The 43,147-nt window shown below is 51.3% G+C and carries 37 protein-coding genes and 6 tRNA genes; 30 read left to right on the top strand and 13 right to left on the bottom strand.

The features are described from left to right. Positions 1-114: 114 nt before the first annotated feature. Positions 115-321, bottom strand: a complete 207-nt coding sequence (locus MES37_RS09705; RefSeq protein ID WP_064548626.1) for a YbfA family protein — start codon at positions 319-321, stop codon at positions 115-117. A gap of 307 nt (positions 322-628) precedes the next feature. On the opposite strand from MES37_RS09705, the gene kdpF reads away from it, so the two are divergent. The 6 genes from kdpF (at position 629) to kdpE (ending at position 8,523) form a co-directional block, all read left to right on the top strand. Next, the gene (kdpF, locus tag MES37_RS09710; protein ID WP_064548628.1) at positions 629-718 is read left to right on the top strand and encodes a K(+)-transporting ATPase subunit F; all 90 of its coding nucleotides are present in this window, start codon (positions 629-631) and stop codon (positions 716-718) included. After that, the gene (kdpA, locus tag MES37_RS09715) at positions 718-2,406 is read left to right on the top strand and encodes a potassium-transporting ATPase subunit KdpA (protein WP_237931201.1); all 1,689 of its coding nucleotides are present in this window, start codon (positions 718-720) and stop codon (positions 2,404-2,406) included. Before kdpF ends, kdpA begins: the two co-directional genes overlap by 1 nt. 13 nt (positions 2,407-2,419) lie before the next feature. Continuing rightward, positions 2,420-4,468: a potassium-transporting ATPase subunit KdpB gene (gene kdpB / locus MES37_RS09720; RefSeq protein WP_064548632.1), complete on the top strand. Its 2,049-nt coding sequence runs from the start codon at positions 2,420-2,422 to the stop codon at positions 4,466-4,468. A gap of 12 nt (positions 4,469-4,480) precedes the next feature. Then, entirely contained in the window at positions 4,481-5,056 is a 576-nt protein-coding gene (gene kdpC / locus MES37_RS09725; protein ID WP_133522418.1) for a potassium-transporting ATPase subunit KdpC, read from the top strand. Positions 5,057-5,158: 102 nt separating this feature from the next. After that, positions 5,159-7,849 carry a two-component system sensor histidine kinase KdpD gene (gene kdpD / locus MES37_RS09730; protein ID WP_237931206.1) on the top strand — a complete coding sequence of 897 codons (2,691 nt, stop codon included), beginning with the start codon at positions 5,159-5,161 and terminating at the stop codon, positions 7,847-7,849. After that, complete coding sequence (gene kdpE, locus MES37_RS09735; RefSeq protein ID WP_064548638.1) at positions 7,846-8,523, top strand: two-component system response regulator KdpE; 678 nt, start codon at positions 7,846-7,848, stop codon at positions 8,521-8,523. The genes kdpD and kdpE overlap by 4 nt, the downstream gene beginning before the upstream one ends. 50 nt (positions 8,524-8,573) lie before the next feature. Here kdpE and pgm read toward each other — a convergent pair whose 3' ends face one another. Further along, positions 8,574-10,217 (bottom strand): phosphoglucomutase (alpha-D-glucose-1,6-bisphosphate-dependent), encoded by a 1,644-nt coding sequence (gene pgm / locus MES37_RS09740; RefSeq protein ID WP_133522416.1) that lies wholly within the window; start codon positions 10,215-10,217, stop codon positions 8,574-8,576. A gap of 25 nt (positions 10,218-10,242) precedes the next feature. Beyond that, the gene (seqA, locus tag MES37_RS09745; protein ID WP_064548641.1) at positions 10,243-10,785 is read right to left on the bottom strand and encodes a replication initiation negative regulator SeqA; all 543 of its coding nucleotides are present in this window, start codon (positions 10,783-10,785) and stop codon (positions 10,243-10,245) included. A gap of 194 nt (positions 10,786-10,979) precedes the next feature. On the opposite strand from seqA, the gene ybfF reads away from it, so the two are divergent. The 4 genes from ybfF to fur all read left to right on the top strand — a co-directional run bounded on the left by ybfF (position 10,980) and on the right by fur (position 13,595). Further along, positions 10,980-11,756, top strand: coding sequence for an esterase (gene ybfF, locus MES37_RS09750; RefSeq protein WP_237931207.1), 777 nt, complete (start codon positions 10,980-10,982; stop codon positions 11,754-11,756). Positions 11,757-11,891: 135 nt separating this feature from the next. After that, positions 11,892-12,173, top strand: a complete 282-nt coding sequence (gene ybfE, locus MES37_RS09755) for a LexA regulated protein (RefSeq protein ID WP_121814107.1) — start codon at positions 11,892-11,894, stop codon at positions 12,171-12,173. A 152-nt stretch (positions 12,174-12,325) separates the two neighbouring features. Continuing rightward, positions 12,326-12,856 carry a flavodoxin FldA gene (gene fldA, locus MES37_RS09760; protein WP_064517084.1) on the top strand — a complete coding sequence of 177 codons (531 nt, stop codon included), beginning with the start codon at positions 12,326-12,328 and terminating at the stop codon, positions 12,854-12,856. A gap of 286 nt (positions 12,857-13,142) precedes the next feature. Continuing rightward, positions 13,143-13,595, top strand: a complete 453-nt coding sequence (gene fur / locus MES37_RS09765) for a ferric iron uptake transcriptional regulator (protein WP_064548647.1) — start codon at positions 13,143-13,145, stop codon at positions 13,593-13,595. A gap of 89 nt (positions 13,596-13,684) precedes the next feature. Here fur and chiQ read toward each other — a convergent pair whose 3' ends face one another. From chiQ to nagE, 4 genes are all read right to left on the bottom strand, one after another. Further along, positions 13,685-14,014, bottom strand: a complete 330-nt coding sequence (chiQ, locus tag MES37_RS09770) for a ChiQ/YbfN family lipoprotein (protein ID WP_064548649.1) — start codon at positions 14,012-14,014, stop codon at positions 13,685-13,687. Between the two features lie 47 nt (positions 14,015-14,061). Continuing rightward, on the bottom strand, positions 14,062-15,459 hold the full coding sequence (gene chiP, locus MES37_RS09775; protein ID WP_064548651.1) for a chitoporin ChiP: 1,398 nt from the start codon (positions 15,457-15,459) through the stop codon (positions 14,062-14,064). Positions 15,460-15,932: 473 nt separating this feature from the next. After that, complete coding sequence (gene glnS / locus MES37_RS09780) at positions 15,933-17,600, bottom strand: glutamine--tRNA ligase (protein ID WP_064548654.1); 1,668 nt, start codon at positions 17,598-17,600, stop codon at positions 15,933-15,935. Positions 17,601-17,779: 179 nt separating this feature from the next. Then, a complete protein-coding gene (nagE, locus tag MES37_RS09785) occupies positions 17,780-19,804 on the bottom strand; it encodes an N-acetylglucosamine-specific PTS transporter subunit IIBC (RefSeq protein WP_074388595.1) in 2,025 nt (674 codons plus the stop codon). Positions 19,805-20,139: 335 nt separating this feature from the next. On the opposite strand from nagE, the gene nagB reads away from it, so the two are divergent. The 11 genes from nagB (at position 20,140) to MES37_RS09840 (ending at position 26,920) form a co-directional block, all read left to right on the top strand. Next, complete coding sequence (nagB, locus tag MES37_RS09790; RefSeq protein WP_064548655.1) at positions 20,140-20,940, top strand: glucosamine-6-phosphate deaminase; 801 nt, start codon at positions 20,140-20,142, stop codon at positions 20,938-20,940. A 25-nt stretch (positions 20,941-20,965) separates the two neighbouring features. Beyond that, entirely contained in the window at positions 20,966-22,114 is a 1,149-nt protein-coding gene (nagA, locus tag MES37_RS09795) for an N-acetylglucosamine-6-phosphate deacetylase (RefSeq protein ID WP_064548657.1), read from the top strand. 7 nt (positions 22,115-22,121) lie between these two features. Continuing rightward, positions 22,122-23,342, top strand: coding sequence for a DNA-binding transcriptional regulator NagC (gene nagC, locus MES37_RS09800; protein WP_064548658.1), 1,221 nt, complete (start codon positions 22,122-22,124; stop codon positions 23,340-23,342). Positions 23,343-23,404: 62 nt separating this feature from the next. Further along, positions 23,405-24,157 (top strand): HAD-IIA family hydrolase, encoded by a 753-nt coding sequence (locus MES37_RS09805; protein WP_064548660.1) that lies wholly within the window; start codon positions 23,405-23,407, stop codon positions 24,155-24,157. A 263-nt stretch (positions 24,158-24,420) separates the two neighbouring features. Further along, positions 24,421-26,085 (top strand): asparagine synthase B, encoded by a 1,665-nt coding sequence (gene asnB / locus MES37_RS09810; protein ID WP_064548661.1) that lies wholly within the window; start codon positions 24,421-24,423, stop codon positions 26,083-26,085. 251 nt (positions 26,086-26,336) lie between these two features. Next, a tRNA-Met gene (locus MES37_RS09815) sits at positions 26,337-26,413 on the top strand. A gap of 16 nt (positions 26,414-26,429) precedes the next feature. Then, positions 26,430-26,514: transfer RNA gene (locus MES37_RS09820), tRNA-Leu, on the top strand. A 19-nt stretch (positions 26,515-26,533) separates the two neighbouring features. Then, positions 26,534-26,608 (top strand) — tRNA-Gln (locus tag MES37_RS09825). 55 nt (positions 26,609-26,663) lie between these two features. Further along, positions 26,664-26,738 (top strand) — tRNA-Gln (locus tag MES37_RS09830). 24 nt (positions 26,739-26,762) lie between these two features. Next, positions 26,763-26,839, top strand: a tRNA-Met gene (locus MES37_RS09835). A gap of 6 nt (positions 26,840-26,845) precedes the next feature. Further along, positions 26,846-26,920: transfer RNA gene (locus MES37_RS09840), tRNA-Gln, on the top strand. 112 nt (positions 26,921-27,032) lie between these two features. Here MES37_RS09840 and ubiF read toward each other — a convergent pair. Beyond that, positions 27,033-28,208, bottom strand: a complete 1,176-nt coding sequence (gene ubiF, locus MES37_RS09845; protein ID WP_237931210.1) for a 3-demethoxyubiquinol 3-hydroxylase — start codon at positions 28,206-28,208, stop codon at positions 27,033-27,035. Positions 28,209-28,343: 135 nt separating this feature from the next. On the opposite strand from ubiF, the gene miaB reads away from it, so the two are divergent. The 9 genes from miaB to MES37_RS09890 all read left to right on the top strand — a co-directional run bounded on the left by miaB (position 28,344) and on the right by MES37_RS09890 (position 37,701). Further along, the gene (miaB, locus tag MES37_RS09850; protein ID WP_064548667.1) at positions 28,344-29,771 is read left to right on the top strand and encodes a tRNA (N6-isopentenyl adenosine(37)-C2)-methylthiotransferase MiaB; all 1,428 of its coding nucleotides are present in this window, start codon (positions 28,344-28,346) and stop codon (positions 29,769-29,771) included. A gap of 200 nt (positions 29,772-29,971) precedes the next feature. After that, positions 29,972-31,033 (top strand): PhoH family protein, encoded by a 1,062-nt coding sequence (locus MES37_RS09855; RefSeq protein ID WP_162303007.1) that lies wholly within the window; start codon positions 29,972-29,974, stop codon positions 31,031-31,033. Then, positions 31,030-31,497 (top strand): rRNA maturation RNase YbeY, encoded by a 468-nt coding sequence (ybeY, locus tag MES37_RS09860; RefSeq protein ID WP_064548671.1) that lies wholly within the window; start codon positions 31,030-31,032, stop codon positions 31,495-31,497. Before MES37_RS09855 ends, ybeY begins: the two co-directional genes overlap by 4 nt. Before the next feature lie 99 nt (positions 31,498-31,596). Beyond that, entirely contained in the window at positions 31,597-32,475 is an 879-nt protein-coding gene (gene corC, locus MES37_RS09865; RefSeq protein ID WP_064548673.1) for a CNNM family magnesium/cobalt transport protein CorC, read from the top strand. A gap of 7 nt (positions 32,476-32,482) precedes the next feature. Next, positions 32,483-34,024, top strand: a complete 1,542-nt coding sequence (lnt, locus tag MES37_RS09870) for an apolipoprotein N-acyltransferase (protein WP_237931212.1) — start codon at positions 32,483-32,485, stop codon at positions 34,022-34,024. Positions 34,025-34,390: 366 nt separating this feature from the next. Beyond that, a complete protein-coding gene (locus MES37_RS09875; RefSeq protein WP_064548677.1) occupies positions 34,391-35,302 on the top strand; it encodes an amino acid ABC transporter substrate-binding protein in 912 nt (303 codons plus the stop codon). 259 nt (positions 35,303-35,561) lie between these two features. Beyond that, complete coding sequence (locus MES37_RS09880; RefSeq protein WP_064548679.1) at positions 35,562-36,302, top strand: amino acid ABC transporter permease; 741 nt, start codon at positions 35,562-35,564, stop codon at positions 36,300-36,302. Continuing rightward, positions 36,302-36,976 (top strand): glutamate/aspartate ABC transporter permease GltK, encoded by a 675-nt coding sequence (gltK, locus tag MES37_RS09885; protein ID WP_064548680.1) that lies wholly within the window; start codon positions 36,302-36,304, stop codon positions 36,974-36,976. Before MES37_RS09880 ends, gltK begins: the two co-directional genes overlap by 1 nt. Beyond that, positions 36,976-37,701: an amino acid ABC transporter ATP-binding protein gene (locus MES37_RS09890; protein WP_064548682.1), complete on the top strand. Its 726-nt coding sequence runs from the start codon at positions 36,976-36,978 to the stop codon at positions 37,699-37,701. Before gltK ends, MES37_RS09890 begins: the two co-directional genes overlap by 1 nt. Before the next feature lie 59 nt (positions 37,702-37,760). Here MES37_RS09890 and iolB read toward each other — a convergent pair whose 3' ends face one another. The 5 genes from iolB to MES37_RS09915 form a co-directional block, all read right to left on the bottom strand. Further along, positions 37,761-38,576 (bottom strand): 5-deoxy-glucuronate isomerase, encoded by an 816-nt coding sequence (iolB, locus tag MES37_RS09895; RefSeq protein ID WP_237931215.1) that lies wholly within the window; start codon positions 38,574-38,576, stop codon positions 37,761-37,763. A gap of 23 nt (positions 38,577-38,599) precedes the next feature. Further along, positions 38,600-39,490: a myo-inosose-2 dehydratase gene (iolE, locus tag MES37_RS09900; protein WP_121814112.1), complete on the bottom strand. Its 891-nt coding sequence runs from the start codon at positions 39,488-39,490 to the stop codon at positions 38,600-38,602. A 10-nt stretch (positions 39,491-39,500) separates the two neighbouring features. Then, positions 39,501-41,414 (bottom strand): bifunctional 5-dehydro-2-deoxygluconokinase/5-dehydro-2-deoxyphosphogluconate aldolase, encoded by a 1,914-nt coding sequence (locus tag MES37_RS09905; RefSeq protein ID WP_237931217.1) that lies wholly within the window; start codon positions 41,412-41,414, stop codon positions 39,501-39,503. Positions 41,415-41,423: 9 nt separating this feature from the next. After that, entirely contained in the window at positions 41,424-42,557 is a 1,134-nt protein-coding gene (locus MES37_RS09910) for a Gfo/Idh/MocA family protein (RefSeq protein ID WP_064548689.1), read from the bottom strand. A gap of 14 nt (positions 42,558-42,571) precedes the next feature. Then, positions 42,572-43,147, bottom strand: a 576-nt coding sequence (locus MES37_RS09915) for an ABC transporter permease (protein ID WP_237931219.1), incomplete at its 5' end; no start/stop codon positions are given.

Consider the following 43,147-nt stretch of genomic DNA (forward strand, 5'->3'; position numbering starts at 1 on the left):
CTCTATAAAAAAAATGACAAACACTGTTCAATAAATATAAAAACCATCCAGCCCAAAAAAAAGCACCGCCGATTTAATCGTGCGGTGCTTTTTTTAACTATAAGCAGTTTTATCTCAGTAAAAATCAGCGGCAGCCGCTTCAGCCTGCGCCATCCAAACCGGTTTTTCACTGGTTTTAGACCAGACGCGATGCAGGTAGCTGTAGAAACGGGAACGATCTTTCCAGAACAACATGACCGGCAGAGCCAGGACGCCTGCTACAACAACAAATGTGCGACGCAGGATGACCTGATGCATTGGATAGTCTTTATATAGAGTCATAGGCTTCTCCCTTTTTTGTGACCGGCATCTAACGCCGGGAAATTGGAACTTGTTATCTGGCGAAAATAGTATCGCATTGTTTGAAAGTTTACTACTCATCCGACCACTCAATGACACTTTTTGCCATTAATTTACATTCATCGGCGTAATTAAGTTACAAAATAGTTAAATAAATACTAACCATTAGTTAATTAATGGCTTTTGTCATTTTTATACTTTTTTTACACCCCACCCCCAGACTTTTACGACATCTTTGCACCCAGAGTTTCAAAATCACTCCAATTCCTTATAGGACTGGAGGTGGATTGTGAGTGCAGGCGTAATCGCAGGTGTGGTGCTGGTGTTTTTGCTGTTGGGATATCTGATTTATGCGCTGATTAATGCGGAGGCATTCTGATGGCCGCGTCCGGATTTTTATTAATTGCCAGTTTCCTGCTGGTGCTTTTCGCGTTAGCCAAACCGTTAGGTAGTGTTTTGGCTCGCTTAATTGAAGGCGAACCGTTGCCCGTTGTCGGGAAAGTGGATTCGCTGTTCTGGAAACTTCTCGGCAGTGATGCCACCCGCGAAATGAGCTGGAAGCATTACCTGGGCGCAATTCTGGCGTTTAACGCGTTAGGTTTGCTGGCGCTTTTTGTCATTCTGATGACACAAGGCAACCTGCCGCTCAACCCGCAGCAGTTACCGGGCCTTTCCTGGCATCTGGCGCTGAATACGGCAGTGAGTTTTGTTTCCAATACCAACTGGCAGTCTTACAGCGGTGAAACCACGCTGAGCTATTTCAGCCAGATGGTCGGCCTGACGGTGCAAAACTTTTTGTCAGCCGCAACGGGGATTGCCGTAGTGTTTGCGCTGATCCGCGCTTTTTCACGCCAGAGCGCCAGCACATTAGGCAACGCGTGGGCCGATTTAACCCGCATCACGCTGTATATCTTGCTGCCGATTTCACTGTTGATTGCGCTGTTCTTTGTTGGCCAGGGAACCTTGCAGAACGTTGCCGCGTATCAGCCATTTACCTCACTTGAAGGTGTGCAGCATGTCTTGCCTATGGGCCCGGTGGCCTCGCAAGAAGCGATCAAGATGCTTGGCACCAATGGCGGTGGTTTCTTTAATGCTAATTCCTCACACCCGTTCGAGAACCCCACGGCGCTGACCAACTTTGTACAGATGCTGGCGATCTTCTTGATCCCGGCGGCACTCTGTTTTGCGTTTGGTGAAGCGGTAGGTGACCGTCGTCAGGGACGCGCCATTTTATGGGCAATGGCGGTAATTTTTGTTATCTGCGTTGTGGTGGTTATGTGGGCCGAAACCAACGGTAACCCGCATTTCATGCAGCTCGGCGCTGACAGTAATTTCAATATGGAAGGCAAAGAGAGCCGCTTTGGCATTCTGGCCAGTAGCCTGTTTTCGGTGATTACCACTGCCGCATCTTGCGGGGCGGTCAACGCCATGCACGACTCCTTCACGGCGTTAGGCGGCATGATCCCAATGTGGCTGATGCAGATTGGTGAAGTGGTGTTCGGCGGCGTCGGCTCTGGGCTGTACGGCATGTTGTTGTTCGTGTTGCTGACGGTGTTTATCGCCGGGTTGATGATTGGCCGCACGCCGGAATATCTCGGTAAAAAGATCGACCTCGCAGAGATGAAAATGACCGCGATGGCGATTCTGGTGACACCGACGCTGGTGCTGTTAGGTACCGCGCTGGCGATGATGACCGACGCAGGCCGCGCCGGCATGTTCAACCCAGGCATTCACGGTTTTAGCGAAGTGCTGTACGCGGTTTCGTCCGCAGCCAATAACAACGGCAGCGCGTTTGCCGGTTTGAGTGCTAACACCCCATTCTGGAACGTTCTTCTGGCGGTGTGCATGTGGTTCGGTCGCTTCGCGGTGATTGTGCCGGTGATGGCGATTGCCGGTTCGCTGGTCACCAAAAAATCGCAATCCGCAGGTATCGGCACCCTACCGACTCACGGCCCGCTGTTTATCGGGTTGCTGATTGGCACTGTGTTGTTAGTCGGCGCATTAACCTTTATTCCCGCCCTCGCATTAGGCCCGGTTGCGGAACACCTTTCCTTTGTGAATTTGTGATTAAGAGGCATCCATGAGTCGCAAGCAACAGGCGCTATTTGAACCATCGCTGATTCGTCAGGCGTTAATTGATTCCTTTAAAAAACTCACGCCACAGGTGCAGTGGCGTAACCCGGTGATGTTTATCGTTTGGGTCGGCAGCGTGATGACCACCGTTCTGGCGATTGCCATGTTCGCCGGGAAAGTTCAGGGCGAAGCGTCGTTTACTGCCGCCATCAGTGTCTGGTTGTGGTTTACCGTGCTGTTTGCCAACTTTGCCGAAGCGCTGGCAGAAGGCCGCAGTAAAGCGCAAGCCAACAGCCTGAAAGGGGTGAAGAAAACCAGTTGGGCGCGTAAATTGCGTGCGCCGCAACATGACGCACCGATGGACAACGTCCCTGCCGCCGACTTACGCAAAGGCGACATCGTGCTGGTTGAAGCGGGCGATATTATTCCTTGCGATGGCGAGGTGTTAGAAGGTGGTGCATCGGTGGATGAAAGCGCGATTACCGGTGAATCCGCGCCGGTTATTCGTGAGTCTGGCGGCGACTTCGCTTCGGTCACCGGTGGCACGCGCATTCTTTCCGACTGGCTGGTGATTCAGTGCAGCGTGAACCCAGGCGAAACCTTCCTCGACCGCATGATTGCGATGGTCGAAAGCGCGCAACGCCGTAAAACGCCAAACGAAATTGCACTGACGATTTTACTGGTGGCGCTGACAATCGTCTTTTTACTGGCAACTGCCACGTTGTGGCCGTTCTCGCAATATGGTGGTGTTGCGGTTAGCGTTACCGTGCTGATTGCCCTGCTGGTGTGTTTGATACCAACCACCATCGGCGGGCTGCTGTCGGCGATTGGTGTTGCCGGAATGAGCCGCATGTTAGGTGCGAATGTGATTGCCACCAGCGGGCGTGCTGTTGAAGCAGCGGGCGATGTTGACGTGCTGCTGCTGGATAAAACCGGCACCATCACGCTGGGTAACCGCCAGGCTTCTGATTTCCTGCCTGCACCAGGCATAGATGAAAAAACGCTGGCAGATGCCGCGCAGCTTTCGTCACTGGCTGACGAAACACCTGAAGGCCGCAGTATTGTGGTGCTGGCAAAACAGCGCTTTAACCTGCGCGAACGCGATGTGCAAAACCTGCATGCCACCTTTGTGCCGTTTACCGCACAAACCCGCATGAGTGGGATCAACATTCAGGATCGCATGATTCGCAAAGGTTCGGTGGACGCCATTCGTCGCCACGTTGAAGCCAACGGCGGCCACTTCCCGCCGCAGGTGGATACGCTGGTGGAAGGCGTTGCCCGCACCGGCGGTACACCGCTGGTGGTGGCGGAAGGTGCGAACGTGCTCGGTGTGATTGCGCTGAAAGACATCGTCAAAGGCGGCATTAAAGAGCGTTTTGCGCAGTTACGCCAGATGGGCATCAAAACCGTGATGATTACCGGTGATAACCGTCTGACCGCCGCCGCCATTGCCGCCGAAGCAGGGGTTGATGATTTTCTTTCCGAAGCGACACCGGAAGCCAAACTGGCGTTGATTCGCCAGTATCAGGCTGAAGGCCGTTTAGTAGCAATGACCGGTGATGGCACCAACGATGCGCCCGCGCTGGCGCAAGCGGATGTGGCGGTGGCCATGAACTCGGGTACCCAGGCAGCAAAAGAAGCGGGCAACATGGTGGATTTAGACTCCAACCCCACCAAATTGATTGAAGTGGTACACATCGGTAAACAGATGCTGATGACCCGTGGTTCGCTGACCACCTTCAGTATTGCCAACGACGTGGCGAAATACTTCGCGATTATTCCTGCGGCGTTTGCCGCCACTTATCCGCAGCTCAACGCGCTGAACGTGATGCACCTGCACTCCCCGGCTTCGGCGATTTTGAGCGCGGTGATTTTTAACGCATTGATCATCATCTTCCTGATTCCACTGGCCTTGCGCGGGGTGAGCTACAAACCGCTGAGTGCCGCAGCCATGTTGCGTCGCAATCTGTGGATTTACGGTCTGGGCGGTTTAATTGTGCCGTTTATTGGCATCAAGATTATCGATGTGCTGCTGACCGTTTGTGGCCTGGTTTAAGAGGAAAAACAAATGACTACCTTACGTCCCGCTATACTATTACTGATTTTATTGACCCTGGTTACCGGTGGACTTTACCCGTTACTGACCACGCTGCTCGCTCAATGGTGGTTCCCGACGCAAGCCAACGGGTCGTTGATTATTGATACTCAAGTGGTGCGAGGCTCAAGCCTGATTGGGCAAAACTTTACCCAGGCGAAGTATTTACAAGGCCGCCCTTCTGCTACGGCAGAAACGCCATATAATCCAATGGCCTCTGGTGGCAGTAATCTGGCAGGCAGTAATCCTGAGCTAGATAAGCAAGTTACCGAGCGTGTGGCAGCGTTACGTGCGGCAAATCCGCAGGCAAACCCAGCGGTTCCGGTTGAATTGGTGACGGCTTCAGCGAGTGGTCTGGACGGGCAGATTTCGCCGCAGGCGGCGGCCTGGCAGATCCCGCGTATCGCCAAAGCGCGCAATTTGCCGGTTGAACAAGTTGAGCGTTTGATTGCCGAGAACACCACGCAGCCATTGGTCGGTTTTATCGGTAAACCGGTGGTGAATGTGTTGTTGGTTAACGTGGCACTGGATGCCCTTCAAACTCCATAAGATAAAACTGTCGGATGACGCTGGCGCTTATCCGACCTACGAATTACGGCCGTTGTAGGGTGGATAAGCGCAGCGTCATCCACCAAAAAATAAGGAGCTGTTATGACGCAGGAACCGCTGCGCCCTAATCCAGATAAGTTACTGGAGCAGGTCAATCGCAAACCTCGCGGTAAGCTGAAAATATTCTTCGGTGCTTGTGCGGGCGTGGGGAAAACCTACGCCATGCTTCAGGAAGCGCAGCGGCTGCGGGGGCAAGGACTGGATATTCTGATTGGCGTGGTGGAAACCCACGGTCGTAAAGAGACCGCCGCCTTGCTCGACAGGCTCGATATCCTGCCAGCAAAACGGATACACCACCGTGGGCGATGGGTTCAGGAGTTTGACCTTGACGCCGCACTCGCCCGTAATCCTGCGTTGATTCTGATGGACGAACTGGCTCACAGCAACGCGCCCGGCTCGCGCCACCCTAAACGCTGGCAAGACGTAGAAGAGTTACTGGACGCCGGGATCGACGTTTTTACTACCGTCAACGTGCAGCATTTAGAAAGCCTGAACGACATCGTCGGCGGAGTGACCGGAATCCAGGTGCGCGAAACGGTACCCGACCCTATCTTTGATGCCGCCGATGAAATCGTGCTGGTCGATTTACCGCCTGACGATTTACGCCAGCGTCTGCATGAAGGCAAGGTATACATCTCCGGCCAGGCTGAACGCGCCATCGAACACTTTTTCCGTAAGGGGAATTTGATTGCCCTGCGCGAACTGGCGTTACGCCGCACCGCCGATCGCGTTGACGACCAAATGCGCGCCTGGCGGGATAATCAAGGCGAAGAAAAAGTCTGGCACACGCGCGATGCGATTTTGCTGTGTATCGGGCACAGTTCCGGTAATGAAAAACTGGTGCGCACCGCGGCAAGACTGGCGGCGAAATTAGGCAGCATTTGGCATGCGGTTTATGTCGAGACGCCACAGCTTCACCGTTTACCTGAACATCAACGACGCGCTATTTTGGCTTCATTACGCTTAGCGCAAGAACTGGGTGCGGAAACCACCACCACGCTTGCCGATCCCGCCGAAGACAAAGCTATTTTGCGTTACGCCCGGGAGCATAATCTCGGGAAAATAATTATTGGCCGACGCAAGACCCGCCGTTGGTGGAGCCGTGAATCTTTCGCCGATAAACTCGCTCGACGCGCACCCGACCTCGATTTAGTGATTGTCGCGCTGGATAACAAACCTTTTGTCGCCTCTCCTACCACGCAAGATATGCGCAACTTTAGCGAAAAATGGCGTATGCAGTTGCGAGGCTGTGGCGTGGCAGTTGGGCTTTGCGCCATCACTACCTTTATCGCCAATCAATGGTTGATGGGTTTTGATGCCGCCAACCTGGTGATGCTGTATCTGCTAGGCGTGGTCGTTGTGGCGCTGTTTTACGGGCGCTGGCCTTCAGTGCTGGCGACAGTGATAAGTGTACTGAGTTTCGATTTATTCTTTATTGCGCCGCACGGCACGCTGGCAGTTTCCGATATTCAATACTTGTTAACCTTCGCGGTGATGCTCACCGTTGGTCTGGTTATCGGCAATCTCACCGCTGGGGTGCGCTATCAGGCGCGGATTGCCCGTTATCGCGAACAACGCACACGCTACCTGTATGAGATGTCGAAGGCCCTCGCCGCCGAGCGCACGCCACAGGATATTGCCGCCACCAGCGAACTGTTTATCAATAACAGTTTTCATGCCCGCGCCCAGTTATTACTCCCCAATGAAAATGGTGTGCTGGAACGAGCCAATGCAAAGGGTGAACCGCACAACTGGGATGAAGCCATCGCTCGCTGGAGTTTTGATAAAGGCCAGCCTGCCGGCGCTGGTACCGATACGTTACCGGGTGTGCCGTATCAAATTTTGCCGCTGAAAACGTCGGAAAGAACCCTCGGGTTATTGATTGTCGAGCCGAGTAATTTGCGTCAGTTGATGATCCCGGAACAACAACGCCTGCTGGAAACGTTCACGTTACTGGCGGCCACGGCACTGGATCGCTTATTGCTGACCGCCAGTGAAGAGCAAGCCAGGATTTCCAGCGAACGCGAGCAAGTGCGTAATTCGTTGCTGGCTGCGTTGTCTCACGATTTGCGTACTCCGTTGACGGTGCTGTTCGGCCAGGCAGAAATACTGACGCTGGATTTGGCCTCTGAAGGCTCGAAACACGCCCCGCAAGCCAACGACATTCGCCAGCATGTGCTGAATACCACGCGTCTGGTGAACAATTTATTGGATATGGCGCGCATTCAGTCTGGCGGATTTAATCTGCGCAAAGAGTGGTTAACGCTTGAGGAAGTGGTCGGTAGCGCGTTGAAGATGCTGGAACTGAGTTTAGGCGGTCGGCATATTCTGCTTTCGTTACCTGACCCGTTAATGCTTATCCATGTTGATGGCCCGCTGTTTGAACGCGTGCTGATAAATCTGCTGGAGAACGCGGTGAAGTACGCCGGGTACCACGCCAATATAGGTATTCGCGCTCAGGCCGAGGCTTCCCAACTGGATCTTGAGGTCTGGGACAGCGGTCCAGGTATCCCTGCTGGCAAAGAACAGCTAATCTTTGATAAGTTTTCCCGTGGTAACAAAGAGTCCGCCATCCCCGGTGTCGGTTTAGGGCTAGCGATTTGCCAGGCGATTGTTGAAGTGCACGATGGAAAAATTTATGCCGAAAATCGCCCGGAGGGAGGGGCGAGTTTTCATGTTATTTTACCGCTTCCCCCACCGCCTGAACTGGCTGAGATGAACGAGGCTTTGTGATATCAGTTCTGATTATTGAAGACGAAAAAGAGATCCGCCGTTTTCTGCGCACCGCGCTGGAAGCAGAATCGCTACGCGTTCATGAAGCCGAAACATTGCAGCGTGGTTTGCTGGAAGCCGCCACGCGCAAGCCTGATTTAGTGATTCTTGATCTCGGTTTACCCGATGGCGACGGTCTGGATTTTATCCGCGATTTCCGCCAGTGGAGCCAGACGCCGATTGTAGTGCTGTCTGCTCGCAGCGATGAACAAGTGAAAATAGATGCGCTAGACGCGGGCGCGGATGATTATCTCAGCAAACCGTTTGGTATTGGCGAGCTGCAAGCACGTTTGCGAGTAGTATTGCGCCGCCATGCCAGTGTGGCACAGCCCGATCCGGTTTATCAGTTTTCAGGCATTAGTGTGGACCTTGCTACCCGCCGTATTACGCGGGATGGCGCTGAAATCCATCTCACACCGATTGAGTTTCGTTTGCTCGCCACGCTGCTCAATAACCACGGTAAGGTGCTGACTCAGCGCCAGTTGCTCAATCAGGTTTGGGGGCCGAATGCCGTGGAGCATAGCCATTATTTGCGGATTTATATGGGACATTTGCGCCAGAAGCTGGAAAGCGATCCCGCGCGTCCGGCGCATTTGCTGACCGAAACCGGGATTGGCTATCGGTTTATGCTGTAGTTCCGGCAGACAAAAAAGGCGCCTTGCGGCGCCTTTTCCAATTCAACATCTTACTTCGCGTTTTTCAGCACTTCGCTGACAATCTCTACCGCTTCTTTCTCAATTTGCAGACGGTGTTCTGCACCTAAGAAACTTTCACAGTAAATTTTGTACGCATCTTCAGTACCCGAAGGGCGTGCCGCAAACCAGCCGTTGTCGGTCATCACTTTCAGGCCGCCGATAGAAGCGCCGTTGCCAGGGGCCGCCGTTAAACGTGCGGTGATCGGGTCACCTGCCAGGGTGCTGGCGCTGACCATTTCCGGAGAAAGTTTGGATAATGCCGCTTTCTGCGCAGTTGTCGCGGAGGCTTGCAGACGGTTGTAGCTTGGCGCGCCGAAACGGGCAGCCAGTTCGTCATAATGCTGTTGCGGGTTCTTACCGGTGACGGCGGTTATTTCTGCCGCCAGCAGACACATGATGATGCCGTCTTTGTCGGTAGACCACGGTGTGCCATCAAAGCGCAGGAACGATGCCCCGGCACTCTCTTCGCCACCAAAACCAAAGCTGCCGTCGAACAGGCCATCAACAAACCATTTGAAACCCACTGGCACTTCAACCAGTTTACGGCCCAGGTCGTTAACCACGCGGTCAATCATCGCGGATGACACCAGAGTTTTACCGACGGCCACATCTTTACCCCACTGCGGGCGATGCTGGAACAGGTAGTTAATCGCAACCGCCAGATAATGGTTTGGGTTCATCAGCCCTGCTGGCGTGACGATACCGTGGCGGTCGTAATCCGGGTCATTGGCGAAGGCCAGATCGAATTTGTCACGCAACGCCAGCAAACCTTCCATCGCACACTCGGACGAGCAATCCATACGGATAGCGCCGTCTTTATCGAGGTGCATAAAGCGGAAGGTTTGATCGACGTGATCGTTAACAATCGTCAGATCCAGGTTGTAGTGTTTGGCGATGCGCTGCCAGTATTCGATACCGGATCCACCGAGCGGATCAACGCCCAGTTTCAGACCCGATTTCTGGATGGCGGCCATATCAACGATATCCACCAGCCCTTCGATAAACGGCTGCACCAGATCTTGTTCTTGTACGTGACCGCTTGCCCAGGCTCTCTCCAGAGAGATGCGTTTTACATCTTTCAGATCCGCCGCCAAAAGCGCGTTGGCACGATCTTCAACCACCTTGGTGACGTTGGTATCAGCCGGGCCACCATTAGGCGGATTGTATTTGATACCACCGTCTTCCGGTGGGTTGTGCGAAGGCGTAATGACGATGCCGTCAGCCTGCGCACCAGCGTTTTTGTTATGCGTCAGAATGGCATGTGAAATGGCAGGCGTTGGCGTGTAGCCGTTTGCCTGCTGCACAATGACATCCACACCGTTTGCAGCCAGCACTTCCAGCACGGAAATAAACGCAGGTTCAGATAGCGCGTGGGTATCTTTACCCACGTAGCACGGCCCGGTAATGCCATTTTTTGCACGATCTTCAGCAATCGCCTGAGCAATCGCCAGAATGTGAGGTTCGTTGAAACTATGACGTGCCGCACTACCACGATGGCCGGAGGTACCGAATTTCACCGCGTGTTCGCTATTCCCCACTTCAGGCTTCAGCACGTAATACTGGGCCGTCAGTTGGGCTACGTTAATCAAATCGCTCTGTTGTGCCGGTTGTCCTGCACGAGGGTGGTTAGCCATTGGCCTTTCCTTCTGACGCGAGGTGTTAGATTGTGCCGCAAACCTTTTCAATCAATTCCGCAGGGAACTGCATTGATTGCATGATGTGTTCAATCATGCTGCATTTACGACCCGTATTGGTGTTAGTGATAACCCAGTATGGCGTGCCCGGAACATGCTTTGGTTTGGTCTGGTTGCCATTTTGCAGCAGCGTTTGCTCGTTACCTGCAAAATAGACGCGCGTCCGGCCATGCAGCGACTCGGTCGCTTCACCAAAAGCATGTGCGTCGAGGGTATACAGAGTAGAAAGCACCATCATGAAACGATTGACGGCTTTCTTTTGCTCGGCATATTCATCTGACAACAGTAATTCACGAACCGCACGTACGCGATCGCGAGCTTTGTTTACGGGTTTGGCTTCCGGAGCAGCAGCTGCTGCCGTCTGGCCGGTAGTTACTGGTGTAGCAGGAGATTGACCGGCGGTAAATTTCAACATGCGCCGTAAAATATCGGACGCGCTTTCACCAATGTGCTGCGTGTGGCTGGCAATATAGCGATAGAGCTCGTCATCAACTTCAATTGTTTTCATCTTAATCCGGTGCGGTATCTTTTCTGAATTCAAGTTGTTGGGATTATATGTACATATTCGCACAAATCCCAACCTCGGGTAGCGCCAAACTTATGTCACACCACAAAGTCAGACTAAACTGGAAATTTGCGGCACTGCGGCAGGATGCCGTTATGATACCCTAACCTCACGAAGTAAAAAAAAAGAACTTTGCCATGAAATTGAATGCTCGCCTGCAAACTGCGCAACAATCGACTAGTAATTCCCCCATCGTCCTAATCCACGGCCTTTTTGGTAGCCTTGATAACCTGGGCGTGTTGGCCCGCGACCTCGGGCAAAATCATACGTTGCTGCAAATCGATCTGCGCAACCATGGTTTATCGCCCCGTAGCTCTGAAATGAACTATGCCGCGATGGCGCAGGATGTGGTTGAAACGCTCGAAGAATATGGCTTTGAAAAAGCAATCATTATCGGCCATTCCATGGGCGGTAAAGTTGCGATGGCTCTGACAGCTATTGCAGCTGAGCGCATTGATAAACTGGTGCTGATTGACATTGCACCGGTGGATTATCAGGTACGCCGTCACGATGAAATTTTCGCGGCTATTAATGCAGTCAGTAGTAGTGGAGCGAAAACACGTCAACAAGCCGCTATGGTGATGCGTGAGCATCTGAACGAAGAAGGTGTGATTCAATTCTTGCTGAAGTCATTTGCTGACGGCGAGTGGAAGTTTAATGTTCCGGTATTGTGGGAACAGTACGAGAATATTGTCGGCTGGCAAGCTATCCCAACCTGGAATGAACCGGCACTGTTTATCCGTGGTGGTGCATCGCCTTATGTTGACGAATCACACCGCGAAACGCTGCTTGCGCAATTCCCTCAGGCGCGCGCTCATGTGGTTGCCGGTGCCGGACACTGGGTTCACGCCGAAAAACCTGATGCTGTTTTGCGCGCAATCCACCGTTTTATCGACGCAAGTACAGCAAACTGATTAAAAACAAACCGACTAGCTGTTAGATGCAGCTAACGCGTTGGCGCGCAAGCCATGCTGATGTATGATTGCGCGCTAAAATGCGCCAGAGCACCCCGCTCCGTGCCACCTGAATTCCCTGTCAGTAGTCTAATCATGGCAAAAGAACAAACGGACCGTACTACATTAGATCTGTTCGCGGACGAGCGTCGCCCCGGGCGGCCAAAAACTAATCCGCTGACGCGTGATGAGCAACTGCGTATCAACAAACGCAACCAGCTCAAGCGCGATAAAGTACGCGGCCTGAAGCGAGTGGAACTGAAGCTCAATAACGATGCAGTAGATGCACTAAATCATCTGGCTGAAGCGCGCAATATCAGTCGTAGTGAGTTGATTGAAGAGATTCTGCTCGCGCAACTGAAGCAGCATCTCAGTTAGTTGAAAGGCTATATGCCCGGAATACGATGTTGCAGTCTGTGCACAACAGGCTGATAGCAGTTTCCGCACCGCAATGTGTTCTGCTATGATTGCCCTATCTGTGGCCAATTAGCAGCCACCATACCATTAAGTATCAAGAGGTTATTTTACTCATGGCAATCGTAGGCATTTTTTTCGGCAGCGACACTGGTAACACCGAAAATATCGCGAAGATGATTCAAAAACAGCTCGGTAAAGACGTTGCTGAGGTGCATGACATTGCTAAGAGCAGCAAAGAAGACCTGGAAGGCTTCGACATTCTGCTTCTCGGCATTCCAACGTGGTATTACGGTGAAGCGCAATGCGACTGGGATGACTTCTTCCCGACTCTGGAAGAAGTTGATTTCAATGGCAAACTGGTCGCCCTGTTCGGCTGTGGTGACCAGGAAGACTATGCAGAATACTTCTGTGACGCATTGGGCACTATCCGTGACATCATTGAGCCACGCGGTGCTGCAATTGTGGGCCACTGGCCGACTGCGGGTTACCATTTCGAAGCCTCTAAAGGCCTTGCAGACGACGATCACTTTGTCGGTCTGGCTATCGATGAAGATCGTCAACCAGAACTGACTGCTGAACGCGTTCAGAAATGGGTCAAACAAGTTTCTGACGAGCTGAACCTGGCAGATATCATCAACGCCTGATTCTGGATGTGACGCAGCTTTTAAACGGGTTGCGTCACATTGATAGATTATTCCGATTAAAATAATCGCTACAAATTTTTAACTTTTCGGTTTGTCCCTGTACAATGACCCCCTGGCTAAATAGCTAACAAGGCAATTAAATCGCGACTCAGCCGCCATTTTTTAGCTTGATTATGAATAATACTTGCGGTTTCCATTTAGAATCTGCAGTTCTATAATGAGACGCATTCATCTTAACGCTCACCCTGAGTCCGAGCGATCCGTTAAGCAACAGGACAATTTCCGCATGACTGACAATAATACCGCATTGAAGAAGGCCGGCCTGAAAGTCACGCTTCCGCGATTAAAAATCCTTGAAGTGCTACAGGGTCCGGTGAACCATCATGTCAGTGCGGAAGACTTATACAAACGTCTGATTGATATGGGCGAAGAAATTGGTCTCGCCACAGTTTATCGTGTACTAAACCAGTTTGATGATGCAGGCATTGTCACTCGTCACAACTTCGAAGGCGGCAAATCCGTATTCGAGTTAACTCAACAACATCACCACGACCACCTGATTTGCCTGGACTGCGGCAAAGTTATTGAGTTCAGTGATGATTCAATTGAATCTCGTCAGCGTGAAATCGCATCACGCCATGGCATCCGTCTGACCAACCACAGCCTGTACCTTTACGGTCACTGCGCTGAAGGTGATTGCCGTACCGACGAGAATGCACACGAAATCAGCGAAAAGTAATCCGCATATCTGACATTCTGAACCAGATGTCAGGTATAAAAAAACCGGTGAGGAAGCTCACCGGTTTTTTTATTGCAGGAATTCACAGATTACTTGTTGTTCGCACGAATCTCTTGCCAGATTTTATCGCACTTGGCTTTTACCGCCTGGTCGTTACCAGTACGAGTGGCCTGAATACAGTTTTGATAATCCAGGGTGCGCACCGTTTCTTTCTTCGCAAATTCCTGGTGTTCCTTTTCCTGACCCAGCACGTTTAACACGCTCTGACAGGCCTGAATTTTATCAGGATTCCCTTCTGCGGTATTGATACAGGCGCTATAGGCTTGTTTCAGTTTTGTATCTTCCGGTGCCGTTTTAGAGGGTTGTGCGCAGGCGCTCAAACCTAAAGCCATGACCGTAACCAAAATGATTTTTTTCATGCTCGATATCCTTTATAAAACCGGGCGCTTTCACGCCCGGTATCGAATCAGAAGATGGTGAACGGTGCGATGACGATGAATTTCACGTCACGCTCATCCTGGAAGATGTTGCCGTAACCACCGCCCCAGCTTGGGATGTCGGAGTGGTTGTCGTATTGAGTGAAGTGCAGTTTGAACAGAGTGCCTTTCGCGCGCCCATCCTGAATGGTGTACAACGCATCAAGGCTGTACGCCGATTCTTTCAGGCGATTGTCAGCATCGTAGTAACCGTCAGTGGTTGGTTTAGAGCTTGGTTTTGCATCCCATGCGTAAACATACGAAGCACCTACAGCCCAACCAGCCAGATCCCAATTGCTCAGGTCATACATGGCACCCGCGAAGATGGCTTTTTCACCATTGGCGTTGAAGTCAGAACGGTTATCCCACCAGATATCCAGACGACCGTTTGACGATGCGTAAGTTGGGGTCATACGTTGCAGGAAGTAGCCCTGCTGGCCATCAGCCTTGACCATGGTACCTTCGAGGCGCAGGTCAACCTGGCCCACTTTGTAGCCGAATGTCAGAGCCTGCAACCATGCGGTGCCGTCATACAGATCGTTAACGCTGCCATCAGAGACTTTGTCACGCGAACCGTAGAACTGGTAGCTGGTAGACAATGGGCTGCCAGCTACATCAAATTTGTAGCTTGCTTTAGTGAAGTATTGGTCGATATACCCTTCTGCCTGACCGAATGCCGCTTCAAGAATCAGATCATTTTTGAAGTCATACTTCGCGCCCAGCGAGTGCAGATACTCAACTTTGGTGTTCTTATCGTTCTGATAGAACTTGTCCATCTCCAGGTGCCACGGAGCTTTATACTCATTGGTCCACATGTAGGAGAAGCTCAGAGCACCGGCATCGGCATAATCAAAGTTTGCCCCGGCTTCAGCGCCCTGGTAAGTACCAGGCATGAAACTCCAGTGTGGTGCTAATAAAGATTGCCCTGTTGGCTGGATGTAACCCGCACGGGCCCAAACCGGGCCGTATTTGAATTTAGCTGCGGCTTTATAAAGGCTTATACCGCTCTTATCGCCGGAATAATCTTCATCGTAAGCTTTGTTTGAAGAGGAAAATGCGATTTCGTTCGGGTGGCCGCTGTCGCCATTTTCTGCCATTTCGATAGCAGTAAAGGCGGCGATATCCAGACCAAACATGTCAGCAGCATAACCGGACTGGAAGTCCAGATTGGCGTTCCAGGTAGCGTGAGAAAGGTTAGTTTCATATTTATCTGTCGTAACATCTTTACGGTCACGTTCACGCTGCCAGTAATAAACACCACCGGTCAGTGTTGAATCATCAAAAAAACCTGCTGCACTTGCCTGAGGGATAACAACCAGTCCAGAAAGAGCCGTGACGCCTGCAATAGCAAGGGCCAGCGCACTACGTTTGCCACTAAACGTACGCATATAAAATTCCTCTTTGACGTATAAATAATCGCCGGACGTTAAAAGACGTCAGATAGCGAAAAAAGTAAAAATGCCTAACGGCTAAAGCGGTTATAAATATTTTCCCGCATTTACTGCTCCCCATAAGACTATTTTTCGCGACGCGAATTATCAACGACTTTGTAAGAGTTCATTCCGATATTATGACAGAGAGCACATAATTCATGAGTATTTGTAACAAAAATCAACTGTGGAATTTTATGTTTATAAATCAACAAATATTGATATAAACCACCATATGAGAGCGCTCACATGATAAAAGAAAGGATTTATTATGTTCCGAGATTGACCAGCCAGAGAATTCCCAGGGAAATATAAATAACATTAATTCGCATCGCGAATGTAAGTAAATATTTAATCCTGTGATTATTAAGCAAAAAAAAACGCCGCGATTTGCGGCGTCTTTGTTACATATTGACTGCGTGTATAACTAATTACTCGCCTATTTTGGCCCAGGTATCACGCAAACCAACGGTGCGGTTAAACACCAGTTTTTCCGCAGTTGCCAGACGGCTATCAAGGCAGAAATAACCTTCACGCTCGAACTGATACGCTTTGCCTTTCTCAGCATTTTGCAGGCTTGGTTCGACGAAACCTTGCTTAATCACCAGAGACTCTGGGTTGATCGTTGCCAGGAAATCTTCCGCCGCACCTGGGTTAGCCACGCTGAACAGACGGTCGTAAAGGCGAATTTCAACTGGCAAGGCGTGTTCAGCACTTACCCAATGAATAACGCCTTTTACTTTACGGCCATCAGCCGGGTCTTTGCTTAATGTGTCCGGATCGTAGGAACAATGCAGCACGGTGATATTCCCGGCTTCATCTTTCTCAACACGATCGGCTTTAATCACATAAGCATTACGCAGGCGGACTTCTTTGCCCAACACCAGACGCTTGTACTGCTTATTCGCTTCTTCGCGGAAGTCAGCACGATCGATGTAGATCTCACGGCTGAACGGCACCTGGCGGCTACCCATCTCTGGCTTGTTCGGATGGTTTGGCATGGTGACCATTTCCACTTCGCCCTGCGGGAAGTTTTCAATAATCACTTTCACCGGATCGAGCACTGCCATCGCGCGCGGGGCGTTTTCGTTCAGGTCATCACGAATACATGATTCCAAAGCAGCCATTTCAACGGTGTTGTCTTGTTTGGTCACGCCAATACGCTTACAGAACTCACGAATAGAACCGGCAGTGTAACCACGACGACGCAGGCCAGAAATGGTTGGCATACGTGGGTCATCCCACCCTTCCACTACTTTCTCAGTCACCAGCAGGTTCAGCTTACGCTTAGACATGATGGAGTATTCGAGGTTCAGGCGAGAGAACTCGTACTGACGCGGGTGCACAGGAATAGTGATGTTATCCAGCACCCAATCGTACAGACGACGGTTGTCCTGGAACTCCAGCGTACATAAAGAGTGAGTAATACCTTCCAGCGCATCGGAAATGCAGTGCGTGAAGTCGTACATCGGATAGATGCACCACTTGGTACCAGTCTGATGGTGTTCAGCAAATTTGATGCGATAAATAACCGGATCGCGCATCACGATAAATGGTGATGCCATGTCAATTTTGGCACGCAGGCACGCAGTGCCTTCAGCAAATTCACCGTTACGCATTTTCTCGAACAGCGCGAGGTTTTCCTCGACGCTACGATCGCGGTATGGGCTATTTTTCCCAGGTGCGGTCAATGAGCCGCGATATTCACGGATCTGCTCTGGAGTCAGTTCGTCAACATACGCCAGACCTTTATTGACAAGCTCTACAGCATAGTTGAACAACTGATCGAAATAATCGGAGGAGTAGCGCACATTGCCTGACCAGTGAAAACCAAGCCATTCAACATCGTGCTTAATTGAATCTACGAATTCGATGTCTTCTTTTGCTGGGTTAGTGTCATCGAAACGCAGGTTGCACTGCCCTTGATAATCTTGTGCGATACCAAAGTTCAGGCAGATGGATTTTGCATGGCCGATATGCAGATAGCCATTTGGCTCTGGCGGAAAACGGGTGCAAATGCTGGTGTGCTTACCATTAGCCAAATCTTCATCAATAATCTGGCGAATAAAGTTAGTTGGGCGGGCTTCTGCCTCACTCATCGCGGGTTCCTCTGTGCAAAAACTTCAGTTATCGGCACATGATCTTATAAGCAAGCGTCGGAAACAACCTTTTGTTGAATAAATAAGGGGATCGGGAAGGGTCAAGCTGAGGCAATAAAAAAGCGGCTGGAGAAAATACTCTCCAGCCGCTAAAGGCACAATCTATGACTCAGGAGCGATTATTTGCCTTTAATTTCGTACAGAGGCGTTTGCCCCGCAACCACTGAACCTTGCGCCTGAATAACCAGACCGCTGTAGTCATCAATGTTGCTGCAAACAACCGGGCTAATCATGGAGCGAGCATTTGCGTTCAGGAAATCAAGGTCCATTTCCAGAATCGGCTGGCCTGCAACCACTTCAGCACCCTCTTCTACCAGACGAGTAAAGCCCTGGCCGTTCAGTGCGACAGTATCAATGCCCATATGGACAACGATTTCTGCACCTTTTTCGGTTTCCAGACAGAACGCGTGGTTGGTGTTAAAGATCTTAACGATAGTACCGGCAGCTGGCGCGACAACCATTTTCTCGGTTGGCTTAACAGCAACACCATCACCTACTGCTTTGCTGGCGAAGGCTTCATCAGGAACTTGTTCCAGAGCAACCACATCACCCGTTACTGGAGAAACCAGAGCGGCGATGGTGACAGCGTTTGGTACAGCCTGTGGTTTTGCAGTAGCTGCGGCAACCGGTGCAGCTGTAGCGCTAACTGGAGCCGCTGCAACATCACCTACCGTTTTCATTGCGTTAGCAATTTTCTCAGCGACGAAGCCGACGATGATTTGCACGCTGGTTTTGTTGAGACGGATAACACCGGTTGCACCCAGGCGTTTAGCCAGAGATTCGTTAACCAATGAAGAGTCTTTTACGTTCAGGCGCAGACGAGTGATACACGCGTCGATACCTGTCAGGTTAGCTGAACCACCCACAGCAGCGATGTACTGACGAGCCAGCTCAGAAACATCTTGATTGCTATTGGCGCTAACATTCACGTCCTGACCATCAGTTTCATCACCTGCAACAGCCAGTTCACGCCCTGGGGTCAACAGATTGAATTTGGTGATAGTGAAACGGAACACAACGTAGTAGATAGCGAAGAACACCAGGCCTTGCGGGATCAGCATGTACCAGTGTGTCGCCAGTGGGTTACGGGAAGAAAGCACCATATCCACCAGACCCGCACTGAAGCCGAAACCAGCAATCCAATGCATGCTTGCTGCGATAAATACGGAGATACCCGTCAGCACTGCGTGAATCAGATACAGAACTGGGGCCACGAACATGAAGGAGAATTCCAACGGTTCGGTGATACCAGTAAAGAAGGCAGCAAACGCACCCGCCATCATGATACCCATGACTTTGGCTTTGTTTTCAGGACGCGCACACTGGTAAATTGCCAGCGCAGCACCTGGAAGACCGAACATCATGATTGGGAAGAAACCAGCCTGGTAACGACCTGTGATACCCACAATACCGGTACCTTCAGCGATAGATTTAGCACCGCCAAGGAACTTAGGAATATCGTTGATACCCGCAACGTCGAACCAGAATACGGAGTTCAGCGCGTGGTGCAGACCCACTGGAATCAGCAGACGGTTGAAGAACGCATAAACACCTGCGCCAACAGAACCCAACTTCTGAATGTGCTCACCAAAGTTTACCAGGCCGCTAAACACGATTGGCCAGATGAACATCATGATAAAGGCAACAGCAATCATCACGAAGGAGGTGAGGATTGGAACCAGGCGGCGGCCGCTGAAGAAGGACAACGCTCTTGGCAGTTCGACACTGCTGAAGCGGTTGTACAACTCTGCGGAGATAATCCCCACCATGATACCAACAAATTGGTTCTGAATTTTAGAGAACGCAAACGGAACCTGATCCAGCGGAATATGCTTGATCATGGAAACAGCCGCTGGCGAACAAAGTGTGGTCAGAACCAGGAAACCGACAAAGCCGGTTAGTGCAGCAGCACCATCTTTATCTTTGGACATACCGTAAGCCACACCAATGGCAAACAGCACACCCATGTTATCAATAATTGCAGCACCAGATTTGATGAACAACGCGGCTAATGCGTTATCACCGCCCCAGCTCGTTGGGTCAATCCAGTAGCCAACACCCATTAATATGGCTGCGGCTGGTAATGTGGCAACCGGCACCATAAGTGCGCGGCCAACCTTTTGCATGTAACCAAGAATACTCACGTTAATTCCCCCTATGAGACCCCGTTAAGGCTCGTTCAAAGCAGTTTTATTATTGTTTAACAAACCTTGAAAGCATGGCGAAGATTCACCAACCTTCTGAGTGTGTGAAAAATTAATTCGTATCGCAAATTAAACACCCTTTTTTTGTGATTAAAATCACCAAATATTGTTATTGCACTCCCCTTTGGCTAGCTATCGACTAAAACTTATTTTATCATCCGAAAAATCAAGACGGATTGATGCCGTTATGACCAGGAAGAAACTGGTTTACCCTTAGAGGGTTCGGATAATCAATCTGGCGACATCCGTATTTCTATTAACTTATGAGGTGAATGATGAGACTGATTCCCCTGGCTACCCCGGCTCAAGTAGGCAAATGGGCAGCACGCCATATCGTTAAGCGTATCAATGCGTTTAATCCGACAGCAGATCGTCCTTTCTTGCTGGGTCTGCCAACCGGCGGCACGCCTCTTGAAGCGTACAAAGCGCTGGTAGAGATGCACAAAGCGGGCCAGGTTAGCTTTAAAAACGTCGTCACCTTTAACATGGATGAATACGTTGGTCTGCCAAAAGAGCACCCGGAAAGCTATCATACGTTCATGCACCGCAATTTCTTTGATCACGTTGATATCCCAGCGGAAAACATCAATCTGCTGAATGGTAACGCCGAAGATGTTGACGCCGAGTGCCGTCGCTATGAAGAAAAAATTCGTTCTTACGGCAAAATTCACCTGTTTATGGGTGGCGTAGGCAACGATGGTCATATCGCGTTCAACGAACCGGCATCTTCTTTGGCATCCCGTACTCGTATCAAAACGCTGACTCATGACACCCGTGTTGCAAACTCCCGTTTCTTTGGTGGCGATGTCTCTCAAGTGCCAAAATATGCGCTGACTGTTGGCGTGGGCACACTGCTTGATGCAGAAGAAGTGATGATTTTGGTTCTTGGTCATTTGAAAGCGCAAGCGCTGCAAGCGGCTGTGGAAGGCAACGTGAATCACATGTGGACCATTAGCTGTCTGCAACTGCATCCTAAAGCAGTGGTAGTTTGCGATGAGCCGTCCACCATGGAACTGAAAGTGAAGACGCTGAAGTACTTCAATGAACTTGAAGCAGAAAATATCAAAGATCTTTAAGTAATAGTCATTACCGGGGGTACCTATGTTTGCATTAACTCACGGTCGGATTTATACCGGCCATGAAATTCTTGATGATCACGCGGTAATTATCGCGAACGGCCTGATTGAACGCGTTTGCCCGCGCTCAGATCTCCCAGCGGGTATTGAGACTCGCGATGTGGGCGGTGCAATCATCGCCCCCGGTTTTATTGATGTGCAGTTGAATGGTTGTGGTGGTGTGCAGTTCAACGATTCAGCCGATGCGGTGACCGTTGAAACGCTGGAAATCATGCAGAAAGCCAATGAGCGTTCTGGCTGCACCAGCTATTTACCAACACTGATTACCAGCAGCGATGAGCTGATGAAGCAAGGCGTGAAAGTGATGCGCGAATACCTGGCGAAATATCAGCACCAGGCACTCGGTCTGCATCTTGAAGGCCCATGGCTGAATATGGTGAAAAAGGGTACGCACAACCCAAGTTTCGTGCGTAAACCTGACTCCGAACTGGTCGATTTCCTGTGCCAAAACGCAGATGTGATCACCAAAGTCACTTTAGCGCCAGAAATGGTGGCACCAGAAGTCATTAGCAAATTGGTCGCTTCTGGCATTGTCGTTTCTGCCGGGCACTCCAATGCAACCGTAAAAGAAGCCAAAATTGGTTTCCGTGCGGGAATTACCTTCGCAACCCACCTTTTCAATGCGATGCCATATATCACTGGCCGTGAACCGGGTCTTGCAGGCGCAATTTTTGATGAACCCGATGTTTACTGCGGTATCATTGCCGATGGCTTGCATGTGGACTATGCCAATATTCGTACGGCGAAAAAGGTTAAGGGCGATAAGCTTTGCCTGGTCACCGATGCAACTGCTCCGGCGGGTGCGAATATCGACGAGTTCATTTTCGCAGGAAAAACAATATACTACCGTGATGGTTTATGTGTAGATGAGAACGGTACGCTGAGCGGTTCTGCCCTGACGATGATTGAAGGGGTACGTAACCTGGTTGAGCATGCAGGTATCGCTTTGGACGAAGTCTTGCGTATGGCCACTCTCTACCCTGCCCGAGCGATGGGTGTTGAGCAGCAAATAGGGACTATCGAAGCTGGGAAAGTCGCCAACCTGACGGCATTTACCCGCGATTTTAAAATCACCAAGACATTCGTTAATGGTAACGAGGTCGTAACTGAGTAATTAAGGCATGACGACTGGCGGACAGGCTCAAATTGGTAATGTCGATCTGGTAAAACAGCTGAATAGCGCGGCGGTATACCGCCTGATCGACCAACACGGGCCAATCTCCCGCATTCAGATTGCCGAGCAAAGCCAGCTTGCACCGGCCAGCGTCACGAAAATTACTCGTCAGCTCATTGAGCGCGGCTTGATCAAAGAAGTTGATCAACAGGCTTCCACCGGAGGCCGCCGCGCTATCTCAATTATTACTGAAACCCGCAATTTCCACGCCATTGGCGTGCGTCTTGGCCGCCATGACGCCACCATCACGCTGTTTGATCTCAGCGCTAAACCGCTTGCCGAAGAACATTACTCCCTTCCTGAACGTACTCAGGAAACGCTTGAGCACGCATTACTCAATGCTATATCGCAGTTCATCGAGCAAAATTTACGCAAGATGCGTGAGCTGATCGCTATCTCAGTAATCTTGCCTGGTCTGGTTGACCCTGAAAGCGGCGTGATTCGTTACATGCCACATATCCAGGTGAACAACTGGTCGCTGGTCGATAGTCTTGAAAAACAGTTCAAAGTGACCTGCTATGTGGGGCATGACATCCGTAGCCTGGCACTTGCTGAGCACTACTTTGGTGCAACTCACGACTGTGATGACTCCATTTTGGTGCGCGTTCACCGCGGCACGGGGGCGGGGATTTTATCCAACGGGCGAATTTTTATTGGCCGTAACGGTAATGTCGGAGAGATTGGTCACATTCAGGTGGATCCTTTAGGCGAGCGTTGCCACTGCGGAAACTTTGGTTGTCTGGAAACGATTGCGGCTAATGCCGCTATTGAACATCGTGTGCGTCACTTACTTGAACAAGGTTACAACAGCCGCCTGACACTCGAAGATTGCGATATTACTACCATCTGCAAAGCCGCCAATAAAGGCGATGCGCTAGCCTGCGAAGTCATTGAACATGTTGGCCGCCATCTTGGTAAAGCCATCGCCATTGCCATTAACTTGTTTAACCCGCAAAAAGTCGTGATTGCCGGGGAAATCATTGAAGCCGAAAAAGTGCTTCTGCCCGCGATTGAAAGCTGTATCAACACTCAGGTACTGAAAGCATTCCGCAAAAACCTGCCTGTCGTGCGTTCAAAACTCGATGACCGTTCCGCTATTGGCGCGTTTGCTTTGGTAAAACGCTCGATGTTGAATGGCGTTCTGCTGCAACGTTTGCTGGAAAGTTAACTCAGCCGTAAGCCTTTTTACGATATAGTTACGCCTTCCTGAAATGTGAGCCAAGGTAATCAATGACCATTCAGAATGTAATTTGTGATATTGACGGCGTGCTGATGCACGACAACATCGCCGTACCAGGTGCTAATGAATTCTTAGCGCGCATCATGGAAAAGGGCATGCCGTTAGTTCTGCTGACTAACTACCCTTCGCAGACAGGCCAGGATCTGGCGAACCGTTTTGCATCCGCCGGTATTGATGTGCCGGACAGCGTCTTCTATACCTCCGCAATGGCTACTGCCGATTTCCTGCGCCGTCAGGAAGGGAAGAAAGCCTATGTTGTCGGTGAAGGTGCATTGATTCACGAGCTGTATAAAGCCGGTTTCACAATCACTGACATCAACCCAGACTTTGTTATCGTCGGGGAAACACGTTCCTATAACTGGGAAATGATGCACAAGGCCGCCTATTTTGTGGCTAACGGCGCTCGCTTTATTGCGACTAACCCTGATACACATGGCCGTGGTTACTATCCAGCCTGTGGTGCGCTTTGCGCAGGGATCGAGAAAATTTCGGGTCGTAAACCGTTCTGTGTCGGCAAGCCTAGCCCGTGGATTATCCGTGCCGCACTCAACAAGATGCAGGCGCATTCCGAGCATACGGTGATTGTTGGCGATAACTTGCGTACCGATATTCTTGCAGGCTTCCAGGCGGGTTTAGAAACCATTCTGGTGCTGTCGGGTGTTTCGACGTTAAACGATATTGATGCCATGCCGTTCCGCCCTTCGTGGATTTACCCGTCGGTCGCTGAAGTCGATATTATCTAAACGTTTAAGTGGTGGATAATGCATTCGCTAATCCACCCTATCAATCTGCAACCATCATTTAACGATCCTTTCATTAAATTGCCGATCCGCTAATTATTCCGTCTATTCCCTCATCATTTTTCAATAATCAACAATCGCAATTGAACTATTTACCCCTGAAAGACTAAAGGGCTTGCATTCCCGTCAATGATTGCGCATTTTCATAGTCATGCAACGCAACTATACAATTTAATGGCTCACAGAAGCATTACGGAGAGAGTTCTATGTGTTCAATTTTTGGTGTTCTGGATATCAAGACCGATGCGGTCGAATTGCGTAAAAAAGCGCTTGAGTTGTCTCGTCTGATGCGCCACCGCGGCCCGGACTGGTCTGGTGTTTACGCAAATGATAAAGCCATTCTTTCCCATGAACGCCTCTCTATTGTTGACGTCAACGCTGGCGCACAACCGCTGTATAACAAAGAAAAAACTCATGCACTGGCAGTTAACGGTGAAATCTACAACCACCAGGCGCTGCGCGCAGAATACGGTGACCGTTACGAATTCCAGACAGGTTCTGACTGCGAAGTCATCCTGGCGCTGTATCAGGAAAAAGGCCCAGAGTTCCTCGATGACCTGCAGGGAATGTTTGCCTTCATTCTGTATGATGAAACACAAGACGCTTACCTGATTGGCCGCGACCATATCGGCATCATCCCTTTGTATATGGGTTATGACGAACACGGCAACATGTATGTCGCTTCCGAAATGAAAGCGCTGGTTCCAGTTTGCCGCACCATTAAAGAGTTCCCGGCAGGCAGCTATCTGTGGAGTAAAGACGGTGAAATCCGTAGTTACTACCAGCGTGACTGGTTCGAATACGATGCAGTAAAAGATAACGTCACCGACAAAAACGAATTGCGCCAGGCGCTGGAAGATTCCGTAAAAAGCCACCTGATGTCTGACGTGCCGTACGGCGTGCTGCTGTCTGGTGGTCTGGATTCCTCGGTTATCTCTGCAATTACCAAGAAATTTGCTGCCCGTCGTGTAGAAGATGAAGAGCGCTCAGAAGCCTGGTGGCCTCAGTTGCACTCCTTTGCGGTCGGCCTGGTCGGTTCCCCTGACCTGATTGCGGCGCAAGAAGTGGCAAACCACTTAGGCACCGTGCACCACGAAATTCATTTCACGGTGCAAGAAGGCCTGGATGCGATTCGCGATGTTATCTATCACATTGAAACTTACGATGTGACCACTATTCGCGCCTCTACCCCAATGTATTTGATGTCACGCAAAATCAAAGCCATGGGCATCAAGATGGTGCTGTCTGGTGAAGGTTCTGATGAAGTGTTTGGCGGCTACTTGTACTTCCATAAAGCGCCAAACGATAAAGAGCTGCACGAAGAAACCGTTCGCAAGCTGCAAGCACTGCATATGTTTGACTGTGCGCGTGCTAACAAAGCGATGTCGGCCTGGGGTGTTGAAGCTCGCGTACCGTTCCTGGACAAAAAATTCCTCGATGTCGCGATGCGTATCAACCCGAAAGACAAAATGTGCGGCAACGGCAAGATGGAAAAACATATCCTTCGTGAATGTTTTGAATCCTATCTGCCAGCAAGTGTGGCATGGCGTCAGAAAGAGCAGTTCTCCGATGGTGTAGGTTACAGCTGGATTGACACGCTGAAAGAAGTTGCTGCGGGTCAGGTCACCGACCAACAACTGGAAACCGCAAGCTATCGCTTCCCGTACAACACACCAGGCTCTAAAGAAGCTTATTTGTACCGTGAAATCTTCGAAGAATTGTTCCCACTGCCAAGTGCTGCGCAATGTGTTCCAGGCGGCCCATCCGTTGCCTGTTCGTCCGCTAAGGCCATTGAATGGGATGAAGCCTTCAAAACAATGAATGATCCATCAGGCCGTGCAGTAGGCGTTCACCAGTCCGCTTACAAATAAGCGAGCAAAATTAGACACACGGGCCTACGGGCCCGTTTTTGTTTCTGCAATATCCCCAGCCCTTATTCGGGGCTTTTCATCAAATAAAACCACGAAATAACCGATAATTGACGAATATTGCATCAAGCTGTTCGTAAGCTAGTCAAACAGACAATTTCCGCGACTTTTCGGGAAAAAATTTGTTGACGCTAGAAGTCCAACTACGCATAATGCGCCCCGCAACGCCGATAAGGTTACGCAGAAAAAAAGAAGGCTACTTAGCTCAGCTGGTTAGAGCACATCACTCATAATGATGGGGTCACAGGTTCGATTCCCGTAGTAGCCACCATTATTCTTTTTTTAGCGCGGGAGTGGCGAAATTGGTAGACGCACCAGATTTAGGTTCTGGCGCCGCAAGGTGTGCGAGTTCAAGTCTCGCCTCCCGCACCATTTTAACGCGTTGCACGGATGGGGTATCGCCAAGCGGTAAGGCACCGGTTTTTGATACCGGCATTCCCTGGTTCGAATCCAGGTACCCCAGCCAATTTTTTTGATATAGCAGTTTTCGACATAGCACGTTAGTTTTGTGCGCCCTAAGTTGGGGTATCGCCAAGCGGTAAGGCACCGGTTTTTGATACCGGCATTCCCTGGTTCGAATCCAGGTACCCCAGCCAGTCGAAGAAATAGTTTTAAAATTAGGCTACTTAGCTCAGCTGGTTAGAGCACATCACTCATAATGATGGGGTCACAGGTTCGATTCCCGTAGTAGCCACCATATTTTTGGGGTATCGCCAAGCGGTAAGGCTCTGGTTTCTGATACCAGCATTCCGAGGTTCGAATCCTCGTACCCCAGCCAAAAATGAAAAGCTCGCTTCGGCGAGCTTTTTGCTTTTCTGCGTTTGAATAATCTCGTCTGAATTGAAGTCGGATGTCGCTAACGCTAATCCGACCTACGAAAAACTATCGACTCATAACCCTAACGCATACTTCAACGCCTGGCGTTTCAGTACACCACCGCGTTCTGCTGCCATCAGCCCCAGATTTCTAATGACTCGCAGCGGCCCTAAGTTGTTACTGAAACCGGCGTAGAACAGATCCATGCCGCTTTGCATCAGGAAATTATCCGCTTGCCTGCGCGTCTGGTAGCGTTTTAACACTCGCGCATCCGCCCAATTCTCCCCATAACTACGTGCATTGATCATCACATCAAGCAGCGCTTCCACATCACGATAACCGAGATTTACCCCCTGCCCGGCTAACGGGTGAATGGTATGCGCAGCGTCACCAATCAGCGCCAAACCTTGTTGCGTGTATTGCAACGCATGGCGACGCGTCAGCGGGAATGCGCCACTGGCGACGGGAGTGACTTTGCCTAAGCGTTCAGGAAAATTCGCTTGAATGGCTTTTTGCAGCTGCGGCATCGACATATTTTGCAACTGGCGAATTCGAGCCGGTGAGTCGTACCACACCAGAGATGCCCAATTATCGAACAACGGTAAAAACGCATGCGGCCCTGCTGGTGTGAAATGCTGCCAGGTACTGTCGCCAGGCTGAGACTCGCACTTCACGGTAATTAACATGCAAGACTGGCGATATTGCCAGGCATGAATACCAATGCCCGCCCAGCGGCGCACCTGTGAATTCGCACCATCAGCACCAATCACCATCGGCACCGTTAAGGTCTGCTCATCCGCAAAATGCAGCGTCCACTTCCCTGCTTGCCCGTGCATACGGTCAATTTGAGCCGGGCAGAGCAACGTAACGTTCGGATGGGCTTCCAGCGCCTGCCATAAAGCCAGCTGCAAAACCTGGTTTTCAACCATATAACCCAGTTCTGGCAGTCCAAGCTCCTGGGCATTAAAGCTCACGTGTGCGCTTTCCCACTCCCAGGTTTCAAGCTGGCGATACGCATGTGTACGCATTGCCCGAATCGCCTGCCAGACACCTAGCGATTTCAGTAAACCCACTGACGCGCTGCTGATAGCCGAAATACGCACATCGGGTTGGCTTGTGGCGTCAAAGGCAGCAGGCGCCTGATGCTCAATAACTGCCACTTGAAAACCATTTTGCGCGAGACCAAGAGCGGCAGCCGCGCCGACCATCCCCCCGCCGACTACCGCAACATCTATTGGCTGGTTCAACATGATGATTTTGTCCTTAAATTGTCTATCCTGATTCTACCGGATTTTTACGCCGGTTTCGTAGGCTGGTCACATCAAGGCCAAAGCATTACAATACGCGGCCTGAATTCCTGGCTTTAACTGAGCAATGGCAAGTCGATGACAAAAAAACTCCATATCAAAACCTGGGGCTGTCAGATGAACGAATACGATTCATCGAAGATGGCCGATCTGCTGAACAGCACGCATGGCTATATCCTCACGGATAACCCAAAAGAAGCGGACGTATTGCTGCTCAATACCTGCTCTATCCGTGAAAAGGCCCAGGAAAAAGTATTCCATCTGCTTGGCCGTTGGAAACTCTTAAAGCGCAAAAATCCCGATATCATTATCGGCGTTGGCGGCTGCGTTGCTTCCCAGGAAGGCAAGCTGATCCGCAGTCGCGCGCACTATGTTGATATCGTTTTCGGACCGCAAACCCTGCATCGCTTACCGGAAATGATCAACAAAGTTAGTGGCAACCGTAGCCCAATCGTTGACGTCAGTTTCCCGGAAATCGAAAAGTTTGACCGTCTGCCAGAGCCAAAAGCCGATGGCCCGACCGCTTTCGTTTCTATTATGGAAGGCTGTAACAAGTATTGTACTTACTGCGTGGTGCCTTATACCCGCGGTGAGGAAGTGAACCGCCCGTGTGATGATGTGCTGTTTGAAATCGCACAACTCGCAGCGCAAGGCGTGCGTGAAGTGAATCTGCTTGGCCAAAACGTGAATGCTTACCGCGGGCCGACTTTCGATGGCGGTATCTGTTCATTCGCAGAACTGCTGCGCCTGGTGGCGGCAATTGACGGTATTGACCGTATTCGTTTTACCACCAGCCACCCGATTGAATTCACCGACGATATCATCGAGGTTTATCGCGATACGCCTGAGCTGGTGAGTTTCCTGCATCTGCCGATTCAAAGTGGTTCAGACCGTGTGTTGAACCTGATGGGTCGTACCCATACCGCTCTTGAATACAAATCGACGATTCGCAAGCTACGCGCAGCCCGTCCAGATATCCAGATTAGCTCTGACTTTATCGTTGGCTTCCCTGGTGAAACCCAGCAGGACTTCGAGCAAACCATGAAAGTGATTGCCGATGTGAATTTTGACGTCAGCTACAGCTTCATCTTCTCCTCACGCCCTGGCACCCCCGCCGCCGATATGGTTGACGACGTGCCAGAAGAAGAGAAAAAACAGCGTCTGTATATTCTGCAAGACCGCATCAATCAGCAAGCAATGGAGTTGAGCCGGAAAATGGTTGGCACCACACAACGCATTCTGGTTGAAGGCACGTCACGCAGAAACATTATGGAGCTGACCGGTCGTTCCGAACACAACCGTGGCGTCAACTTTGCGGGCACCCCGGACATGGTCGGTAAATTTGTCGATGTCGAAATTACTGAAGTGGCTACTAACAACTCACTGCGCGGAAAAGTCGTGCGCACCGAAGACCAGATGGGCCTGCGTATTGCCGAGTCTCCGGAGTCAGTTATTGCCCGCACTCGTAAAGAAAATGAAATCGGCGTTGGAATTTATCAGCCTTAATTCCTCCCTGCTTTGCCCGTCGGTTCACTAACGCCGTGAACCGACGGGCATTTTCAGTATTTGCACTTGCATTCTGAATCAGCCACCCAAATATCAAAAACCAGGCTTGCACCATCTTCACTCGCCGTAAATAATCTTTTTATGGCCTGCGTTAATGCAGCAACTCCTTCAACTGGCCCAGAGTGACCCCGAGGATAAGTTTGAATATCGAAACACGTGAAATTACGCTAGAACCCGCAGACAATGCGCGTCTGCTAAGCCTGTGTGGCCCATTTGATGACAACATCAAGCAGCTTGAACGTCGGCTGGGGATCGAAATCAACCGCCGCGACTATCACTTCAAGCTCACGGGTCGCCCGATTTTAGTAAACGCCGCGGCAGATATTCTGCGCAATCTGTACGTTGATACCGCACCGATGCGCGGTGAGACTCAGGATATAACCCCTGAACAAATCCATCTCGCCATCAAAGAAATTCGCGTCCTGGAACAGTCTGCCGAAAGTGTTCCTGAGTACGGCAAAGCGGTCAATATCAAGACCAAACGTGGCGTTATCAAGCCACGCACGCCAAATCAGGCGCAATACATCGCCAATATTCTCGACCATGACATCACCTTTGGCGTCGGCCCTGCTGGTACCGGTAAAACGTACCTCGCAGTTGCTGCGGCAGTGGATGCGCTGGAACGTCAAGATATCCGTCGTATTCTGCTGACGCGCCCAGCCGTCGAAGCCGGTGAAAAACTGGGCTTCCTGCCTGGCGATTTAAGCCAAAAAGTCGACCCTTACTTGCGTCCGCTTTACGACGCCCTGTTTGAGATGCTCGGTTTTGAGCGCGTTGAAAAGCTAATGGAGCGCAATGTTATTGAAGTCGCACCATTGGCCTACATGCGTGGGCGTACATTAAACGATGCTTTCATCATTCTTGATGAAAGCCAGAACACCACCATCGAACAGATGAAGATGTTCCTGACGCGCATTGGCTTCAACTCCAAAGCAGTAATTACTGGTGATGTCACCCAAATCGATTTGCCAAAAAATCTGAAATCCGGCCTGCGCCACGCCATTGAGGTGCTGGCCGAAGTCGATGAAATCAGTTTTAACTTCCTTAACAGCGAAGACGTAGTACGCCACCCGGTGGTGGCACGCATTGTGAATGCCTATGAAGCGTGGGAAAACGCCGAACAGGTTCGTAAAGATGAACTCGCAGCAGAGCGCAAGCGAGAAGCGATGGCAATCAATGCTGCCGCTCAGGAGAGTAAATGAGTCAGGTAATACTGGATTTACAGGTCGCGTGTGAAGACGCAAGCGGCCTGCCAACGGAAGAACAATTTCAGACCTGGCTTGATGCGGTCATTCCACAGTTTCAGGAAGAATCAGAAGTTACGATTCGCCTGGTGGATGATGCAGAGAGCCACGATCTGAACCTCACTTACCGTGGGAAAGATAAATCCACCAACGTGCTTTCGTTCCCGTTTGAAGCCCCGCCAGGCATTGAACTTCCATTACTGGGCGACCTGATTATTTGCCGTCAGGTGGTGGAACAAGAAGCAAAAGAGCAGCAAAAACCGCTGGATGCACATTGGGCACATATGGTCATCCACGGTAGTTTGCATCTGCTTGGCTATGATCATATTGAAGATGAGGAAGCCGAAGAGATGGAATCCCTGGAAACAGAGATAATGCTTGCTCTTGGGTATGCTGATCCGTACATTGCCGAGAAAGAATAGTCTCTGTAGGGTTAACCCTTCTGAGCGCAGAACCGCAGGCAGTGCACGATTAAACTGCCTGTTATCAATTCATTATCGAGAGGCCTCAAACCAAACGCCATGAGCGACGACAACTCACAAAACAGTGACACGCCTGCCAGTAAGAAGGGATTCTTTTCCCTGATTCTCAACCAGCTATTCCACGGTGAACCTAAAAACCGTGACGATCTGCTGACACTCATCCGTGATTCTGAGCAAAACGATCTGATCGATCAGGATACCCGCGACATGCTCGAAGGCGTGATGGACATCGCCGACCAACGCGTCCGCGACATCATGATCCCTCGCTCGCAAATGGTAACGCTCAAACACAACCAGACGCTGGACGAATGCCTCGATGTGATCATCGAATCAGCACACTCCCGCTTCCCGGTGATCAGTGAAGACAAAGATCATATCGAAGGGATTCTGATGGCCAAAGATCTGCTGCCGTTTATGCGCAGCGATACTGAGCCATTTAGCATGGAAAAAGTGTTACGTCAGGCCGTTGTTGTGCCAGAAAGTAAGCGTGTTGACCGCATGCTGAAAGAGTTTCGTCAGCAGCGCTACCACATGGCGATTGTGATTGATGAGTTTGGCGGGGTTTCCGGCCTTGTGACTATCGAAGATATTCTCGAACTGATTGTCGGGGAAATTGAAGATGAGTACGACGACGAAGAAGATAGCGATTTCCGCCAGCTAAGCCGCCATACATGGACGGTCCGTGCTTTGGCCTCAATCGAAGATTTCAACGACACCTTCGCTACCCATTTCAATGATGACGAAGTGGATACCATTGGTGGATTAGTGATGCAGGCCTTTGGCCACTTACCTGCCCGTGGCGAAACCATTGAAATTGATGGTTATCAGTTTAAAGTCGCGATGGCAGATAGCCGCCGTGTGATTCAGGTTCATGTCAGAATTCCGGACGACTCGCCACAACCGAAACTGGAAGATTAATTTAAAGATGGCTATAGCCCTACTCCTTCGACGCCAGCGCGTTCGTCTGTTGCTGGCGCTGCTTTTTGGTGCCTGCGGAACGCTGGCTTTCTCCCCTTACGATTTCTGGCCTGCCGCCATTCTTTCTTTGGCTGGGCTTCAGGGGCTGACTCTCAATCGCCGTCCTATTCAAAGCGCCTGGATTGGTTTCTTCTGGGGGCTGGGGCTATTTGGCTCAGGCATAAACTGGGTGTATGTCAGTATCGCGCAATTTGGTGGTATGCCTGGCCCGGTGAATATCTTTTTGGTGGTTTTGCTTGCCGCTTACTTGTCGTTATATACCGGCTTATTTGGCGGTTTCCTCAGTAAACTCTGCCCGAAAACGACGTGGTGGCGTGTGGCTATTGCAGCACCCATGCTATGGCAACTCACTGAATTCCTGCGCGGCTGGGTATTAACCGGTTTCCCGTGGCTGCAATTTGGTTATAGCCAGATTGATGGTCCGCTAAAAGGCATTGCGCCAATTCTTGGCGTCGAAAGCATCACCTTCCTGCTGATGGTTATCAGCGGCTTGTTGGTTTATGCACTGCATGAACGCAACTGGAGTCCTGCGGTCATTGCCGCTGCGTTGTTGCTGCTACCGTGGCCATTACGTTCAATTCAGTGGTATCAACCGCAGCCTGAACGCACCGTCGATGTCGCGATGGTTCAGGGCGATATTCCGCAATCCCTGAAATGGGATGAAAACCAGTTGCTGAATACGCTGAAGATTTACCTCGATAAAACACAGCCGCAGATGGGTAAATCCCAGCTGATTATCTGGCCTGAATCGGCAATCCCGGATCTGGAGATAAACCAGCAGCAATTCCTGACGATGATGGACGACCTGCTGCGCTCTAAACACAGCTCGCTGATTACCGGTATTGTTGACGCGCGTTTGAATAAACAAAACCGCTACGACACCTACAACACCATTATCACGCTGGGTGAAGGTAACCAGTACAGCTACAACAGCGCCGATCGGTACAACAAAAACCACCTGGTACCGTTTGGTGAGTTTGTGCCGCTGGAATCCATTCTGCGCCCGCTGGCCCCGTTCTTTGATTTGCCGATGTCATCATTTAGCCGTGGCCCGTATTTACAGCCACAGCTTGCAGCCAACGGTATCAAGCTCACGCCTGCTATCTGTTATGAAATCATCCTTGGCGAACAAGTGCGTGATAACTTCCGTCCGGACACAGACTTCCTGCTGACCATTTCCAACGATGCGTGGTTCGGTAAGTCGATTGGCCCGTGGCAGCATTTCCAGATGGCACGCATGCGCTCGCTGGAATTGGGTCGTCCACTGCTGCGCAGCACTAACAACGGCATCACTGCTGTGGTGAATGCTGATGGCGATGTCGATGCAGTCATCCCGCAGTTTACGCGTGAAGTGCTGGAAGCGAAGGTCACGCCAACGCGCGGTATTACGCCGTATGCGCGCTTCGGTGACTGGCCGCTGTGGGGGCTGACATTGATATTTGGCTTTGCCTCAGTTCTGCTGGCTCTTCGTTCTCGCCGCAAGTTTTAACCCCGCATCATCCTAAAAATGGCCAGCTACTGCTGGCCTTTTTTATTTCTGGCACAACCTTTGCAAATATTTACTCATTAGAAACAAACAAAATGCTGAAACCAAACCCTATGGGTAGCAGGAAGCATTGAGCTGCACCAAACAATGACATTACGAGCACTAAAGTAGTGCAAGGAGATATTTTTGCCTTTAAACGGTGCGGCGCACTTCGCAAAAATAAACATCTGGATAGCAAATTCTTTACATCAAGCTATGTTAAATGTTAACAAAAGAACAAGTTTCACCCTGTTTTAGTAACACACAACAACAAAATAACATTCACATCAGGTATCAATGCCCTGTGGCATTAGGACAAAGGAGTTGGTCATGCAATTACGTAAACTAGCCTCAGCTTTGCTGGTTATGGGTTTAGGCGCGGGTATCGCGCACGCTGAAGATGCGAAACCTGCTGCTCAACAAAGCACTCTGGATAAGATTGCCGCTAATGGCGTTATTGTGGTCGGTCACCGTGAATCTTCCGTTCCTTTCTCTTACTACGATAATCAACAGAAAGTGGTCGGCTATTCACAGGCTTATTCCAATGCCATCGTTGAAGCGGTAAAGAAAAAACTCAACAAACCTGACCTGCAAGTTAAGTTGATCCCGATTACCTCTCAGAACCGTATTCCATTGCTGCAAAACGGGACTTTCGATTTTGAGTGCGGTTCAACCACCAATAACCTGGAACGCCAGAAACAAGCCTCGTTCTCCAACACTATCTTCGTGGTAGGTACTCGTTTGCTGGTTAAGAAAGGCGGCGAGATTAAAGACTTTGCCGATCTGAAAGGCAAAGCGGTGGTTGTGACCTCCGGTACCACTTCTGAAGTTCTGCTTAACAAGCTGAATGAAGAGAAGAAAATGGACATGCGCATTATCAGCGCCAAAGACCACGGTGACTCGTTCCGCACCCTGGAAAGTGGCCGTGCTGTCGCCTTTATGATGGATGATGCCCTGTTAGCCGGTGAGCGTGCAAAAGCGAAGAAACAGGATAACTGGGAAATCGTTGGCACTCCGCAATCACACGAAGCGTACGGCTGTATGTTGCGTAAAGACGATGCTGATTTTAAAAAGCTGATGGATGACACCATTGCTCAGACACAAACGTCCGGTGAAGCAGCTAAATGGTTCGATAAGTGGTTCATGAACCCAATCCCACCGAAAAACATCAACATGAACTTCGCGCTGTCTGACGACATGAAAGCCTTGTTCAAAACACCAAACGATAAAGCAGTTAATTAATCATACCCGTTAGCATTCGAGTTGCAGCCAACACCCCTGCAGCTTGAAGGATGACGGGTATAGAACCAGGGGCCGGGATGACCTTGCCCTCTCGATTGACGAACTGAAGCTCGGACAGACTATGCGTCGGATGGCCGTTCCCCATCCGGCGTGAAAGTACCCAAAATTTCAGGCAACGACCTGAAATACGGGTGCAAGCTTCTCATCAATCTTCGAGGGTAGCGCTAGTGCTACCCTCAATTTTTTCTCGGAGTACGTTATGTCTATAGACTGGAACTGGGGAATATTTTTACAGCCCGCCCCGTTCGGCAACACCACTTATCTGGGCTGGATCTGGAATGGCTTCCAGGTCACCGTTGCCTTGTCCATCTGCGCATGGATAATCGCTTTCTTTGTCGGCTCACTGTTCGGTATTTTGCGTACCGTCCCGAATAAATGGCTTTCGGGTATGGGCACACTGTATGTCGAGTTATTCCGTAATGTGCCGCTTATCGTGCAGTTTTTTACCTGGTACTTAGTGGTGCCGGAATTACTGCCCGAAAACCTCGGCATGTGGTTTAAGTCTGAGCTTGACCCGAATATACAATTCTTCCTCTCGTCGATGATTTGCCTCGGTCTGTTTACCGCCGCTCGTGTCTGCGAACAAGTTCGTGCTGCTATTCAATCGCTACCTCGCGGGCAGAAAAACGCGGCACTCGCGATGGGGCTGACCCTGCCGCAAGCCTATCGTTATGTTTTGCTGCCGAATGCCTACCGCGTGATTGTGCCGCCAATGACCTCTGAGATGATGAACCTGGTGAAGAACTCGGCCATCGCATCAACCATTGGCCTGGTCGATATGGCCGCGCAAGCCGGTAAATTGCTCGACTACTCTGCTCACGCCTACGAATCCTTTACCGCCATCACACTTGCTTATGTGCTGATTAACGCCGTGATTATGCTGGTGATGTATGTGGTTGAACGTAAAATTCGCCTGCCTGGCAACATGGGAGGCAAATAATGTACGATTTTGACTGGACTTCAATTTTACCCGCTATGCCATACCTGATTCAGGGGTTAATTATCACCCTGAAAATCACGGTCACTGCGGTGGTCATCGGTATCGTGTGGGGAACCTTGCTGGCAGTGATGCGCCTGTCGCCAATCAAGCCAATCGCCTGGTTTGCCAGCGCCTACGTCAACGTTTTCCGTTCTATCCCGCTGGTGATGGTGCTGCTGTGGTTCTATCTGGTGGTGCCGGGTTTCTTACAGAAAGTACTGGGGCTTTCGCCACAGACGGACATCCGCCTGATTTCGGCGATGGTCGCCTTCTCGATGTTTGAAGCCGCCTACTATTCCGAAATTATTCGTGCCGGTATTCAGAGCATTTCACGCGGGCAGTCTCATGCCGCGCTGGCGCTCGGGATGACACACTGGCAGTCAATGAAACTGATTATCCTGCCACAAGCCTTCCGCGCGATGGTGCCGTTACTGTTAACCCAGGGCATCGTCTTATTCCAGGATACGTCGTTGGTATATGTATTAAGCCTGGCTGATTTCTTCCGTACCGCGACCACCATTGGCGAGCGCGACGGAACCCAGGTTGAGATGATTCTGTTTGCCGGTTTGGTGTATTTCGTCATCAGTTTGAGTGCTTCGCTGTTGGTTACCTACTTGAAGAAAAGGACAGTGTAATGATTTCCCTGAAAAATGTTTCTAAATGGTACGGTCACTTTCAGGTGCTAACCGACTGCTCAACGAGCGTTAAAAAAGGCGAAGTGGTGGTAGTTTGTGGGCCGTCTGGTTCCGGTAAATCAACACTGATCAAAACCGTCAACGGTCTGGAACCGGTGCAAAAAGGCGAGATCGTGGTAAACGGCACGCAGGTAAACCACAAGAAAACCAATCTGGCTGAATTGCGCTCGCACGTTGGCATGGTGTTCCAACATTTTGAGCTTTTCCCGCATCTGTCGATTATTGAAAACCTGACGCTGGCACAAGTGAAAGTGCTGAAACGCAACAAAGAAGAGTCGCGTAAAAAAGGGCTTAAGTTGCTCGAGCGCGTTGGGCTTACGGCGCATGCCGATAAGTTCCCGGCGCAGCTTTCCGGCGGCCAGCAGCAACGTGTGGCGATTGCGCGCGCGTTGTGTATGGACCCGGTTGCCATGCTGTTTGACGAACCAACTTCCGCACTTGATCCCGAGATGATCAACGAAGTGCTGGACGTGATGGTCGAACTGGCAAACGAAGGCATGACCATGATGGTGGTGACACACGAAATGGGCTTTGCCCGTAAAGTGGCGAACCGCGTGATCTTTATGGATGAAGGGAAGATTGTCGAAGATTCCAATAAAGAAGACTTCTTCAACAATCCGCAGTCTGAGCGAGCGAAAGACTTCCTGGCGAAAATCCTGCACTAAAAGCCTAAAAAAAAGGTGGATGCTATATGGCATCCACCCTTTTCAGTTAAAACCCGCGTCTACCCCTGATATTCCTCGCTATTTACCCAGGCATGATCCTGCTCCCAGGTAAACATCCACTTGCGAACCGGCCCAGCCATCACGTTCAAATAATAGCTGTCATAACCCGCCATAGTGGCCACCGGATGATATCCCTTCGGCACCTTCACCACGTCTTTGTCATAGACCGCCATGCATTCGTCCAGTGAACGGTCATCGGTATACACACGCTGCATACAGAAACCCTGCGACGGGTTGAGGCGATGGTAATACGTCTCCTCAAGATAGGTTTCGTTGGGCGGGTTATCCGTGTCGTGCTTATGGCTGGGATAAGAGCTGGTGCAGCCTTCATTGGTATACACCTCGACAACCAACAAGCTGTCGGCGGCTTTATCTTCCGGCAGAATATTATGCACATAGCGCTGGTTATGGCCTTTACCCCGCGCCTCGGCAGCAATATCTTGCGGCGCGATAAGCCGTGTTTTGTGCGTGCCTTTACCCGGTGCCGAACATACCGCCAGTTCAAGCTGGGTCAGCGCTTCGACTTGCACCGTTTCGCCGCTTGTGACATACACCGCCCACGGTTTACGCCGCTCAAACGGGCTCATACGGTCACCAATTTCCGGGAAACGTGCATAAGGCGTGTCGATGGTGGCGCGTCCTGCCACCAACACCAGGCAACGCTCGTCATCCACTGCGGGCAATTCCAGGCGCTGCCCTTCACGCAGTTGATAAACGTCAAAACCGACATATCCCCAGCCTGCCGTATGCGGCGTAATGTGTTGCGTACGCCCCTGCTCGTCTGGCTGTTGCCAGCGCGAAAGTAATCTGGACATCGGTACTCCTTAAATCAGCACAGTTAAATCAGCCCGGCATCCCGCGCCAGTTTGCTGAGGTTGTTGTAGCCCAGGCGTGCGTAAGTCAGCGGATGGGCGATCGCCGGATCTTGCTCCGCTTCCACCACCAGCCAGCCGCTGTAACCTTGTTTTTTCAGCAGCGCCATAATCGGCGGGTAATCCACACAACCGTCGCCCGGTACGGTGAAAACGCCACTCAGCACGGCATCGAGGAAACTGGTCTTGCGGTTTTTAACATCCGCCAGCACGTCAGCGCGCACGTCTTTGCAGTGCACATGATTGATGCGCTCAATCCAGCGCTCGGCGACTTTCAGCGGCGAAGCCCCGGCAAAAGTAAGGTGACCGGTATCGAGCAACAAACCGACTTCTGGCCCGGTGTGAGTCATCAGGTTATCCACATCCTGAGCGCTCTCAATCACTGTTCCCATATGGTGATGGTAGGCAATTTGTACGCCCTGTTGTTGGGTGTAGCGCGCAAAAGCCGTCAGCTTTTCGCCATATTCTGCCCAACGTTCAGCAGGGAAACGCGGGCGCAGGTGAACCGGCGTTTGCTGCTCACCGTGAATACAACCAGAGACTTCAGCAAACACCAGCACCTTCGCTCCCAGTTCGCGCAGCAGCGTTAAATGGGGCTGCACCGCCTCAATTTCTTCTTCAACGGAGCGTTCCAGCAGGCGGCCCGAGTACCAGCCGGAAACCAGTTTCAGCTGATGCTTATCCAGAATTGGCCCCAGAATACGCGCCTCACGCGGGAATTTATTCCCCAGTTCAAAGCCTGCAAAACCGGCTTCTTTCCCTTCGCTCAGGCAAGTCTCCAGCGAAGTGTCAGCACCCAGTGAAGGCAGGTCGTCATTGGTCCAGGTCAGTGGGTTAATGCCTAAATGTACAGTCATGATCTTCTCCTTAGAATTGTGTCTGCCCGCGTGCACGCCATAAGGCTATCAACCGCAGGTAGTTGTCCCGGATGCGGGCAATCAGTTGCGCATCATCAATCTCGCGTTTTAACCAGGCCTGCGACGCTTCACCAAACAAGGTGCGCCCTACCGCAAAACCTTTCACAATCGGATAATCTGCCGCCGCATTAAATCCGGCGCGCAGCACTTCCACTGCCGCATCCAGTCCAAGAATGACGACGCCACGGCAATGCGGATCGCGTTTTTCTACCAGCTCGCTCAAGGCTTCCCATCCCTGGCTGCTAAGCGGCGGCAATTTCCACCAGTCCGGATAAATACCGAGGTTGTAAAAGCGCGAGATCGCTCGCAAATAAAGGTCATCGCTGCGCGGCATGTCGGCGGGCAAAATCACTTCCAGCAGTAATTCATGGCCGGACTGGCAGCAGGCGCGATACACCTCCGCCACCTTTTGCTCTTGCTCAAGGCGCAAAGCGTGAGCGTCTTCCGGATGGAAGAACACCAGACATTTGACGATGTGTTCCTGCGGCCAGCTAATCAGCTGCGAGCCAATATTGCCGTGTTCCATCTCCAGTGGGCGCGAACCGGGTAGCTCGATTGGGCGGCCAATCCACCAGCCTTCGCCAGTAATGGCATTCAGTGCATCCTGGCCGAAAGTCCCGTCGCACAACAGACCAGCTTTCCCTTCCAGTTCGGCATACTTTGCCGCCTCACGGCTAGCCTGCAAAATCAGCTGTTTAAGCGCCGGAATACGCTTTAAATCTGCCCCGCAGCTCAATGCCATATCTTCAAGCTGACTGCGATGATCAAAGGCCATTACGCACAGTTCCGGCCACTGCCGGCGGCGAGTGGTTACGCGATGCAGATGATTCAGACGCGCGTCAAGATCGGGGCGTGGCACTTGCTGTTCGCGGGCTAAATAGTCATCAAGCTCCACTTTGCTCGGCATGGCTGGCGCACAACCGTGGCGTGAAACCACCAGTGCGCCACAGGCGTTCGCGTAACGACACGCCTGCTCCCAGCCTTCATCATTGAGATAACCACGCATCAGGCCGGACATAAACGCATCGCCCGCCCCCAGCACATTCAGCACTTCAACCCGCACGCCCGTGACATTAATGCCGCCGCCCAGCGAGTCCGGGATCTGGCCGGTAAACACTGAACAGCCTTGTGCACCACGCTTACACACCAGCGTTGCGCCGCTCACTTCACGCACCTGTTTCAGAGCAGTAAGTGTGTCAGTCGAGCCGCCAGCAATGTGGAACTCTTCCTCCGTGCCGACAATCACATCAAACAGATGCAGCACCGATTGCAGTTGCTGTGTGACTTGCTGGGCGGCGATAAAACGCGTTTCCCCATCGCCCAGCGCCGTCAGCCCCCAGAGCACCGGACGGTAGTCAATATCCAGTGCGGTGCGCACTTCGTTGCGCCGCGCATAGTTCAGCGCGGTCAGCACCGCCTCGCGGGTCGCGGGATGGGAAAGATGGGTTCCGGTGATGGCAAGACAGCGCGCTGAGGCAATGTACTCCTCGCTAAAATCACTGGCGGTAATCGCCATATCTGCGCAGTTATCGCGGTAGAAAATCAGCGGAAAGGTGTCCCGGTCTTTGATACCGAGCAGCACCAGCGCGGTGAGCCGTTCGGTATCGGTAATCAGATGGCTGGTATCACAACCGACTTGCGTCAGTTCCTCACGCAGAAAACGCCCCATATGCTCGTCGCCAACGCGAGCCAGCATCGACGACTTCAGCCCCTGTCGTGCCGTTCCGTAAGCGACATTCCCCGATGAACCGCCCAAATAGCGGGCGAAACTGCTGGCATCCTCGAGGCGTGCGCCAATCTGCTGGCTGTAGAGATCAACCGCGACTCGCCCCATGCAAATCAGATCTAACTGCTTTTGTTTCATGCTCCGTCCTCAAACAATTTCAGATACGTTTACCCAGCGGCCACTCTGGTGAGACAGGGCGATAGCATCGAGGATGCGCGACACCTTCCAGCCCTCTTCAAAGTCCGGCCACATTGGCGCGTCAGCGGCGATCCCGTCGATCAAATCACGCACTTCGACGGTTTTCTGATCGTTAAAACCAATGCCATGACCCGCGCCCATACAGAACGCGCCGTAGTCAGGATGCGCCGGGCCGACGAGCAGCGTGCGGAACCCCTGGCGGCCTTCAGGATCGCTTTGCAGATACAGCTTCAGCTCTGCCATGCGCTCCTGGGTAAAAGTGATCGCGCCTTTGGTTCCCGTCACCGTCCAGGTCAGTCCCATTTTGCGCCCACAAGCCACGCGGGAGGTTTCAATCACACCCTGCGCCCCGCCCTCAAAACGCACCATGGCGTGTGCCTGATCTTCGTTTTCCACGGCGACCATCTCGCTGCTGCCTGCCTGTGCCGGGCGCTGTGGCACCACGGTTTTCAGGTCGCCACAAACTTGCTGGATATCCCCCACCAGGTACTGCGCCATATTGACGATATGCGCCGCGAGATCGCCAAGCGCCCCAAGGCCAGCCGTCTCTTTGAAGCAGTGCCAGTGAATCGGCGCGAGCGGGTCAGACATATAGTCTTCGTTATGGGTGCCGTAAAAGTGGATAACCTCGCCAATTTCCCCGCGCTCGATAATCTGTTTTGCCAGCTGCGCGGTGGGGTTTTTCATGTAATTGAAGCCGACGAGAGTTTTCACTCCGGCACAATGCGCCGCATCGACCATCAATCGGGCATCACGGGCGTTAAGCGCCAGCGGCTTTTCCGAGTAAACGTGTTTGCCGTGGCGAATCGCCTCCAGCGCCATCTCTTTATGCAGATGGTTCGGTGAGCAAATATCCACCACGTCAATATTTGGATCCGCCACCAGCTCGCGCCAGTTGCCGGTTGAGCGGTTAAATCCAAAAGCGGCGGCACGTGTGGCGGCCAGTTCAGGCGTCACTTCTGCCACCATTTCGCGCACCAACTCGCCGCGCAAATCAAATACGGTCGGTGCCTGGGCGTAAGCAATCGCATGGGCTTTGCCGATATAACCGGTGCCGATTAAACCAATCCTGACTTTTTTCATAGTGTGTTCCTGGATTAAATCGCGCCACGACGGCTCTTGGCGTAGGTATCAAACGCTACCGCCAGTACGATGATCAGACCGGTAATAATTTGCTGGTAGTAAGCCGAGACGTTCATCAGCACCAGCCCGTTAATCAGAATGCCCATGATGATGGCACCGATAATCGTGCCGCTGATGCGCCCGTAGCCGCCCATCAACGAGGTGCCGCCAATCACCACCGAGGCAATCACGCGCAGCTCAAACGAGATACCCGCCACCGCTTCGGCACTGCCCAGACGCGCACTGAGCACAAACCCGGCAAGCCCCGCCAGACAACCAATCACCACATAAACGCTGACCAGTACCCGTTTGACGTTGACTCCAGCCAGGCGCGCCGCTTCGGGGTTGCCGCCAATCGCATAGACAAAGCGGCCCCAGCGGGTTTTATGCAGCGCCAGATAGCCAAGAATAGAAACGATGGCGAAAATCCAGATCGGCACAGATATGCCGAGAATATCCCCGCGCCCCCACCAGCGATAACCAGCGTCAAAGCCCGCGATAGGCGCACCATCGTTAATCACCAGCGTCAGGCCGCGCCAAATCGTCATACC

Source organism: Buttiauxella sp. S19-1 (genome assembly GCF_022134725.1).
GTDB lineage: Bacteria > Pseudomonadota > Gammaproteobacteria > Enterobacterales > Enterobacteriaceae > Buttiauxella > Buttiauxella ferragutiae.

Excerpts from the sequence above, each read along its gene's own strand:
- MES37_RS09705 (WP_064548626.1), bottom strand. The coding sequence starts at position 321 with ATGACTCTATATAAAGACTATCCAATGCATCAGGTCATCCTGCGTCGC.
- kdpA (WP_237931201.1), top strand. The coding sequence starts at position 718 with ATGGCCGCGTCCGGATTTTTATTAATTGCCAGTTTCCTGCTGGTGCTT.
- kdpB (WP_064548632.1), top strand. The coding sequence starts at position 2,420 with ATGAGTCGCAAGCAACAGGCGCTATTTGAACCATCGCTGATTCGTCAG.
- kdpC (WP_133522418.1), top strand. The coding sequence starts at position 4,481 with ATGACTACCTTACGTCCCGCTATACTATTACTGATTTTATTGACCCTG.
- kdpD (WP_237931206.1), top strand. The coding sequence starts at position 5,159 with ATGACGCAGGAACCGCTGCGCCCTAATCCAGATAAGTTACTGGAGCAG.
- pgm (WP_133522416.1), bottom strand. The coding sequence starts at position 10,217 with ATGGCTAACCACCCTCGTGCAGGACAACCGGCACAACAGAGCGATTTG.
- seqA (WP_064548641.1), bottom strand. The coding sequence starts at position 10,785 with ATGAAAACAATTGAAGTTGATGACGAGCTCTATCGCTATATTGCCAGC.
- ybfF (WP_237931207.1), top strand. The coding sequence starts at position 10,980 with ATGAAATTGAATGCTCGCCTGCAAACTGCGCAACAATCGACTAGTAAT.
- ybfE (WP_121814107.1), top strand. The coding sequence starts at position 11,892 with ATGGCAAAAGAACAAACGGACCGTACTACATTAGATCTGTTCGCGGAC.
- fldA (WP_064517084.1), top strand. The coding sequence starts at position 12,326 with ATGGCAATCGTAGGCATTTTTTTCGGCAGCGACACTGGTAACACCGAA.
- fur (WP_064548647.1), top strand. The coding sequence starts at position 13,143 with ATGACTGACAATAATACCGCATTGAAGAAGGCCGGCCTGAAAGTCACG.
- chiQ (WP_064548649.1), bottom strand. The coding sequence starts at position 14,014 with ATGAAAAAAATCATTTTGGTTACGGTCATGGCTTTAGGTTTGAGCGCC.
- chiP (WP_064548651.1), bottom strand. The coding sequence starts at position 15,459 with ATGCGTACGTTTAGTGGCAAACGTAGTGCGCTGGCCCTTGCTATTGCA.
- glnS (WP_064548654.1), bottom strand. The coding sequence starts at position 17,600 with ATGAGTGAGGCAGAAGCCCGCCCAACTAACTTTATTCGCCAGATTATT.
- nagB (WP_064548655.1), top strand. The coding sequence starts at position 20,140 with ATGAGACTGATTCCCCTGGCTACCCCGGCTCAAGTAGGCAAATGGGCA.
- nagA (WP_064548657.1), top strand. The coding sequence starts at position 20,966 with ATGTTTGCATTAACTCACGGTCGGATTTATACCGGCCATGAAATTCTT.
- nagC (WP_064548658.1), top strand. The coding sequence starts at position 22,122 with ATGACGACTGGCGGACAGGCTCAAATTGGTAATGTCGATCTGGTAAAA.
- MES37_RS09805 (WP_064548660.1), top strand. The coding sequence starts at position 23,405 with ATGACCATTCAGAATGTAATTTGTGATATTGACGGCGTGCTGATGCAC.
- asnB (WP_064548661.1), top strand. The coding sequence starts at position 24,421 with ATGTGTTCAATTTTTGGTGTTCTGGATATCAAGACCGATGCGGTCGAA.
- ubiF (WP_237931210.1), bottom strand. The coding sequence starts at position 28,208 with ATGTTGAACCAGCCAATAGATGTTGCGGTAGTCGGCGGGGGGATGGTC.
- miaB (WP_064548667.1), top strand. The coding sequence starts at position 28,344 with ATGACAAAAAAACTCCATATCAAAACCTGGGGCTGTCAGATGAACGAA.
- ybeY (WP_064548671.1), top strand. The coding sequence starts at position 31,030 with ATGAGTCAGGTAATACTGGATTTACAGGTCGCGTGTGAAGACGCAAGC.
- corC (WP_064548673.1), top strand. The coding sequence starts at position 31,597 with ATGAGCGACGACAACTCACAAAACAGTGACACGCCTGCCAGTAAGAAG.
- lnt (WP_237931212.1), top strand. The coding sequence starts at position 32,483 with ATGGCTATAGCCCTACTCCTTCGACGCCAGCGCGTTCGTCTGTTGCTG.
- MES37_RS09875 (WP_064548677.1), top strand. The coding sequence starts at position 34,391 with ATGCAATTACGTAAACTAGCCTCAGCTTTGCTGGTTATGGGTTTAGGC.
- MES37_RS09880 (WP_064548679.1), top strand. The coding sequence starts at position 35,562 with ATGTCTATAGACTGGAACTGGGGAATATTTTTACAGCCCGCCCCGTTC.
- gltK (WP_064548680.1), top strand. The coding sequence starts at position 36,302 with ATGTACGATTTTGACTGGACTTCAATTTTACCCGCTATGCCATACCTG.
- MES37_RS09890 (WP_064548682.1), top strand. The coding sequence starts at position 36,976 with ATGATTTCCCTGAAAAATGTTTCTAAATGGTACGGTCACTTTCAGGTG.
- iolB (WP_237931215.1), bottom strand. The coding sequence starts at position 38,576 with ATGTCCAGATTACTTTCGCGCTGGCAACAGCCAGACGAGCAGGGGCGT.
- iolE (WP_121814112.1), bottom strand. The coding sequence starts at position 39,490 with ATGACTGTACATTTAGGCATTAACCCACTGACCTGGACCAATGACGAC.
- MES37_RS09905 (WP_237931217.1), bottom strand. The coding sequence starts at position 41,414 with ATGAAACAAAAGCAGTTAGATCTGATTTGCATGGGGCGAGTCGCGGTT.
- MES37_RS09910 (WP_064548689.1), bottom strand. The coding sequence starts at position 42,557 with ATGAAAAAAGTCAGGATTGGTTTAATCGGCACCGGTTATATCGGCAAA.